At 60.4% G+C, this 57671-nt stretch carries 52 protein-coding genes and 1 tRNA gene (2 of these 53 only partly in view); 34 read left to right on the forward strand and 19 right to left on the reverse strand.

Translation table 11 applies throughout. The annotated features are described in order from the left end of the window. A protein-coding gene (gene hisS / locus QP999_RS11705) for a histidine--tRNA ligase (protein ID WP_284848370.1) crosses the window boundary here: on the forward strand, positions 1-1247 show its 3' portion. It extends 31 nt beyond the left edge of the window; only the last 1247 of its 1278 coding nucleotides appear in the window; its start codon lies beyond the left edge, outside the window; it ends in the stop codon at positions 1245-1247. Here hisS and QP999_RS11710 read toward each other — a convergent pair. The 6 genes from QP999_RS11710 to ypfJ all read right to left on the reverse strand — a co-directional run bounded on the left by QP999_RS11710 (position 1244) and on the right by ypfJ (position 8219). Continuing rightward, positions 1244-2653 carry an L-serine ammonia-lyase gene (locus tag QP999_RS11710; protein WP_070522155.1) on the reverse strand — a complete coding sequence of 470 codons (1410 nt, stop codon included), beginning with the start codon at positions 2651-2653 and terminating at the stop codon, positions 1244-1246. The genes hisS and QP999_RS11710 overlap by 4 nt on opposite strands. Positions 2654-2727: 74 nt before the next feature. Then, on the reverse strand, positions 2728-3405 hold the full coding sequence (locus QP999_RS11715; RefSeq protein WP_070563024.1) for an FMN reductase: 678 nt from the start codon (positions 3403-3405) through the stop codon (positions 2728-2730). Then, the gene (locus tag QP999_RS11720; RefSeq protein ID WP_284848371.1) at positions 3406-4512 is read right to left on the reverse strand and encodes an LLM class flavin-dependent oxidoreductase; all 1107 of its coding nucleotides are present in this window, start codon (positions 4510-4512) and stop codon (positions 3406-3408) included. It abuts the gene before it with no gap. 45 nt (positions 4513-4557) lie between these two features. After that, complete coding sequence (locus tag QP999_RS11725; RefSeq protein WP_070686281.1) at positions 4558-5280, reverse strand: CBS domain-containing protein; 723 nt, start codon at positions 5278-5280, stop codon at positions 4558-4560. 128 nt (positions 5281-5408) lie between these two features. Next, on the reverse strand, positions 5409-6998 hold the full coding sequence (locus QP999_RS11730) for an inorganic phosphate transporter (RefSeq protein WP_198531047.1): 1590 nt from the start codon (positions 6996-6998) through the stop codon (positions 5409-5411). A 327-nt stretch (positions 6999-7325) separates the two neighbouring features. Beyond that, complete coding sequence (gene ypfJ, locus QP999_RS11735) at positions 7326-8219, reverse strand: KPN_02809 family neutral zinc metallopeptidase (protein WP_284848372.1); 894 nt, start codon at positions 8217-8219, stop codon at positions 7326-7328. A 204-nt stretch (positions 8220-8423) separates the two neighbouring features. On the opposite strand from ypfJ, the gene aspS reads away from it, so the two are divergent. The 15 genes from aspS (at position 8424) to nusB (ending at position 24403) form a co-directional block, all read left to right on the forward strand. Next, the gene (gene aspS, locus QP999_RS11740; RefSeq protein ID WP_070563035.1) at positions 8424-10244 is read left to right on the forward strand and encodes an aspartate--tRNA ligase; all 1821 of its coding nucleotides are present in this window, start codon (positions 8424-8426) and stop codon (positions 10242-10244) included. A gap of 83 nt (positions 10245-10327) precedes the next feature. Further along, positions 10328-11530 carry a phosphotransferase family protein gene (locus QP999_RS11745; RefSeq protein WP_070522248.1) on the forward strand — a complete coding sequence of 401 codons (1203 nt, stop codon included), beginning with the start codon at positions 10328-10330 and terminating at the stop codon, positions 11528-11530. Further along, the gene (locus tag QP999_RS11750) at positions 11530-12885 is read left to right on the forward strand and encodes a replication-associated recombination protein A (protein WP_070563038.1); all 1356 of its coding nucleotides are present in this window, start codon (positions 11530-11532) and stop codon (positions 12883-12885) included. Before QP999_RS11745 ends, QP999_RS11750 begins: the two co-directional genes overlap by 1 nt. Positions 12886-12952: 67 nt before the next feature. Then, complete coding sequence (alaS, locus tag QP999_RS11755; protein ID WP_070563289.1) at positions 12953-15640, forward strand: alanine--tRNA ligase; 2688 nt, start codon at positions 12953-12955, stop codon at positions 15638-15640. A 57-nt stretch (positions 15641-15697) separates the two neighbouring features. Then, the gene (gene ruvX, locus QP999_RS11760) at positions 15698-16246 is read left to right on the forward strand and encodes a Holliday junction resolvase RuvX (protein ID WP_070563044.1); all 549 of its coding nucleotides are present in this window, start codon (positions 15698-15700) and stop codon (positions 16244-16246) included. Positions 16247-16268: 22 nt separating this feature from the next. Then, on the forward strand, positions 16269-17459 hold the full coding sequence (gene mltG, locus QP999_RS11765) for an endolytic transglycosylase MltG (RefSeq protein ID WP_070563047.1): 1191 nt from the start codon (positions 16269-16271) through the stop codon (positions 17457-17459). A 4-nt stretch (positions 17460-17463) separates the two neighbouring features. Continuing rightward, positions 17464-18270 (forward strand): shikimate dehydrogenase, encoded by an 807-nt coding sequence (locus QP999_RS11770; protein WP_070563050.1) that lies wholly within the window; start codon positions 17464-17466, stop codon positions 18268-18270. A gap of 57 nt (positions 18271-18327) precedes the next feature. Continuing rightward, positions 18328-18720: a prepilin peptidase gene (locus QP999_RS11775; RefSeq protein WP_070686295.1), complete on the forward strand. Its 393-nt coding sequence runs from the start codon at positions 18328-18330 to the stop codon at positions 18718-18720. A 51-nt stretch (positions 18721-18771) separates the two neighbouring features. Beyond that, complete coding sequence (gene aroC, locus QP999_RS11780; protein WP_070529862.1) at positions 18772-19983, forward strand: chorismate synthase; 1212 nt, start codon at positions 18772-18774, stop codon at positions 19981-19983. Further along, positions 19980-20489, forward strand: coding sequence for a shikimate kinase (locus QP999_RS11785; RefSeq protein ID WP_070686297.1), 510 nt, complete (start codon positions 19980-19982; stop codon positions 20487-20489). The genes aroC and QP999_RS11785 overlap by 4 nt, the downstream gene beginning before the upstream one ends. A 75-nt stretch (positions 20490-20564) precedes the next feature. After that, positions 20565-21635: a 3-dehydroquinate synthase gene (gene aroB, locus QP999_RS11790; protein ID WP_070686299.1), complete on the forward strand. Its 1071-nt coding sequence runs from the start codon at positions 20565-20567 to the stop codon at positions 21633-21635. A gap of 18 nt (positions 21636-21653) precedes the next feature. Continuing rightward, positions 21654-22079 (forward strand): type II 3-dehydroquinate dehydratase, encoded by a 426-nt coding sequence (gene aroQ / locus QP999_RS11795; RefSeq protein WP_269948120.1) that lies wholly within the window; start codon positions 21654-21656, stop codon positions 22077-22079. 42 nt (positions 22080-22121) lie between these two features. Beyond that, positions 22122-23213, forward strand: a complete 1092-nt coding sequence (locus QP999_RS11800) for a M24 family metallopeptidase (RefSeq protein ID WP_269948121.1) — start codon at positions 22122-22124, stop codon at positions 23211-23213. Positions 23214-23307: 94 nt separating this feature from the next. Beyond that, a complete protein-coding gene (efp, locus tag QP999_RS11805; protein WP_070522210.1) occupies positions 23308-23871 on the forward strand; it encodes an elongation factor P in 564 nt (187 codons plus the stop codon). A gap of 1 nt (position 23872) precedes the next feature. After that, complete coding sequence (nusB, locus tag QP999_RS11810; RefSeq protein ID WP_070529882.1) at positions 23873-24403, forward strand: transcription antitermination factor NusB; 531 nt, start codon at positions 23873-23875, stop codon at positions 24401-24403. A 179-nt stretch (positions 24404-24582) separates the two neighbouring features. Here the strand turns inward: nusB and QP999_RS11815 are convergent, their stop codons facing one another. The 6 genes from QP999_RS11815 to QP999_RS11840 all read right to left on the reverse strand — a co-directional run bounded on the left by QP999_RS11815 (position 24583) and on the right by QP999_RS11840 (position 28546). Next, on the reverse strand, positions 24583-25347 hold the full coding sequence (locus QP999_RS11815; RefSeq protein ID WP_070522216.1) for an amino acid ABC transporter ATP-binding protein: 765 nt from the start codon (positions 25345-25347) through the stop codon (positions 24583-24585). Further along, entirely contained in the window at positions 25347-26300 is a 954-nt protein-coding gene (locus tag QP999_RS11820; protein ID WP_070522219.1) for an amino acid ABC transporter permease, read from the reverse strand. The genes QP999_RS11815 and QP999_RS11820 overlap by 1 nt, the downstream gene beginning before the upstream one ends. Further along, a complete protein-coding gene (locus QP999_RS11825) occupies positions 26293-27174 on the reverse strand; it encodes an ABC transporter substrate-binding protein (protein ID WP_070624004.1) in 882 nt (293 codons plus the stop codon). The genes QP999_RS11820 and QP999_RS11825 overlap by 8 nt, the downstream gene beginning before the upstream one ends. Before the next feature lie 3 nt (positions 27175-27177). Further along, positions 27178-27993, reverse strand: a complete 816-nt coding sequence (locus QP999_RS11830; protein WP_070624006.1) for a DUF368 domain-containing protein — start codon at positions 27991-27993, stop codon at positions 27178-27180. Positions 27994-28129: 136 nt separating this feature from the next. Then, positions 28130-28405 carry a hypothetical protein gene (locus QP999_RS11835; RefSeq protein WP_070529889.1) on the reverse strand — a complete coding sequence of 92 codons (276 nt, stop codon included), beginning with the start codon at positions 28403-28405 and terminating at the stop codon, positions 28130-28132. A 67-nt stretch (positions 28406-28472) separates the two neighbouring features. After that, positions 28473-28546, reverse strand: a tRNA-Leu gene (locus QP999_RS11840). 91 nt (positions 28547-28637) lie between these two features. On the opposite strand from QP999_RS11840, the gene polA reads away from it, so the two are divergent. Continuing rightward, on the forward strand, positions 28638-31286 hold the full coding sequence (polA, locus tag QP999_RS11845) for a DNA polymerase I (RefSeq protein WP_284848382.1): 2649 nt from the start codon (positions 28638-28640) through the stop codon (positions 31284-31286). Positions 31287-31289: 3 nt separating this feature from the next. On the opposite strand, the gene QP999_RS11850 is transcribed toward polA, so the two are convergent. Both QP999_RS11850 and QP999_RS11855 read right to left on the reverse strand, forming a co-directional pair. Further along, entirely contained in the window at positions 31290-31760 is a 471-nt protein-coding gene (locus QP999_RS11850) for an RDD family protein (RefSeq protein WP_070563075.1), read from the reverse strand. Between the two features lie 60 nt (positions 31761-31820). Continuing rightward, positions 31821-32561 carry a class I SAM-dependent DNA methyltransferase gene (locus tag QP999_RS11855; protein ID WP_070563078.1) on the reverse strand — a complete coding sequence of 247 codons (741 nt, stop codon included), beginning with the start codon at positions 32559-32561 and terminating at the stop codon, positions 31821-31823. Positions 32562-32802: 241 nt separating this feature from the next. Here QP999_RS11855 and rpsA point away from each other — a divergent pair, with 241 nt between their 5' ends. Beyond that, the gene (gene rpsA / locus QP999_RS11860; RefSeq protein ID WP_010190105.1) at positions 32803-34263 is read left to right on the forward strand and encodes a 30S ribosomal protein S1; all 1461 of its coding nucleotides are present in this window, start codon (positions 32803-32805) and stop codon (positions 34261-34263) included. Positions 34264-34378: 115 nt separating this feature from the next. Continuing rightward, positions 34379-34981, forward strand: a complete 603-nt coding sequence (gene coaE, locus QP999_RS11865; RefSeq protein WP_154736876.1) for a dephospho-CoA kinase — start codon at positions 34379-34381, stop codon at positions 34979-34981. A gap of 39 nt (positions 34982-35020) precedes the next feature. Here coaE and QP999_RS11870 read toward each other — a convergent pair whose 3' ends face one another. After that, positions 35021-36397, reverse strand: a complete 1377-nt coding sequence (locus QP999_RS11870) for a glycoside hydrolase family 183 protein (protein WP_284848373.1) — start codon at positions 36395-36397, stop codon at positions 35021-35023. 104 nt (positions 36398-36501) lie between these two features. Here QP999_RS11870 and QP999_RS11875 point away from each other — a divergent pair, with 104 nt between their 5' ends. The 4 genes from QP999_RS11875 to QP999_RS11890 all read left to right on the forward strand — a co-directional run bounded on the left by QP999_RS11875 (position 36502) and on the right by QP999_RS11890 (position 40190). Continuing rightward, positions 36502-36864: a DUF4259 domain-containing protein gene (locus QP999_RS11875; RefSeq protein ID WP_154762340.1), complete on the forward strand. Its 363-nt coding sequence runs from the start codon at positions 36502-36504 to the stop codon at positions 36862-36864. 88 nt (positions 36865-36952) lie between these two features. After that, positions 36953-39046 (forward strand): excinuclease ABC subunit UvrB, encoded by a 2094-nt coding sequence (gene uvrB, locus QP999_RS11880; protein WP_070529903.1) that lies wholly within the window; start codon positions 36953-36955, stop codon positions 39044-39046. Positions 39047-39160: 114 nt separating this feature from the next. Further along, entirely contained in the window at positions 39161-39607 is a 447-nt protein-coding gene (locus QP999_RS11885) for a universal stress protein (RefSeq protein ID WP_070523204.1), read from the forward strand. A gap of 142 nt (positions 39608-39749) precedes the next feature. After that, a complete protein-coding gene (locus QP999_RS11890; protein ID WP_010190091.1) occupies positions 39750-40190 on the forward strand; it encodes a universal stress protein in 441 nt (146 codons plus the stop codon). Positions 40191-40275: 85 nt separating this feature from the next. Here the strand turns inward: QP999_RS11890 and QP999_RS11895 are convergent, their stop codons facing one another. The 4 genes from QP999_RS11895 to QP999_RS11910 form a co-directional block, all read right to left on the reverse strand. After that, positions 40276-41292 carry an App1 family protein phosphatidate phosphatase gene (locus QP999_RS11895; protein WP_070529905.1) on the reverse strand — a complete coding sequence of 339 codons (1017 nt, stop codon included), beginning with the start codon at positions 41290-41292 and terminating at the stop codon, positions 40276-40278. A 10-nt stretch (positions 41293-41302) separates the two neighbouring features. Continuing rightward, on the reverse strand, positions 41303-43543 hold the full coding sequence (locus QP999_RS11900) for a HelD family protein (protein ID WP_502870667.1): 2241 nt from the start codon (positions 43541-43543) through the stop codon (positions 41303-41305). A gap of 141 nt (positions 43544-43684) precedes the next feature. Further along, on the reverse strand, positions 43685-44608 hold the full coding sequence (locus tag QP999_RS11905) for a DoxX family protein (protein ID WP_284848374.1): 924 nt from the start codon (positions 44606-44608) through the stop codon (positions 43685-43687). A 95-nt stretch (positions 44609-44703) separates the two neighbouring features. Then, the gene (locus QP999_RS11910; protein WP_284848375.1) at positions 44704-45306 is read right to left on the reverse strand and encodes an MBL fold metallo-hydrolase; all 603 of its coding nucleotides are present in this window, start codon (positions 45304-45306) and stop codon (positions 44704-44706) included. A 76-nt stretch (positions 45307-45382) separates the two neighbouring features. Here QP999_RS11910 and uvrA point away from each other — a divergent pair, with 76 nt between their 5' ends. The 11 genes from uvrA to argC all read left to right on the forward strand — a co-directional run. After that, complete coding sequence (uvrA, locus tag QP999_RS11915; protein WP_284848376.1) at positions 45383-48220, forward strand: excinuclease ABC subunit UvrA; 2838 nt, start codon at positions 45383-45385, stop codon at positions 48218-48220. Continuing rightward, positions 48220-49200: a serine hydrolase gene (locus tag QP999_RS11920; protein WP_284848377.1), complete on the forward strand. Its 981-nt coding sequence runs from the start codon at positions 48220-48222 to the stop codon at positions 49198-49200. Before uvrA ends, QP999_RS11920 begins: the two co-directional genes overlap by 1 nt. Positions 49201-49406: 206 nt before the next feature. Further along, a complete protein-coding gene (infC, locus tag QP999_RS11925) occupies positions 49407-49976 on the forward strand; it encodes a translation initiation factor IF-3 (RefSeq protein WP_083299163.1) in 570 nt (189 codons plus the stop codon). 36 nt (positions 49977-50012) lie between these two features. Further along, complete coding sequence (rpmI, locus tag QP999_RS11930) at positions 50013-50207, forward strand: 50S ribosomal protein L35 (RefSeq protein WP_010190075.1); 195 nt, start codon at positions 50013-50015, stop codon at positions 50205-50207. A gap of 56 nt (positions 50208-50263) precedes the next feature. Further along, positions 50264-50647, forward strand: a complete 384-nt coding sequence (rplT, locus tag QP999_RS11935) for a 50S ribosomal protein L20 (RefSeq protein ID WP_005323264.1) — start codon at positions 50264-50266, stop codon at positions 50645-50647. A 205-nt stretch (positions 50648-50852) separates the two neighbouring features. After that, positions 50853-51329, forward strand: a complete 477-nt coding sequence (locus tag QP999_RS11940; protein WP_144675051.1) for a TM2 domain-containing protein — start codon at positions 50853-50855, stop codon at positions 51327-51329. A gap of 104 nt (positions 51330-51433) precedes the next feature. Continuing rightward, a complete protein-coding gene (locus QP999_RS11945; RefSeq protein ID WP_070624029.1) occupies positions 51434-52234 on the forward strand; it encodes a TrmH family RNA methyltransferase in 801 nt (266 codons plus the stop codon). A gap of 97 nt (positions 52235-52331) precedes the next feature. Beyond that, entirely contained in the window at positions 52332-53378 is a 1047-nt protein-coding gene (gene pheS, locus QP999_RS11950) for a phenylalanine--tRNA ligase subunit alpha (RefSeq protein ID WP_070523173.1), read from the forward strand. Between the two features lie 29 nt (positions 53379-53407). After that, the gene (gene pheT, locus QP999_RS11955) at positions 53408-55924 is read left to right on the forward strand and encodes a phenylalanine--tRNA ligase subunit beta (protein WP_284848378.1); all 2517 of its coding nucleotides are present in this window, start codon (positions 53408-53410) and stop codon (positions 55922-55924) included. Between the two features lie 173 nt (positions 55925-56097). Beyond that, the gene (locus QP999_RS11960; RefSeq protein WP_070529922.1) at positions 56098-56550 is read left to right on the forward strand and encodes a hypothetical protein; all 453 of its coding nucleotides are present in this window, start codon (positions 56098-56100) and stop codon (positions 56548-56550) included. A gap of 193 nt (positions 56551-56743) precedes the next feature. Continuing rightward, a protein-coding gene (argC, locus tag QP999_RS11965) for an N-acetyl-gamma-glutamyl-phosphate reductase (RefSeq protein ID WP_070529924.1) crosses the window boundary here: on the forward strand, positions 56744-57671 show its 5' portion. The gene runs 116 nt beyond the window's last position; only the first 928 of its 1044 coding nucleotides appear in the window; its start codon is at positions 56744-56746; its stop codon lies beyond the right edge, outside the window.

Below are 57671 nucleotides of genomic sequence, written 5' to 3' on the forward strand. Positions count from 1 at the left end.
CCGCGCCCAAGGGTGTGCCGGACTACGTTCCGCCGCAATCGGCCATCTTTGCCAAGGTTCGTGAGACCTTCGTGCATCAGGCACATCTGTCCGGCTTCCAACACATCGAACTCCCCGTCTTTGAGGACACGTCGCTGTTCGCCCGCGGCGTGGGGGAGTCCACGGACGTCGTGTCGAAGGAGATGTACACCTTCGCCGATCGCGGCGACCGCTCCGTGACTCTGCGCCCCGAAGGTACCGCGGGTGTTATGCGCGCAGTTATTGAGCACAACCTCGACCGCGGTCAGTTGCCGGTCAAGCTCAATTACTTTGGCCCCTTCTTCCGCTACGAACGCCCGCAGGCTGGCCGCTACCGCCAGCTGCAGCAGGTCGGCGTCGAGGCCATTGGTGTCGATGATCCGGCGCTGGACGCGGAAATCATCGCGCTAGCGGACCGCTCCTACCGCAGCCTGGGGCTTAGCCAGTTCCGTCTGGAGCTGACCAGCTTGGGTGACCACGACTGCCGCCCGGCCTACCGTGAGAAGCTGCAGGAATTCCTGTTCAAGCTGGACCTCGACGAGGAAACCAGGGCCCGCGCGGAGCTGAACCCGCTGCGCGTGCTCGATGACAAGCGCCCGGAGGTCCAGGAGCAGCTTGTCGACGCCCCCCTCATGCTCGATCACCTCAATGCCGAGTGCCGCGAGCACTTTGAGACGGTCACTGGCCTGCTCGATGACATGGGCGTGCCCTACACTATCAACCCGCGCATGGTCCGCGGTCTTGATTACTACACGAAGACCTGTTTCGAATTCGTCCACGATGGCCTCGGCGCGCAGTCCGGCATTGGCGGCGGCGGCCGCTACGACGGGCTCATGGCTCAGCTCGGCGGACAGGAATTGTCCGGTATCGGCTACGGCCTCGGAGTGGACCGCACGGTTTTGGCTCTGGAAGCCGAGGGCGTGGAGCTCGAGGGCGTCGAAGAACGCGTGGCCGTTTATGGCGTTGCTTTGGGCGCTGCGGCAAAAAAGAAGATGGTCAGCATCATTAATGACTTGCGCAAGGCAGGTATTTCCGCGGACATGTCCTTCGGCGACCGCGGCCTCAAGGGCGCGATGAAGGGCGCTGATCGCGCCAACGCCCGCTTCGCACTCGTCCTCGGTGACCAGGAGCTAGAGTCTGGCACCGTGGCGCTGAAGGATCTGCGCGCGCACGAGCAGCACGACGTCCCGGTGGGGGACGTCGTCAAGCAGCTCAGCGCAGTGGTTTAGCACTCCACCTGGGAGACGGTGAAGCCCATCGTCTTCGCCAGGCCGCCGAGCGAGGTCTCCTTGTACTTGGAGAGCATGTCGCGTCCGGTTTCGGCCATGGTGCGCACCGCGTTATCGAGGGTAACGTGGTGCGTTCCCTCACCCATGAGCGCAAGGCGCGCGGCGTTGATGGACTTGACGGCGCCGATGGCGTTGCGCTCGATACAGGGAATCTGCACGAGGCCGCCGACGGGGTCACAGGTCAGGCCGAGGTTGTGCTCAAGGGCAATCTCGGCGGCATTTTCAACCTGTTCCGGTGTTGCTCCGAGTAGTTCTGCCATGCCAGCAGCTGCCATGGAGGACGCTGAGCCAACCTCGCCCTGGCAGCCCACCTCGGCGCCGGAAATCGAGGCATTGGACTTGATGATGATGCCAATGGCACCTGCGGTCAGCAGGTAGCGGCGGGCATCGGAGCGGGTGAAATCAGCCTGGAAGTCACGCGCGTAGTGCAGCACCGCGGGGATGATGCCACACGCGCCGTTAGTGGGGGCGGTGATGACGCGGCCGCCGGCGGCATTCTGTTCGTTGACGGCAAGCGCGTAGAGGTTGACCCATTCCATCGCGGACAAGCCACAGGACTCGTCGTTTTGCTTGGCCAGAAGCTGCTGGTACATGCGTGGCGCGCGGCGGTTCACACGCAGGCCGCCGGGAAGGATTCCCTTGGAGGAAATGCCCTCGGTCACGCACTCGCGCATGATATCCCAGACCAAGTCGAGGTGCTGGTAGACGTAGTCGAGACCGCCTTCTTCGCGGTGCAACACGGCCTCGTTGGCGGCGACGATTTCCCAGATAGCTTTGTCATTGGCCGCACACAGGTGAAGCAGGTGTTCGCCGGACTGGAACTCATAAGGAACGGTGTCCTCAGCGGTGGCCGCGGCGACACCGGCTGGCACACCGGTGTCTGTTTGGAGCTGGGCATCGTATTCCTCGCGGGACAGGATAAAGCCGCCGCCGACGGAGAAATACTCCGATCTATCGGCAAGGACGTTCCCGTCCTTGCCCCAGGCCGTAAAGATGAGGCAGTTCGGGTGTTCCGGCACCGGTTCGTTGTTGAATTCGATGCTGTACTGCACTTCACCTGCGGGGCCAGAAATGGTGCCCTCGGTGGGGATAAAAGCATCGGCGCGTGGCTCTGCGTCGAGCGGTACGGACAGCGGATCCCATCCGGCGAGGCCCAGAATCACGGCGCGATCCGTGGCGTGGCCGCGGCCGGTAGCGGACAGGGAACCGCGCAGTACGGTGTGGACCTTGGCCGGGTGTTGATCAAGCGCCTCGAGGAAGGCCTTAGCCGCGCGCATGGGGCCGACTGTATGGGAGGAGGAGGGGCCGATTCCGATGGAGAAGATATCGGTCACGCTAATTGTCATGTGGGGGTGAAACCTCCTTGGGAGCGTTAGATAAGTGTCGCCTTACGATAGTACCGAGAGCCCTCCGCAACCGCTTAGCCCGGATGCCCGTCGTGGCGGGAAAGAAGCGCGCGGAATCCTGAATGGTCTGGATCGACGTCCTGCGATTGCTCCCCCTGGGGCGCTTCCTCCGCCTCACCGAGCCTCCCGGCAAGTCCAGAGACCCGGTCGAGCGGGCGCACCATGAGGTCCGCTAGCTCCTCGGCGGCGCGTTCTATGCGTTTGTCATTGCGCGCGCCTTCTGCAGTGCCAAAGTCTTCCGTGGCCTGAAAGATCCCGGTGGGAACCACTGTGGCATGCAGGTAGTTAAGCAGCGGGCGCAGAGCATAGTCGAGCACAAGCGCGTGCCGGCTTGAGCCGCCAGTGGCAGCGATGAGCGTGGGCAGTCCCTCTAGAGAATGCGGCTCCAAAGTGTCGAAGAACATCTTGAACAAACCCGAATAACTGCCCTGGAACACCGGGCTGACGGCGATGAGACCGTCCGCCTTGGTCACGGCAGTCTGCGCGGCATGTAGGCGGAGTGTGGGTGAAACCCAGTTGGTCATGGCTTCTGCCAACTCTCCGGCAAGCTCGCGCAGCTCGACGACGGTCACGTCGACGCCTTCACCTCGGGCACTAACGCGGGCGGTGGTGGCGGCGGAGAGGGCGTCGCCAAGCGCACGCGTCGAGGAGGGTGATGAGAGTCCAGCCGTAACGAGTACGAGAGAGCGCAACTACTTCTCCTCTTCAGGGTTGACCAGCGCGTGCGGGGCATAAGCGTCGAGCGTGGCATGGGTGGGCGGGTCAGAAGGTACATGATCTGGGCGGCGTTCCTCAAAGCGGCGGCGAAGCTCGGGCACCACCTGGGTACTAAGGATTTCGATTTGCTCGAGCACCACCTCCTGAGGCAGTCCAGCGTGGTCGATGAGGAAGAGCTGGCGCTGGTAATCACCCACCCAATCTGCGAACTGTAATGTGCGCTCCACTACCTGTTCTACGGTGCCTACGGTGAGCGGGGTCTGTGCCGTGAACTCCTCCAAGGAGGGGCCATGACCGTACACCAGGGCATTGTCGAAGTAGGGGCGGAAGAAGTCCTTTGCCTGCTGCTCCGTGGGCGCGATGAAGACATGCCCGCCGAGGCCCACGATGGCCTGGTCGGCGCGGCCGTGGCCATAGGACTCGTAGCGATTGCGGTAGAGGTTCACCATCTTCGCGGTGTGCTCCTTGTTCCAGAAGATGTTGTTGTGGAAGAAGCCATCGCCGTAAAAAGCTGCCTGTTCCGCAATCTGTGGGGAGCGAATGGAGCCGTGCCAGACAAAGGGTGGGATGCCATCGAGAGGCGCGGGCGTGGAAGTAAAACCCTGCAGCGGGGTGCGGAACTTTCCTTGCCAGGACACGACGGGTTCGCGCCAGAGGCGGCGCAGCAAGTGGTAGTTCTCCACTGCGAGGGGAATGCCCTCACGGATGTCCTTGCCAAACCACGGGTAAACCGGGCCGGTGTTGCCGCGGCCTAGTATGAGGTCGACGCGCCCATCTGCCAGGTGCTGGAGGAATGCGTAGTCCTCGGCGAGGCGAACAGGGTCGTTGGTAGTGATCAGCGTGGTGGCAGTGGAGAGTTGAAGGTTCTTAGTCTGTGCCGCAATGTATGCCAGGTGGGTGGTGGGTGCCGAGGGCACAAAGGGTGGGTTGTGGTGCTCGCCGGTGGCGAAGACGTCGAGGCCCACCTCTTCTGCTTTGAGGGCAATCTCCGTGATAGCGCGGATGCGCTCGGCCTCGGTGGGGGTGCGTCCGGTGGTCGGGTCCTGGGTGACATCGCCGATGCTAAAGACTCCAAATTGCATGACATCCTCCTTTCTATGTCATGTCAACAAGGTTAGGGAGGGGAGTTATTCCCATTCGACTGCAGCAACCAATGTCGCGAGGTCGGCAGGCGTAGCAATGGATACCGGGCGCTGGGAAGGTTTGCCGTGCTCGGTGAGGAGGACCGCGCCGGGGTGGGTGCCGTCTGCCGCAGGGTCGGTGAGGGCGTCGATGACCTCTTGCGCGCTGGCGGTGCGGGGCAGGAACTCTGCGCGGTCCTTGCGCTCTGCGAATTCCAGCACAGTGCTAATCGACGCCGCGTTAATCACACCGTCGTCACCGAGATCTGCCGCAACCCATCGGGCAATGACGTTGGTGGTGAGAAGCGCCTGGTAAGTCCCAGACTCATAGATTGGGATCTGGGAATAGCCGGTCGTGTCAATAAGCTTCAAGGCCTCCATGATCGGGGTGTCAGGGGCAAGGGTGGTCACGTTACGGCTAGCGAGCAGAGCCTGCGCTGTGGGTGGATCCGTGAGCAGGCGTTGCAGGTTTTCGAGCTGCTTGATGACGTGAGGGTGTGGGGTAGCGATGGGCTCACCGCTGAAGTAGCGGCCATGGGCGATGGCGTTGCGGAGGTTGCTAAAGTCCTTCAGCTGTTCTGCTTGGCGCTTGCTTAAAAGGTGTTTGTCGTGGGCGCGATCAACAATCCACCAGAAAGAATCAGAGTTCTTTGCCCCGATAGCTTGGCGGAGGAACTGCTCAATGTCATTAAAAGCGGAAAAGAATCTGGCCAGGGAGTTGTCGCTCATGCCGCCTAAGTGTACGGGTTCTCGGATATGTGCTTAAGGCTCAAGCGATAAGAAAAATCTCGCCGTGAGCAACCCCGGTGGTCGGGGAAACTCACGGCGAGAATGCGGTATGCGCGATGCGTTGACCTTTAGAAGACGACGCGCAGGATGGCCACCGTCGCCGCAGCGATGGCGGCGGCCGCCGGAAGGGTGATGACCCATGCCAAAGCGATGGGCTTCATCAACTTCCAGTTGGCGGCGTGGTTCACAATGCCGACACCAAGGACGGCACCGATGAGGATGTGGGTAGAGGACACCGGCAGGCCCAAGAGGGAAGCAGCCATGACGACGGCAGCAGCGGCCAGCTCGGCAGCGAAACCGGAGGAGGGGTGCATTTGAGTGAGGCCAGAACCCACGGTCTGGATGACGAAGCGGCCGATGAACCAAAGGCCGGAAACCAAGGCGATGCCCATGGCTACCATGACCGGCAGCGGCACGGAAACTTCATCGGAGATCTGGTTGGTCTGCAAGACATCGAAGACTGCAGCGAAGGGGCCGATGGCGTTGGCGATGTCATTGGAACCGTGCGAGAACGCAAAGGCGGAGGCGGTGAAGACCTGCATCCACGAGAAGAGGAGGAAGGTAGAGCGCTTCAGGGACTTTTTCTTCAGGGAGCGGGCAAAGATGAAGACGGCCATCCAGACTATGGCTCCAACCATGCCCATGACTAGGAAAGTTTCTAGGGCGGTGACATCGATGCCGGTGTGCTTCAGGCCCTTGAAGAGCAACATCGCGGAGATGATCACGGCACCCAGAGCTGCGAGCAGTGGAACCCAGTTCTCGAGCGCGCGGTGTGCATTGACATCCTCGAGATCCTTGTTGAGGTTGTGCAGATCGCGGTAGTAGTCGGACTCGAGAGCCTCTGGGTCGTAGTCCTCTTCGGCGGTAAGGGCGGCGTCGCGAGCCATCGCATTTGTATAGGAGATCTGCTGCAGCTCGTTCATGCGCTCGAAGCGGGTTTTGTGTTCCTTGCGCAGCTCGGCGCGGCGAAGTTTGATGTCACGCAGGCGTTCGTCCGCGGCGTCGTTGTACACCAAGATGGAAGACTTGATCCACTTGAAAAGGAGGTATGCGGCAATACCGCCGAGAACCGGAGAAAGCACCCAGGAGAAAGCGATTGTGCCGATTCCGCCCCATTGCACCATGTCCATGCCGCCCTTGCCGGTGATGAAGCCGACGGTCAGAGCGGCGCCGACGATGCCGCCGACGATGGAGTGGGTGGTAGAAACCGGCCAGCCCATGCGGGTGGCTACCAAAAGCCAGATGGCAGCGCCGAGGAGTGACGCCATCATGATGTAGACAAATTCCATCGGGTCGAGGCCATCGATGGCATCGAGGTCCACGATTCCGGAGCGGACCGTATCAGTCACCTCGCCGCCGGCGAGGATGGCTCCGGATACCTCAAAGACCGCCGCGACAGCGAGGGCCTGCTTCATGGAGAGGGTTCCCGCGCCCACGGAGGTACCGAAGGAGTTGGCGACGTCATTGCCGCCAATGTTGAAGGCCATAAAGACAGCGAAGATAATTGCTGTAACAAGGACTACCTTGTTGGTTCCCTCAGCAACTTCTCCGTTGCCCCAAATGATGAAAAAGATCAGGGTGACAGCCGTGATGGCGCCGAAGAACAGGTGCCAAATCCAGTCCTTGTTCTTGCCATTCATCGACTCAAGATCAGGCATCGTCGGCGTGGCGGTGCTCAAAACGTCGTTCCTTTCATGAAGAGAACGCTGCGTGATGAGACAGCGTGAGCAGGCCGCGGGCGGGGCGCATTCGGCGTTGGCGCGGGCAGCACCATACCTACCGCGGTGCAGGTGATAATGACATCACGCGCAGTTCTTTTATGCTTTTAAAGACAGAGCGGAACCCACCACGAACCGGCGGGAACTTGACTACCTTAAAGCATTAAGGTGTACGGCAGGTAAACACCTGGTGTATGTGAATCTAATTTGGGCTAATGTGGCACATTTGGGGGTGGTGCGACCTTGGGGTGGGCGCTTCTTAAGACCCTAAGACTTGTAAACCTCACGGCCCAAGGTGTCGCACTGCTCCATTTTGCCGGAATTATAACCGGCGAGGAACGACTGCGCGCGGTCTTCGGAAGAGCCATGCGTCCACGTATCGGGGCGTACTTCGCCGCCTGAGCGGCGCTGAATGTTGTCATCGCCCACGGCGCGTGCAGTGTTGACGGCATCAGTCACCTGCTGCTCGGTAATGGTTTCGAGCAGGGCATCGTCACCCTTGTCGGCGTAGTGCGCCCACAGGCCGGCATAGCAATCGGCTTGCAGCTCAATCTTCACCGCGTTGGAATCCTCGCCGGGTTCGTTGTAATTCGACAGGCTGAGAGTTCCTTCCAGCTTTTGAATGTGGTGGCCGAATTCGTGGGCCACGATATACATCTGGGCTAGCGGGGCATTCTCACCGCCGAAATTGCGGAGCTGGTCGAAGAAGGCGGTGTCGAAGTAGGCCGACTCATCCGCCGGGCAATAGAACGGGCCCGTGGCGCCCGAAGCCTGACCGCAGCCAGACATGGTGGTGTTGTTGAAGATGACGCGGCCCGGTTCGACGTACTCGATGCCAGCCTGATCCGGCAACTGCTGGGCCCAGACCTTGTCCACGGACTGGGCTGCAAACATGACGCGGCAATCGTCATACTTGTTGCCGTCTTCAGCGGTTTGGCAGTGCGCAAACGCGTCCTCCCCGCTTTCTTCGGGGCCGACCTGGGCCTGGTCGGCCTGGGGATCGCTTCCGGTGATGGCGCCGGGATCGCCGCCGAGAAGGAGATAGAGGCCGATGAGAAGGAGTGAACCAATGCCGCCGCCGGTAGCGATCATGCCGCCGCGGCCTCCACCGCCGGAGCTTGCTCGCTTACCATCAAAATTGGCGCCAGATTTAAAAGTCATGCTCCAGATTTTGCCACATGCTGGTGGTGGTGTCTGCTCGATAGTGGGTGCACCGCCATGCGCGCGGTGCTCACCCTAGCGCTGAGCAAGTCCGGTGCGGGCGGTAGACTTGGGCCGTTCAAGTACTTGCATCCCTCGGCGCGTGCTGTCTACGCGTGGCGTGAGTGGGTGTGAGCGTCAACGATGAGAAGGGATTGAACGAGAGTGCTGCGTACACATTTGGCAGGCGAACTGCGCAAGGAGTTGGCGGGGGAGACCGTCACCCTGACGGGGTGGGTCGCACGCCGTCGCGACCACGGTGGTGTTATCTTCATTGACCTGCGTGACCGCTCCGGCGTTGCCCAGGTTGTTTTCCGCGAGACCGAGGTAGCTGAGCGCGCCCACGATCTGCGTTCCGAGTACTGCGTCAAGGTCACTGGCGTCGTGGAGCCCCGCCCGGAGGGCTCGGCCAACCCGAACCTGGCCTCCGGCGAGATTGAGGTCAACGTCACGGACCTGGAGGTACTCAACAAGTCCGCAGCGCTGCCGTTCCAGATTGATGATCCGTCCTCCTCCGGTGAGGTCGGTGAGGAGACCCGCTTGAAGTACCGCTACCTGGATCTGCGCCGTGAACGCCAGCATGAGGCACTGCGCCTGCGCTCGGCCGCGAACCGCGCTGCCCGCCAGGTCCTGGACAGCCACGATTTCACTGAGATCGAAACCCCGACCCTGACTCGCTCCACCCCGGAGGGCGCCCGTGACTTCCTCGTGCCGGCGCGCCTGAAGCCGGGCAGCTGGTACGCACTCCCGCAGTCCCCGCAGCTGTTCAAGCAGCTGCTCATGGTCGCCGGAATGGAGCGCTACTACCAGATCGCTCGCTGCTACCGCGATGAGGACTTCCGCGCTGACCGCCAGCCGGAGTTTACGCAGCTCGACGTCGAAATGTCCTTCGTGGACCAGGATGATGTCATTGCTCTGGCAGAAGAGATCGTCTCCGCCCTGTGGAAGCTCATCGGCTACGAAATCAAGACCCCCATCCCGCGCATGACCTATGCCGATGCCATGAAGTACTACGGTTCCGACAAGCCGGACCTGCGCTTCGACATCAAGATCGTGGAGTGCACGGACTTCTTCAAGGACACCACCTTCCGCGTCTTCCAGAACGAATACGTCGGTGCCGTCGTCATGGAAGGCGGAGCCTCCCAGCCGCGCCGCCAGTTCGATGCATGGCAGGAGTGGGCAAAGCAGCGCGGTGCGAAGGGCCTGGCCTACATCACCGTTGCCGAGGACGGCACCTTGGGTGGCCCGGTGGCCAAGAACATCACGGATGCCGAGCGCGAGGGTATTGCCGCCCACGTCGGCGCCAAGCCGGGCGATGCCATCTTCTTCGCTGCCGGCGAGACCAAGGCTTCCCGTGCGCTGCTGGGCGCAGCTCGCGGTGAGATTGCGAAGAAGCTCGACCTCATCAAGGACGGCGACTGGGCCTTCACCTGGGTCGTCGACGCACCGCTCTTCGAGCCCTCCGCCGATGCCACCGCCTCGGGTGACGTGGCTTTGGGCCACTCCAAGTGGACTGCAGTCCACCACGCCTTCACTTCGCCGAAGCCGGAGTACCTGGATAACTTTGACCAGAATCCGGGAGAGGCCCTGGCTTATGCCTACGACATTGTCTGCAATGGCAATGAGATTGGCGGCGGTTCCATCCGTATCCACGACCAGGATGTGCAGAAGCGCGTCTTCGACGTCATGGGCATCGGCGAAGAAGAAGCGCAGGAGAAGTTCGGCTTCCTGCTCGACGCCTTCCAGTTCGGTGCTCCGCCACACGGCGGCATCGCTTTCGGCTGGGATCGCATCGTCTCCCTGCTGGGTGGATTCGAATCGATCCGCGATGTCATCGCCTTCCCGAAGTCCGGTGGCGGCGTCGACCCGCTGACCGATGCCCCCGGCACCATCCCCGCCGCGCAGCGCAAGGAGACCGGTGTGGACTTCAAGCCGGAGAAGGCTGCGAAGGCAGCCCAGGGTGAAAAGGCTGGGAAGGAGTCCTAAAGGCCCCACACCATGGGTGTACCTCATTGGGTCGACAACAAGTGGAAGCAGGCAAGCAAGTGAATCCGACGGGACACGAGTCCATGAATAATTCTGTGGCTGATGCCGTGGTAGCAGAAGCCTCACAGATGATTTCGCGGCGCTATGGCGGGGAGCCTGAGCTGAGTGACGTTGAGCAACTCACCGGCTCGGGCAATGCCGTGGTACTTCGTGCTCGGACGACTCCCAGCGCCTTCTTCCCGCATCGTTCGGTCGTCATCAAGTACAACCCGGTCACCGGGCACACTATTGATGACGCCGCGCTTCTCCGTGAAGTGGTGGCCTATCAGTTCACCACGGCGCTGTCTGAGGAGGTTCGTCCAGGACCTGTGTTGCTCGCACACGACGTGGACAAGCGCATTCTCGTGCTGTCCGACGCCGGCGAAGGCGACACCCTGGCGGACACCCTTGCGCGCAGCGGTGATGAAGACCGCGGCGAGCTGCTCAGGGCTCTGGGCAGCGCGTTGGGCAAAATGCATGCTGGGACCGCCGGGCGCGAAGAAGACTATGACGCCCTGCTCAAGCGCCAGTTACGTCGGCATCCCGAATACGCTGAGCACCAGGCATTGCGCGATGATTCCTTGCAGAGCTCCATTCTGATTGGTGCGGATATCCTCAGCGAGGCAGGACTGGAACCGCCGGAACACGTCCGCACATTGGCCCGTGCCGCCATGCAGAGTCTGAGTTCTGGCCGCAACCGCGCTTTTACTCCCTTCGACCTGTCCCCAGACAACATCATCGTCGGCTCAACGCTGACCTTCTTGGACTATGAGTGGGCCGGTTTCCGCAACGTCGGCTTTGACGTGGCCTGCGTGGTGGCCGGCTTCCCGCAGTTTCTTTTTTCTCGGCCGATCACTGATGCCGAGGCGGGGCTTTTCATCCATGCCTGGCAGCGCCGCATTGTCGATGTCTGGCCGCAGCTCGCCGATGAGAAGACGCTGCACGAGTTGCTCGTCTCCTGCCTCATCGGTTGGGCTCTGTCGAGCGTGACCACGATGTATGCCGGCGGGATCGAAGGGGTCGTCGCGTTGGCGGAAGGCAACGCTGAGATCTACCGTGACCCGCACCGTTCTCTGCTTCGTCGATCCGACCATGGTCCGTTCAGCGAGGATGAAATACTGATTCGGCGCGATCTTTATGAGACCTTCGAAGCGCTGTCGCGGTTTGCCGCGCAATGTAGCAATGACGGGTGCTCTGCGGTCGCCGAGTTTGGGCGAGCCGTGGCCTCTCGACTCCGGGAGCCCTGATGGGGCAGGAGTCACTCTTCGGCGATGACCAGTCAGCGCCAAGCCTGCCGGGTGGCCCCGATATGTTTGCAACCCACCCCGGTTCGCCGCTGGCCGCGCGCATGCGGCCGCAAAACCTCGATGAAGTAGTGGGGCAGAAGCACCTCCTGGAGCCGGGAACCCCGCTGCGTAGGCTGGTGGAAGGCTCAGGCGAGGCCTCCGTCATCCTGTACGGGCCGCCGGGAACCGGAAAGACGACGCTGGCCTCACTCATCGCATCTTCCTTGGGAGATAACTTCATTGGGCTTTCCGCCTTGGACTCCGGTGTGAAGCAGGTTCGAGAGGTGATCTCCCACGCCCGCCGTGAGCTGATTCAAGGGCGCCGCACCGTGCTGTTCATCGATGAGGTGCACCGCTTCTCCAAGACTCAGCAGGACGCGCTGCTCGCGGCCGTCGAAAACCGCACCGTGCTGCTCGTGGCCGCCACCACCGAAAATCCTTCCTTTTCCGTCGTGGCCCCGCTGCTTTCGCGTTCCTTGTTGCTGCACTTGGAGCCGCTGGACGACGCCTCCCTGCGCACCCTCGCCGAGCGCGCATTGACCAGCGAGCGGGGATTGGCGGGAAGGATCACCGCAACGGACGATGCTCTAGACCAGCTGGTGCTGCTCGCCGGGGGCGATGCTCGGCGCACACTGACCTATCTTGAGGCGGCGGCCGAGGCAGTGCCCGATGGCGGTGAACTCACCGTTGAGGTTCTCAAAGAAAACGTCAATCGCGCGGTGGTGCGCTATGACCGCGACGGCGACCAGCATTATGACGTGGTCTCCGCGTTTATTAAGTCCATCCGCGGTTCCGACGTGGATGCCGCGCTGCATTACCTGGCCCGCATGATTGAGGCAGGCGAAGACCCGCGTTTCATCGCCCGCCGGCTTATCGTGCATGCCTCCGAAGACATCGGAATGGCTGATCCCACCGCGCTGCCCACTGCCGTGGCCGCAGCGGAGGCCGCGGCCCTTATCGGATTACCCGAGGCGCGTATTCCGCTGGCTCAGGCGACAATCCATCTCGCTACGGCACCGAAATCCAATTCCGTTATCAACGCCATCAACGCGGCCCAGGCCGACGTTCGCGCCGGCAAGAGCGGGCATGTGCCCGCGCACCTGCGCGACGGCCATTATGAGGGAGCGAAACGCTTGGGCAATGCAGTGGGCTATCAGTACCCGCATGATGATCCGCGCGGTGTACTGTCCCAGCAGTATTTGCCGGAGACGCTGGCGGATGCCGAGTACTATCACCCCACCGACCATGGCGCGGAGAAGCGTGTGCGCGAGTACCTGGGAAGGCTGCGGGACATCATCCGGGGGCGGCGTCGCTAAGCACAGCACCGGACGGGTAAAGTTGAGCGCTGACTAGAAACCATTCAACAGTGAAGGAATTTTGCTCGTGAAGACTCATGAGATCCGGGAACGCTTTACCCAGCACTTCGTCAAGGCCGGCCACGAGGCCGTCCCCAGCGCGTCGCTGATCCTGGATGACCCGAACCTGCTCTTCGTTAACGCCGGCATGGTTCCCTTCAAGCCCTACTTCCTGGGCCAGCAGAACCCGCCTTTTGCTAACGGCACGGCGACCTCTATCCAGAAGTGCGTGCGCACCTTGGACATCGAGGAAGTGGGCATTACCACCCGTCACAATACCTTCTTCCAGATGGCGGGTAATTTTTCCTTTGGCCAGTACTTTAAGGAAGGCGCAATTACCCACGCCTGGAACCTGCTGACCACCTCCGTCGATGAAGGCGGTTTGGGCCTCGACCCGGAGCGTTTGTGGGTCACGGTCTACCTCGACGATGATGAGGCGGCCGATATTTGGCACAACAAGATCGGCGTGCCCACCGAGCGTATTCAGCGCCTCGGCATGGAAGACAACTACTGGTCCATGGGTATTCCCGGGCCGTGCGGTCCGTGCTCTGAGATCTACTATGACCGCGGGCCGGAATATGGCCAGGATGGCGGCCCGATTGCGGATGATAACCGCTACATGGAGATCTGGAACTTGGTCTTCATGCAGAACGAGCGTGGCGAAGGCATCGGCAAGGGCAACTTCGAGATCGTGGGCGAGCTGCCCAAGAAGAACATTGATACCGGCATGGGCATCGAGCGCGTGGCCTGCATCCTGCAGGGTGTGGACAACGTCTACGAGACGGACCTGCTGCGCCCGGTCATCGACGTAGCCGAGGAACTTACCGGTGCGACGTACGTTCCGGATGCTCCGAAGGAAGACCTCATTCGCTTCCGCGTGGTGGCGGACCACTCGCGTACCGGCATGATGCTCATTTTGGACGGCGTTACCCCCGGTAACGAGGGTCGTGGCTACATTCTGCGTCGCTTGCTGCGCCGCATCATCCGCTCCGCCAAGCTGCTTGGCGCGAAGGGTGAGACCATGGAGCGTTTCATGAACACCATCATGGACACCATGACCCCGTCCTACCCGGAGATCGCCGACAACCGCGAGCGTATCCTGCGCGTTGCCGTGGCGGAGGAGAAGGCCTTCCTGAAGACGCTGGAGTCAGGCACCAAGCTTTTCGACGAAGCCGTGGAGGAACTGAAGAGCACCTCTCGTGCGGCCACCCCGAAGGTCCTCTCCGGCGAGAAGGCTTTTGAGCTGCACGATACCTATGGTTTCCCCATCGACCTGACCTTGGAGATGGCTCAGGAAGCCGGTTTGACCGTAGACATGGAAGGCTTCGACGCCGCCATGGGCGAGCAGCGCCGCCGCGCCAAGGCCGATAATCAGGCTAAGAAGCATGGTCATGCTGACCTGTCGCTCTACCGCGAGTGGGTGGATAACCACCCGACGTTGTTCACGGGCTATGAAACCCTGGAGTCCGAGGCCAAGGTCATCGGCCTTGTGCGCGATGGTCAGAAGGTAACCGAGGTCGAGGCAGGAGATACCGTCGAGGTAATCCTGGACCAGTCGCCGCTTTATGCTGAAGCCGGTGGCCAGACCGCCGACCATGGTCGAATCTTCGCGGGCGAGACCCTCCTTGAGGTCAACGATGTGCAGAAGATTGGCAAGAAGCTGTGGGTGCACAAGGCTACGGTGACCGCCGGTGGGCTTGAGTTGGGCAACGGCGTGACGGCTGCCGTTGATGAACAATGGCGCCACGGCGCCGTGCAGGCGCACTCGGCGACGCACCTTATCCACGCAGCGCTGCGCCAGGTGCTAGGCCCGACTGCAGTCCAGGCTGGTTCCTTGAACCGACCCGGCTACCTGCGCTTTGACTTCAACTACACCGACCAGCTCACCCAGGAGCAGCTCGATGAGATCGCTTTGGTGACGAACCAGGCGGTGGACCAGCACTTCCCGGTCAATACCATCGAGACGTCTTTGGAGAAGGCCAAGGAGATGGGCGCGATGGCCCTCTTTGGTGAGAACTACGGTTCCGAGGTCCGCGTCGTGGAGATGGGTGGCCCGTTCTCCATCGAGCTCTGCGGTGGTACGCACGTGAAGAACACCGCTGAGATTGGCCCGGTGTCTGTCCTTGGCGAATCCTCCGTGGGTTCGGGCGCGCGCCGTATCGAGGCTTATTCGGGTCTGGATGCATTCCGCTTCTACTCCAAGGAGACCGCACTCGTGGAAGGCGTGTCCCGCGAGCTCAAGGTGCAGACTGAGGATCTTCCGGAGCGCATCGCGCAGCTGACGGAGAAGCTCAAGGCCGCTGAGAAGCAGATTGCGGAGCTGCACAAGGCCCAGCTCATGTCGCAGACCGCGGAGATGATTTCTGGTGCGACCACCGTTAATGGCTTCACCCTCGTATCGGTCAAACTTCCTAACGGAGTAAACGGCGGTGATCTGCGCACGTTGGCCTCGGATATCAAGAACCGTCTCGGTGATGTCGCCGGTGTGGTTGTCCTGGCATCGGAGAACGAGGGCGGCAAGCTCCCGTTCATCGTTGGCGCCACTAAGCCTGCCGTCGAGCGCGGCGTCAAGGCTGGTGACTTGGTCAAGGTTATTTCTGGCTATGTTGACGGCAAGGGCGGCGGAAAGCCCGATATGGCTCAAGGTTCCGGCGCCAACGCTGAAGGTCTCCAGCAGGCCTTCGACGCCGTCCGTGATGAGCTCGAAGCCCACTAACGAACGCGCCCTAGTTGGCTGCAGTTGTAGCTGACTCGCAGAATCAGGAGGAGCACGATGGCCGTAGAACCCGACAAACCAGTCGCGGACGATCCCGGCCCGGGGCGCCGTTTGGGCCTCGACGTCGGTACTGTCCGCATCGGCGTGGCCGTCTCTGACCGGGACGCGCGCTTGGCCATGCCGGTCGAAACCGTCCGGCGTGAGACCGGGTTTAAAGACCGCGATCAGGGTGATATCGACCGCCTGCTTGAGCTGATTTACGAGTATGACGTGGTTGAGGTAGCCGTTGGTTTGCCGCGCGATCTCAAGGGCAATGGTTCATCAAGTGTTAAACATGCCAAGGAAATCGCGTTTCGTATCCGCCGCCGCTTGGCAAAAGATGACAGGATGAAAGAACCTCCGCCCGTGCGTATGGTGGATGAACGCCTTACTACCGTGGTCGCCTCCTCCGCATTGCGGGCCTCTGGCGTATCAGAGAAGCGAGGTCGCTCGGTGATTGACCAAGCAGCCGCGGTGGAAATTTTGCAATCCTGGCTGGATGCGCGCCATTTCGCGTTGAACGGCCACAGCCCTTCAAACGTAGGAGACGAAGTACGTGAGCCGTAAACCTTCACGCATCGGACGCTCGATGGAACCCCAATATGTCAAGCGCCGTCAGCGCGGCATGGCCGTGCTCATTGCGAGCTTGGTCCTGATCATCGGTGGACTTGGCTACATTGGTTTCCGCCTGTTGGGAGGGGGCAGCACCTTGGACTATGAGGGGCAGGGCAATGGAGTAACCCAGCTTGTTCAGGTTCCGGAGGGCTCGTCGATGAGCGAGCTGGCACCTGAATTGGCGGAGAAGAACGTGGTGAAGACGCCCGAAGCTTTCTCTTCTGCGGCCAACTCGAATCCGCGCGCGAGCCAAATCAAGCCTGGATTCTACCGCCTTCAGGAGGAGATGAGCGCGAAGTCTGCCGTCGAAGCGCTGCTTGATGAAGGCAACATGGTTGACCTCCTCGACGTGCAGGGCGGAGCTACGCTTCTCGACGTCAACGTGGTCGGCGGTGATGTCCGCTACGGTATTTACTCGCTGATTTCTCAGGTCTCCTGCAAGGAGGGCGAATGCGTATCCGCCGAGGAGCTGGAGAAGATCGCGGCCACGGTGGATCCTGCTGAGCTGGGTGCGCCGGAGTGGGCATTGGAGGAAATTCGTGCCCGCGGTGAGGACCCCAAGCGTATTGAGGGCCTTATCGCTCCGGGCCAGTACGTCCTCGATCCGAACATGGACGCTAAGGAGATTCTGACGGATCTCATCACACGTTCGACGAAGAAGTACAACGACACCAATATCGTTGACCGCGCCCAGGCAATTGGCCTCAAGCCCTACGAGCTTCTTACTGCGGCTTCGCTGGTGGAGCGCGAGTCCCCGGCCGGTGAGTTCGACAAGGTCGCCCGTGTAATCCTCAACCGCCTTGATGAGCCGATGCGCCTCGAGCTGGACTCCACGGTCAACTATGGCCTCGAGGATGTTGAGCTGGCCACCACCGATGAGGACCGCCACCGCGAGACTCCTTGGAATACCTACGCGAAGGACGGTCTCCCTGACTCACCGATTGCCTCTCCTTCGGAGGAAGCTATCGGGGCCATGGAGAACCCCGCGGAGGGCAACTGGCTCTTCTTCGTCACCGTCGACGACAAGGGCACCACGGTGTTTACCGATAATTACGACGAGCACCTCGCCAACGTCGATGACGCTGTTCGCTCCGGCATCCTTGACAGCCAGCGCGAAGGCGCTGGCGAGCCGCCGGCCGGCGAGCCACCGGCTGAGGAGCAGTAACCTGATGCCCCGCGCCGCAGTTCTGGGCAGCCCTGTCGCTCATTCCTTGTCCCCGGTCCTCCATAACGCAGGCTATGAAGCTGTGAATTTGGAGGATTGGGACTACACCAAGATTGAGGTGACGGACCTAGCTGCCTTCCTCGCCGATGCGGGGGAGGAGTACCGCGGCTTTTCGGTCACCATGCCGCTCAAGTTCGACGCACTCGCCTGCGCGAACATCGTCAGCGAACGCGCCGAGCTCATCGGCTCCGCGAATACCCTGGTGCGCACCGAAGACGGGTGGCGTGCGGATAACACGGATACTGAGGGAGTTCTGGGCGCGCTCGACGAGCTGCTTGGAACGTCCCAACCGTCGACGGCACTGCTCATCGGAGCAGGTGGAACCGCACGGCCTGTCCTGTGGGGCCTAGCCCAGCGCGGTGTGCAGGACGTTACGGTGCTCAATCGCTCCGACCGCCTCGCCGAGCTGCGCCCGCTGGCTGATGACCTTGGCCTCACCCTCCACGCGGCAACGTTCAGCGATGATCTCGCGGGGCTTGCGCGTTCGGTAGATCTCGTGGTCTCCACCGTTCCCTCCGCCGCCGTGGAAGAGCACCTAACGCAGCTGGCCAAAGCTCCGGTATTTGACGTTATCTATGATCCGTGGCCAACTCCGTTGACCGTTTATGCCGCTGCCGACGGCTACCCGACAGTCGGCGGGCATGTCATGCTGGCTAACCAGGCCTATTCGCAGTTCGAGCAGTTTACAGGGCACACCGCTCCACGGGCAGAGATGCTGGCTGCATTAAACAAGGCGCTCAAGCTATCCTGATCGGTTCCCCCGAACCACCGCGTGCGCCTTGTCTTACCGCGCGGTAGGCTGCGGGCTATGGGGGATGTGCTTTTCTTGGCGTGGGGGTGCGCCTTAATTGTTTATGACCTGCGTTTTAAGCGCTTGCCTAATTATCTGACGCTGCCGGCCGCGGCTTTATCGCTGTGTTGGTTCAGTTTGGCGGGTCTGCTCTGGATAGGGCTCTACGTGTTAGTGGCCTGGTTTAGCCGTGCCGGAAGCGTGGGCGGGGGCGACCTCAAGCTAGCTCTGCCTCTGGGAATGGTGACCGCCCACGCAGCGGGCCTACCAGGGGTTGTGTTGGCGATGATGGGGGCGGCGCTCAGCACGGTGTTGTGGGGAATCATCACGCGGGATAGGGTGCCTGCGCATGGACCCGGGATGCTGTTTGCTGCGGCTCTCGTCGTGTTCTTTAGCCCCAACACGGTGTGATAGTTGGCCTAGTGGCCACGAAAGAAGCCCTGGCATGCGATAATGGTCCGCATGCTTCGTTGGACTACCGCAGGTGAATCTCACGGTCAAGCGCTCATTGCACTCATCGAGCACATGCCGGCCGGGGTTCCCGTTTCCCAAGACGACATCGCTCTCCAGCTCTCTCGCCGCCGCCTTGGCTATGGGCGTGGCGCGCGCATGAAGTTTGAGGCTGATGACCTCACCCTGCTCAGCGGCATCCGCCACGGCTTGACCCTGGGCAGTCCTATCGCCATCATGATCGGCAACACTGAGTGGCCAAAGTGGACTACCATCATGTCGCCCGATGCCTTGGATCCGGAGGATCCGGAGTCCGCTAAAGCTATGGCTTCCGGTCGCGGCGCCCCGCTGACTCGCCCGCGCCCCGGCCACGCTGATTTTGCTGGCATGGTGAAGTTTGATCACTCGGAGGCGCGCCCCATCCTGGAGCGCTCTTCCGCGCGTGAGACCGCCGCCCGCGTGGCTGCAGCCACCGTCGCACGCAACTTCCTCCGTGAAACATTGGGCGTCGAAGTGCTCTCCCACGTGATCTCGATTGGCGCCTCCGAGCCCTATGAAGGCCCGTCGCCCAGCTTTGCGGAAATTGAGGCCATCGATGCTTCTCCGGTACGGGCCTGCGATAAGGCCGCAGAGGAATCTATGATCTCAGAGATTGAAACCGCTAAGAAGCAAGGCGATACCCTTGGCGGCATCGTTGAGGTCATCGTGGAGGGCCTGCCAATTGGCTTGGGCTCGCACACGTCAGGGGAGGACCGTCTCGACGCACAGCTTGCCGCTGCCTTGATGGGCATTCAGGCCATCAAGGGCGTTGAAGTCGGTGATGGTTTTGCTGAAGCCCGCCGTCGCGGAAGCGAGGCTCATGATGAGATGGTCCGAACCGATCGCGGCGTGGATCGAGAAACTAACCGGGCGGGCGGTCTAGAAGGTGGAATGACCAACGGCCAGACGCTGCGCTTGCGCGCGGCGATGAAGCCGATTTCCACAGTTCCGCGCGCCTTGAAGACGGTGGATATGGCCACAGGTGGAGCGGCGACCGCCATCCATCAGCGCTCCGATGTGTGTGCGGTTCCGGCTGCTGGTGTTGTTGCAGAAGCAATGGTGGCGTTGGTCCTCGCGCGCGCCGTGTTGGAAAAGTTTGGTGGAGATAGCCTCGCTGAGACTAAGCGGAACATCGCCTCCTACCAAGACTATGTGGCAAGCCGCCTGGATTGGGGTGAAGCATGAGCTCCCCACACGTCGTCTTAGTTGGGCCTCCCGGCTCTGGAAAGACTACGATTGGTCGCCGCTTGTCACGGGCGCTGAGTTGTGACGTTGTTGATTCTGATGATCTGATCGAGGCCCGCTACAGCAAGGCCTGCGGAGAAGTGTTTTCTGAACTGGGTGAGCCGGCATTCCGTGAGGTAGAAGCAGAAGCGGTGCGCGAGGCACTGGCCACCACTGGGGTCGTGAGCCTCGGCGGCGGAGCAGTGCTGACCGAATCTACGCGTGCTTTGCTCGATAACCTGACCGTCGTATTCCTCGATGTCACTCCGGAAGAAGGCGTAAGCCGCACGTTGGGTGATGCGAACCGCCCCGTGTTGGAATCTGCAGATCCATTGGCGCACTATACCCAGCTTTTGGAGGCGCGCCGCCCCCTTTACTCGGAGGTAGCTGATTTGAAGGTGCGCACCGGTGTGCGCTCCCCGCAACAGGTAGTGGGCGATATTTTGAGTTTCCTTGAAACCCTCTAAATCGCCGGCTGTTTTGCTTTAACCTCATGATGAAGCCGCACAATTACTGCTAGCCCAGCCAAAGGAGTACTACTCATGCACACTATTCCGGTTAATGGACCTTCACCTTATGAGGTCACAATCGGCACTGGTCTGAGCGCAGAAGTCATTGGGCGCGCGGCGGACATTGGAGCGGCTAAGGTGGCGGTCATTCACCAGCCGCCGCTCGCGCAGGCTGCCGGTGACCTCGCCGAGCAAGCCCGTGCACAGGGAATTGAGGCAACTCTGGTCGAAGTGCCCGATGCAGAGGCAGCTAAGCAGCTCGATATACTTGCCCGGCTTTGGGATACTTTCGGGGAGGCTGGTTTCAGCCGTCGGGACGTCGTTATTGGTCTCGGCGGCGGTGCCGTGACCGACTTGGCAGGCTTTGCCGCAGCGACGTGGATGCGCGGCATCCCCGTAATCCAGGCGCCGACCACACTGCTCGCGATGGTGGACGCGGCCGTCGGTGGAAAGACAGGTATTAACACTGCCGCAGGCAAGAACCTTGTTGGGGCTTTCCACGAGCCGGACTCAGTCTTTGTCGATCCGGACCACCTGCGCACCCTACCTGCCGACGAAATCGTCGCCGGTTCCGCAGAAATCATCAAGACTGGCTTCATCCATGATCCGCGCATCATCGAGCATTACCTTGCGGATCCTGCTGCTTGCCTGGACCCCGACGGCCTGCTGCCCGAGCTCATCCAGCGTTCCATCGCGGTCAAGGCGCACGTGGTGGGCCAGGACTTAAAAGAATCGGGGCTGCGCGAAACCCTCAATTACGGCCACACCTTCGGCCATGCGGTGGAGCGCCGCGAAAACTACACCTGGCGCCACGGCCGCGCGGTAGCAGTGGGCATGATGTTCATCGCCTACTTGTCCCACGCACGCGGGCTTATCGACGCCAACCTTGTAGCCACCCACCGCGACATTCTCACCCGAATTGGGTTGCCCACAACCTATGAGCAGGGCCATTTCGAACAGCTGCTGGATGGCATGCGCCATGACAAGAAGAACCGCGGTGGCCACATCCGTTTTGTGGCCCTCACGGGAATCGGGGAAACCACGCGCTTGGAAGATGCTACCGTCGACGAGCTGCGAGCAGCCTATGCGCAGCTCGCCTCATAAAAGCTTAAGGAGTTTGCCATGACCATTCTCGTTCTCAACGGCCCGAACCTCAACCGTCTGGGCAAGCGCCAACCAGAAATCTATGGCAGCGAAACCCTAGTGGACATCGAGCGTCGCGTCCGCGCAGCGGCGGGGGAGGAAGAGATCGTCTTCTTCCAGTCCAACCACGAGGGCGAGCTCATCGAGCAGGTTCATCGCGCCGCCGACGAAGGCTGGCCCGTCATCATCAATCCGGGTGGGTTTACGCATACGTCGGTGGCACTGCGCGATGCCCTAGCGGAAGTAGCCGATGGCGCAGGTTTCGTTGAGGTACACCTATCCAACGTGCACGCGCGGGAAGCATTCCGCCAGCACTCCTACCTGAGCCCGATCGCACGCGGTGTCATTGCTGGGCTTGGCTCTTATGGATATGTCGCGGCACTGGGGTACTTCCTCGCAAATTAGCTATCATGGAGTATCGCTTGAAATGAATGGAGTGGTTCTCACATGGCATTAGCCGATACTCGTTATAGCAACCGCCGCCGCAAGCTCATGACCGAGCTATCTGGTCAGCGCGTCGACGCGATCATCGTCACCCATTTGACGCACGTGCGCTACCTCACCGGCTTCTCCGGTTCGAATGGTGGTCTACTGTTGCGCAAGGACCTCTCCGCGCTCATGGCCACGGACGGCCGCTACACCACACAAATTGCGGAAGAGGTCCCGGATATCGAAGCCACACTCGGCCGCGATGTGGGCCCGCACCTGCTGGGGCAGGTTTCTGAGGACCTTCGCGTTGGCTATGAAGCCGACTATGTCACTGTTTCACAACTTGAGCGGCTGGAGAAAGCAAAACCGGAGGGCGTTACTCTGGTGCCTGTCACCGGCGTGGTAGAGAAGATTCGCCTCGTCAAGGACAATGTCGAGCTTCAAAAACTCGAAGAAATCGCAGCTTTGGCAAACCAGGCGCTGACCGAACTCGTCGAGGCCGGGGAAGTAGCCGCTGGACGCACGGAGCGTCAGGTAGCTGCCGACCTTGAATACCGGATGCGCATGCTTGGCTCGGAACGCGTGAGCTTCGACACCATCGTGGCCTCCGGCGAGAACTCTGCAAAGCCCCACCATGGTGCGGATGACCGCGAACTGCGCAAGGGCGATCTGGTAACGATTGATTTCGGCGCTCACCTCCGCGGCTTTAACTCAGACTGCACCCGTACCTTCGTCATCGGTGAGGTTTCTGATTTCGCCCGCGAAATCTATGACGTTGTCCTGCGCGCCCAGGAAGCGGGCGTCAAGGCAGCGGTGCCAGGTGCCAAGCTTGTCGACGTCGACGCGGCCTGCCGCGACATTATTGCCGATGCTGGCTATGGTGACTACTTCGTTCACTCTACCGGCCACGGCATTGGTCTCGACGTGCATGAAGGGCCTTATGCGGCCACAACCGGAAAGGGCACGTTGGCTGAGGGCATGACCCTGACCATTGAGCCCGGCATCTACGTCCCAGGCAAGGGAGGAGTGCGCATCGAGGACAGCCTCATTATCACTTCAGGGGCCCCGAAGATCATCACGGCTTACCCGAAGGACCTTCAGGTGCTGTAGCTAGCACCCCTTGGCGCCGTACTCGATGCGCGTACGGTATGCTTAGACACTGTTTTCATAGTTTCGACTACAAGTTATTTGGGAGAGTCATTTCATGGCAGATACCACTGATTTCAAGAACGGCCTCGTTCTGAAGATCGACAACAAGCTGCAGCAGATTGTTGAGTTCCAGCACGTCAAGCCCGGCAAGGGCCCGGCATTCGTGCGCACCAAGCTCAAGGACGTGGTCTCTGGCAAGGTGACCGACAAGACCTTTAACGCTGGTGTCAAGGTGGAGACCGCAAACGTCGACCGCCGCGACATGACCTACCTGTACAACGATGGCCAGAACTACGTGGTCATGGATGATAAGACTTTTGAGCAGTTCGAGCTGCCGTTTGATAAGTTCGGCGACGCTGGCAAGTTCCTGCTGGAGAACATGCGCGTTCAGGTGTCCTTCCATGACGGTGAGGCTTTGTTCGGCGAGCTGCCGATCTCCGTTGACCTGAAGGTGGAGCACACCGAACCGGGCCTGCAGGGTGACCGCTCCAATGGTGGCACCAAGCCGGCAACGCTCGAGACCGGTGCCGAGATTCAGGTTCCGCTGTTCATTGAGATCGGAAACGTTCTCAAGATTGATACCCGTACCGGCGAGTACCTCTCTCGCGTCAACAACTAAGATGACCCAACCAGAGCCAAACTATAAGCGCCACACGGCGCGCTACCGAGCACGTCGCCGCGCCGCGGATATTCTTTTCGAAGCTGAATCGCGCGATGTCGATCCGGTAGCCATCGTTGAGGACCGCGTAGAGCTGGCCCGCGACCCTGAAAACGGCGTGGCGCCGGTCGCGGACTACACCCGCGAAATCGTCAGCGGAGCTGCCGAAGAACTGGATGACATCGATGACGCGATCGCCCGCTACCTCTCCAGCGAGTGGTCGCTCGAGCGCATCCCGGCCGTCGATCGTGCGATCATGCGCGTAGCGGTATGGGAAATCCTCTTCAACGCGGATGTGCCTAACGCTACCGCGCTCGTTGAAGGCGTGGAGCTTGCCTCGGAATACTCCAATGACAAGGCAGCACCTTATATCCACGCTGTGTTGGATGACGTCATCCAGGCCCAGTCTGCGGATAGCCCAATGGACTCGGCATCTGCCGAGGAATCTGAAGAACCCGCTGAGACTGCGGAAGATGAAGGCGACTCCGAGTAGAGCCCACGTCTTTCCCTGAATCCCGAAACTCCGGCCAGCTATCCTTTGTGAACTGGCCGGAGTTTTGTCTTGGCCGAGGTCAAATAGGAAACTGCCCTAGCTGCCAATGATCCTGAACCTGCCTGCGGCAGGAGCAAAGGTGTTGGCAACTAGGGCAGTTGCGTTAGTGATGCTGCGTGCTAGAGCAGCGAAGAGAGGAAATCCTTAGTGCGCTGGTGCTGCGGATTGTCCAAGACTTGCTCGGGGGTGCCGGTTTCAATGACGCTGCCGCCGTCCATGAAGACGATGTTGTCGGCGACTTCACGTGCAAAGCCCATCTCGTGAGTAACCACGAGCATGGTCATGCCATCGGCGGCAAGCTCCTTCATAACGCGGAGGACTTCGCCGACCAGCTCGGGGTCGAGGGCGGAGGTGGGTTCGTCGAAAAGCATCAGCTTTGGATCCATGGCCACAGAGCGGGCAATGGCGACGCGCTGCTGCTGACCACCGGAAAGCTGCACCGGGTACGCATCTGCCTTGTGCGCGAGGCCCACCTTTTCCAGCAGTTCCATCGCTTTCTTCTTTGCCTGTTCTGGATTCTGCTTCTTCACTTGGACGGGGGCCTCGATGATGTTCTCCAGGACTGTGCGGTGGCTGAACAGATTGAACTGTTGGAACACCATGCCGATGTCTTGGCGCTGAGCGGCGGCTTCCTTTTCGGAGATTTCATAGAGCACGCCGTTGCGTTCACGGAATCCGATGAGCTCGCCGTCGACGTAGAGGCGGCCGGCCGTGACCTTCTCTAGGTGATTGCAGCAGCGAAGGAAGGTTGATTTTCCGGAACCGGAGGGGCCCAGTAGGCAAGTGACCTCGCCGGGCATGACGGTTAGATCGATGCCCTTGAGAACCTCGAGCTGACCGAAGGATTTATACACATTCTGTGCAGAGATCATTGGGGTGGTCATTAGTTCTTTACCTCCGGGATGACAGACACGTTGCGGGGAATGGTTCCTTCAGCATCCGCCAGCGCAGCCAGCTGGCGGCCGGTGAGCTCGCGGGTGGCGCCACGTTCGAAGCGGCGCTCCAAGAAGTACTGGCCCACCATAAGAAGCGAGGTGATGGCCAAGTACCACGTCGCTGCCACCATGAGAAGCGGGATGGGCTCGAAAAGCGCAGCGGAAATATCCGTGGCGCGGCCGAAAATCTCTGCGGTGTAGGGAATTGCCACCACAAGGGAAGACGTCTTCAGCAAAGAAATGAACTCATTACCGGTCGGCGGAATGATGATGCGCATGGCTTGCGGGAGAACCGTGCGGCGCATGGTCATCCACCAGCCCATACCCAGGGCCTTGCTGGCTTCCTTCTGGCCCTCGGGAACCGAGGAGATTCCGGAGCGGACGATTTCCGCCATGTAGGCGGCTTCGTTCAGGCCCAAACCGAGCACGGAGAGTAGGAATGCATTGGTGAGTACCTCTGTGAGAGAAATCTCCGTAAACCCGAGGTTGATGGATTGGTAGAGCGCGGAGAGCAGACCCCAGAAGACGAGCTGCACGTAGATCGGGGTTCCTCGGAATAGCCACAGGAAGAGCCAGGACACACCGCCGAGCACGGGGTTGGGGGACATACGCATCACGGCGAGAGCGGCGCCGCCCACGACGCCGATGATCATCGCCAGAATCGTAATCGCGATGGTATGCAGCGCGGCGGTGGCGATGCGAGTGTCGAAGAGGTACTGGAAGTAAGTGCCCCATCCGAAGGCCTCGTTGCGTGCCGAAGAGATGACGAACCACACAGCAAGGAGAACGAGGAGGGCGGCGAAGACCCATCGCCACGGGTGGCGAAGTGGCCGGGCTTCGATCTTTGGTGGGGTAGCCGAAGCCGCAGAATCCGATGCTGCCGGGAGAGAGGAATTAGTCATTGATCGGCCTTTCATTAATCATTGCGTGTTCGACGAGCCCCTCGGTAACGCCCCATTTTTCGAGGATTTCTGCGTAGGCCCCGGTGTCAATAAGGTGCTGGAGCGCGGCCGCCACGGCAGGCCCGAGCTCGGAGTCCTTAGGTACGGCAAACCCATAGGGAGCGGCGTCAAACATTTCGCCGACCATGGACATACGCCCATCCGAGCGGTTGACCGCCCACGCAGAGACTGGTGAGTCCGCCGAAAGTGCGTCCGCGCGGCCCATGAGTACCGCAAGGGCGGCGTTGTCACTCGTGTCATAGGGAAGGATGGTCAGGTCCCCATCGCAGGCTTCTTGCTTCGGACGTAAGTCGTCCGTCTCGGACACGGTGGTGCGCTGCACCGCGACGGTGAGGCCACAGGGATTCGATGGATCAACCTTGTTGGGGCCGTCGGTGAGCTCCGCCCACTGAATGCCGGCGTAGAGGATATCGACGAAATCGAAGTTCTCACGGCGCTCGTCAGTATCGGTAAACCCAGACCCGCCGAGATCGATCTGCCCGGACTGGACTGCCGGCAAAATCATGGAAAAGTCCTGCTCCACCGGCTGGAATTTGAGGCCCATCACTTGGGCGACTGCATTGGCCAAGTCCATTTCAAGGCCGATGAGCGAACCATCGGAATCCTTGAACTCGAAAGGCGCAAACGGTGGGTTTGTGCCTACGGTGAGGACCCCATCTGCGTCCTGGTACATCGCGGCGATCTCGGGTACTTCGTCCACGTTAGGCTCTGACCAGCCTTCTGGCAGCGCCGGCTCCTCGTTGGTGACGCAGCCGGAGAGGGCAACGGAGGCCAGCGCTCCGACGGCGCCCACGACGACCTTCTTCTTATTCATGCTTTAACTCTCTTGATAACTTGCGGCTTTGCGCCTATCCACGACGATGAAAATGGCGACGATGATGCCGCCGAGCGCGAACATGAGCAGGATAAGCGGTGTGGAAGCATCCTGGTCCGCGCCCCACGGCCATAATGCGCGAAGTGAGCCGAGCATAAATCCGGCCATGGCGGCCAAGGTCGGATCGCGGTGGGTATCGAGCAGGTAATTCAAAACCTTGACGAACGCGGCAAGGCCGCACACCGCGCCAAGGGCGAAGACGCCCACAACGGTCATGTCCCGGTCAGAGACCGCGCCAATGACAGGCTGGTAGAGGCCCATCGTCAGCAAGATGAGTGAGCCCGACACGCCGGGGAGAACGAGCGCGCAGACGGCCACCATGGCCGCCAAGAACACCACAATCAGGCTGGGGTCTTCGACAGGCGTTGAAGTAAAGCCGGTAACGAAGAAGATCGCGACGGTGGCGATGATGAATGCAGCTATGGACGCGGGCGTAAACCGCGACATCATGCTAATTGGAACGATGATGGACACGGCGACCATGCCGAGGAACAATGCGCGGGACAAGGACACTTGCCCTTCCACAAAGTTGTGGAGCAGCGTAGAAAAACCGAAGACGGCAAGGAACATGCCGGCGGCGACTGAGACGAGGAAGCCCCATTCAGCTTTTTTGAAACGGCCGGAAATGAGATCATTGGCGTTGTGCAAAGCGCGTTCATAGATGCCTACGATGAGCGCGACGGTGCCTCCGGAAATTCCGGGGACCAGCTCGGCCATGCCAATGAGGGCGCCGCGAATGGCGTTAAGAATATAGTGCATAAACCGAAAGTAACGTTGACAGTCTCCTCGGTGGGGATGCCGTGCCGAGGGAGAGGAATGAGCAGATGACTCTTTATTCTCTCATTGTGCGACGCGCTTATGCAAACTATTCAGCCCATAGAAGGTTATACGTTGACTACATCGGCAAGCGCTTTGCCACTTCGCCATAGATTGAGCCCAAGATGGCGAAGGCGGCGAGGCCTACGAGACCGTCGAGAAGCACGGTGTAGAAGGTATTCAGCTGCGGGTCATCGGAGGAGGCTGCGGACTTGCGCAGCTCCTGGTAATAAGAGGAGCCTTCCACCTTGGAAGAAACTTCCTTGTCGGTGCTGGATTCCGCAGCGGTAGCAACAGTGGTACCGCCCAAGGTAAGGGCGGCTGCGGTGCTCAAGGCAATGATCGTGCGACGCATGATGACGGGTTCCTTTCGGTTGAAAACACTAATACCCCACAACATTCTCTGTTGCGGGGTGGAATTGTGCCCCTGGTGAGACTCGAACTCACACTACACGGGTTTTGAATCCGTTGCCTCTGCCAATTGGGCTACAGGGGCGCACAAGCAACGATACTAGCGCAGCTGACCAATGGGAACCTAATTGCCTGCCTAAGGGCAGCGTCGGTGCTGATTGGCGCAACACGTTAGGATGGGCCGGGTGACTACTTCTCAGCCCCGACTCTTGCTCATCGACGGCCACTCCATGGCCTTCCGCGCATTTTATGCACTGCCCGCGGAGAACTTTTCTACCTCGGGCGGGCAGCATACGAATGCGGTCTACGGATTCCTTTCTATGCTGGCGAATATCTTGGCGGAGGAGAGGCCGGACTTCGTCGCGGTAGCCTTCGACGTGGGCCGCAAGACCTTCCGCACGGAGATGTTCCCCGACTACAAGGCACAGCGCGAAGCCGCGCCGGAAGAGTTCCGGGGGCAGGTTGAGCTCATCCGTGAGGTTTTGGAGACGCTGGGAATCACCACGCTGTCGCGCGAGAACTTCGAGGCCGATGACATCGTGGCTACGTTGTCCACGCAGGCGGGCGCGGACTATGAGACCTTCCTGGTCACCGGTGACCGCGACTATTTGCAGCTTGTCGACGACTCCACGACCGTCCTCTATCCCATGCGCGGGGTGTCCAAGCTACATCGCTTTACTCCAGAGGCAGTGGAGGAGAAGTACGGTCTGAGCCCGCAGCAGTACCCAGACTTCGCGGCCCTGCGTGGCGACCCCTCCGATAACTTGCCCTCCGTGCCAAAGGTGGGGGAGAAGACCGCCACGAAATGGATTACCCAGTATGGCTCCCTCGATGGCCTTATCGAGCATGCCGAGGAGATCAAGGGAGTGGCGGGCCAGAACTTCCGCGACCGCATCGAACAGGTCAAGCTCAACCGACAGCTCACCCAAATGGTGACGGATATGGACCTGGAGGTTGGCCCCGCGGATCTGGAGTTTAAGGGAGCGGTCGCTAGCGAGGTTGCGGCTCGCTTCGACGAGCTGGAATTCGGCACCAACCTGCGCGAGCGGGTCCTCAACGCCGTCCCGCACGCCGCCGCCGAAGCCGCTGCGGCTGAGGAAGCCCCGGACGTCACGGTTACCGTGGTGGACACACCGCTGGCTGAGTGGCTCGAGGGTAAGGAAGACGTAGCAGTCTTCGTACAAGGTGATGGGACCCCGGGCGCGGGTGATGCTGCGGCACTGGCACTGGTCGATTCCTCCTTTGAGGGCCGCCAGATTGAGTTAGCAGATCTCGATGCTAAGGACGACGCCGCGCTGGCCGCGTGGCTGTCATCAGACGCGCCGAAATACCTACACGAGGCAAAGGCCGCCTGGCACATGCTGGCCGGCCGGGGGATTGAACTGCGCGGAATTGCACACGACACCGCCCTTGCCGCTTACCTCTTGCGTCCGGGTCAGCGCACGTATGCGTTGACGGACGTGTACCAGCGCCACCTACAGAAGTCCCTCGGCTCGGCCACGGAGCAGCTCTCCATCCTTGATGAGAACCCACTGGTGGATCAGGCTGCTGCCATTATGGAGTTAGCGGCAGAACTAACGCGTCAACTCCAGGAGATTGACTCCTTCGAGCTCTATACCGACCTGGAGTTGCCGCTGGTCAACATCCTTGCCCGCATGGAGGCCGCCGGTATTGCGGTCGACAGGGATGTCTTAGAAACTCAGCGCGATGCCTTCATTGAGCAGGTCAATGAACAGGAACGTGCCGCCCGCGAGCTGGCCGGTGATGATTCTCTCAACCTGAATTCCCCGAAGCAGCTGCAGTCGGTGCTCTTCGATACCTTCGACATGCCGAAGACGAAGAAAACCAAGACCGGCTATTCCACCGCGGCTAAAGAAATTGAGCAGCTTGCTGCAACGCATCCGCACCCCTTCTTGGATCACCTGCTGGCCCACCGCGAGTATCAGAAGATGAAGACAACGCTGGAAGGTCTCATTAAGACCATTCAGCCGGATGGCCGCATCCACACCACGTTTAACCAAACGGTCGCTTCGACGGGCCGCCTGTCCTCGACGGAACCGAACCTGCAGAATATTCCGGTGCGCACTGAGGCAGGACGCCAGATCCGTTCGGCTTTTGTGGTCGGCGAAGGCTTTGAGACCTTGATCACGGCCGACTACTCCCAGATTGAGATGCGCGTCATGGCGCATCTCTCCGCAGACCCCGGGCTTATTGAGGCCTATCGTGAGGGCGAAGACCTGCACAACTACGTTGGCTCCAAGGTCTTCGACGTGCCTGTCGATGAGGTCACCCCGGAGCTGCGCCGCCGAGTCAAGGCTATGTCCTATGGCTTGGTCTATGGACTTTCCGCTTTTGGCTTATCGCAGCAGCTGGGTATCCCAGCGCGTGAGGCTAAGGAGATTATGGAGAGCTACTTTGAGCGTTTCGGCGGCGTGAAGCGCTACCTCGACGAGGTGGTGGTGCAGGCCCGAAAGGATGGTTATACCTCCACGGTCTTTGGGCGCCGCCGCTACCTGCCGGAGCTAAACTCCGATAACCGCGTGGCCCGTGAGAACGCTGAGCGCGCTGCCTTGAACGCGCCCATCCAGGGAACTGCTGCGGACATCATCAAGGTTGCCATGATCCGCGTGGATAAGGCCCTTGAAGGCATGGCCTCGCGCGTGCTGCTTCAGGTTCACGATGAGCTTGTCGTGGAGGTGGCTCCCGGGGAGGCAGAAGACGTGCAGCGCATCCTAGAGCGCGAAATGGACAAGGCTATCGAGTTGACTGTTCCGCTCGAGGTGTCCGTTGGCGTGGGCAAGAACTGGGATGCCGCAGCGCACTAGAGGTTAGGTCAAGCCCACCGCGCGCTCGTCCTCGGTGGGCGTGCGGCGCTCGACCAAACACCCGGCCAGTAGGTCGAAGGGGGTTTGGCCCAGCACAAGGACGCTGAGGCCAAGGATGGCCAAGATGGTTGCCTCAACATAGGGGAGCCCTGTCAGCGCAACAAGAGTAAGGAGTAGCCAGCTGTTGCGAATTGCTGCGCTGGCGATTCCGGGATGCTCAGCGATGACTTCTAGCTTCAGCGACCACTTGCCTAGAGAAGTGTGCTTCGTTGACTCCGCCCACACCCGGTAGACGTAGAAGACGAGGGCGAGCGCGATGATGTCGTAGATAGCTCCTGCTCTGCCGCTCAATACTCCGTCGGTGCCGAGGTTGATTGCCCATTTGATCACCACGATGACAGCGGCGGCGAGGAAGGCGTCAATCCACCAGGCCACCGTGCGGCGCAGGAAAATCCCAAGGCGTTCTAAAAGCATGGCTGCCAGCTTAGTTCGCTGCGGGCGGCACACTCCGCACCAGGGTAGGCAAGGTCCGGTCTATCGTGCTTCGCACACGAAGATGGCGGTGCCGGGGAAAATTACACCTCGTTCTGGAGACCACTGGCCCCACGTGAGGTCGAGGCCCTCTGGCCACTCGGGTTCAATGAGGTTGCGAATCTCGAAGGATCCGCGAACCTGTAGTGCTCGCACCCAATCACCCATCGTGCGGTGAAACTCGGCGTAGCTAAGCTTACCGTTGGCATCCTGCTCGAGGTAGGCGCGCTCAAAATAGGACAGCTCTGCTGTGAGGCTCTGGGGACCGTCTGGGAAGACCCAGCGCATTGGGTGCGGCACAGAAAAGACAAAGCGTCCACGTGGGCGCAGGACCCGGTGGACCTCGCACAGTGCCGTGTCCAGGTCGGCCACGAAGGGTAGGGCGCCGAAGGCGGAGAAGACGACGTCAAAGGATTCGTCGCGATAGGGAAGCGCTAGAACATCAGCTTGGACTAGCGGTAGCTCGGGCGCGGCATGGGAGAGCATTCCCGACGAGAGATCGAAACCCGTCGCAAAGCGTGTGCGTCCTTGCAACCACTGCGTGCACGGCGCGGAGCCGCAACCGAGCTCGAGAACGGTGGCGGAGGAGACGTCGCCAAGCAGCTGCGCCTCAGCCTCATGCAGCATTTCCGGGCACCAGTAGAAAGAGGATAGGTACTCGGGGTGTTCCGCGTGGTAGGAATCGGCGTCACGATCCCAAAAATCGCGGTTGGCAGAGGATGCCGAAAACGCTGCTGCAGACATTCTTCCTTTCCCAATTCTTTTTCCATGGCGCATTTGCCGTTTTAGCTGCGAGGATGTAGGGTTGTACGGGCGTGTCTATGGCTCGGGACGCGCTGGGCTACTGTAGGAGAGCTCGGCACGGCTGCGAGTCGGGATTGAAATCCATCTTAAGCCTTGCGCATCGGCGCTGCTTAATGACGCTTTTCAAGAGACGCGTAACTGTCCAATTACGATCTCCTACGTTTATTCGGAGCATAACTACATGCCAACTTCTAACACCCCTCAGGTTGCGATCAACGACATCGGAACCGCAGAGGACTTCCTCGCAGCTGTCGACGCCACCATCAAGTACTTCAACGATGGTGACATCGTCGAGGGCACCGTGGTCAAGGTTGACCACGACGAGGTCCTGCTCGACATCGGTTACAAGACCGAGGGCGTCATCCCGTCCCGCGAGCTCTCCATCAAGCACGACGTCAACCCGGATGAGGTTGTCGAGGTCGGCGACGAGATCGACGCACTTGTTCTCACCAAGGAGGACAAGGAAGGCCGTCTGATCCTGTCCAAGAAGCGCGCACAGTACGAGCGTGCTTGGGGCGCCGTCGAAGAGCTGCACGCCAAGGAAGAGCCGGTCACCGGTACCGTCATCGAGGTTGTCAAGGGTGGTCTCATCCTGGACATCGGCCTCCGCGGCTTCCTCCCGGCTTCCCTCGTTGAGATGCGCCGCGTCCGCGACCTGGAGCCGTACATTGGCCAGGAGCTCGAGGCCAAGATCATCGAGCTGGACAAGCAGCGCAACAACGTTGTCCTGTCCCGCCGTGCATACCTCGAGCAGACCCAGTCCGAGGTCCGCTCCGAGTTCCTGCACCAGCTGCAGAAGGGCCAGGTCCGCAAGGGCGTTGTCTCCTCCATCGTCAACTTCGGCGCCTTCGTCGATCTCGGCGGTGTCGACGGCCTGGTTCACGTTTCCGAGCTGTCCTGGAAGCACATTGACCACCCGTCCGAGGTTGTCACCGTGGGCGACGAGGTCACCGTCGAGGTTCTCGACGTCGACCTGGACCGCGAGCGCGTGTCCCTGTCCCTGAAGGCAACCCAGGAAGATCCGTGGCGCGTCTTCGCCCGCACCCACGCTGTGGGCCAGATCGTTCCGGGCAAGGTCACCAAGCTCGTTCCGTTCGGCGCCTTCGTTCGCGTCGAGGAGGGCATCGAGGGCCTCGTCCACATCTCCGAGCTGGCTCAGCGCCACGTGGAGGTTCCGGACCAGGTTGTCAACGTTGGCCAGGAAGTCATGGTCAAGGTCATCGACATCGACCTCGAGCGTCGCCGCATCTCCCTGTCCGTTAAGCAGGCAGACGAGGACTACACCGACGAGTTCGATCCGTCCAAGTACGGCATGGCTGACTCCTACGACGAGCAGGGCAACTACGTGTTCCCGGAGGGCTTCGACCCGGAGACCAACGAGTGGCTCGAGGGCTACGACGAGCAGCGCCAGGCTTGGGAGGCTCGCTACGCCGAGTCCGAGCGTCGCTTCAACCTGCACACCGCTCAGATCGAGCGCAACCGTGCTGCAGCCGCTGAGGCCGCCGAGTCCGCTGCCAACTCCAACTACTCTTCCGAGTCTCAGGATGCAGCTCCGGCATCCGATTCTCAGGCAGAGGTTGGCGGCTCCCTCGCTTCCGACGAGCAGCTTGCTGCTCTGCGCGACAAGCTCGCTGGCAACTAAAAACTAAGTCCTCTCGGCTAGGCTCCGCCGATTAGTCCGAGACGATCTAGTTCTTGCAGAAAGGCCGCTTCTCCCCGCTGTGGGAGGGGCGGCCTTTCGCGTATCCTAAGCCGGTATGAAACTCATTGGACTCACCGGCGGAATCGGCAGCGGAAAATCGACTGTGGCGCAGCTTCTCGTGCGCCACGGCTGGGAATTAGTGGATGCCGATCAGATAGCCCGGGACATTGTTGAACCGGGTCAACCAGCGCTCGCGGAACTGGCGCAGGCTTTCGGGGACGACATTCTCCAAGAAGATGGGAGTCTGGACCGGGGGTTGCTAGCTTCCCGTGCTTTCGCTAGCCGCGAGAAGACCGCTGTGCTCAACTCGATTACGCACCCGCGCATTAACGAGGAAACCCAAGCCCGCTTCGACGCAGCGCGGCAAGCCGGTGCGGATTTCGTGGTCTATGACATGCCGCTCCTCGTGGATAAAGGACTCCACAAGGATATGGACGCCACCATTGTTGTTGACGTTGACGCAGAGGAGCGTGTGCGCCGCCTGGTGGCATACCGCGGGCTGGATGAGGAGGACGCACGCCGCAGGATTGCGGCGCAGATTCCGGACGATGTGCGGCGTGCTGTCGCTGATTTCATCATTGACAACAACGGCCCCCGCGAAGCACTGGATGAGCAGGTCGAGGGGGTCGTCGAGAAGCTGCGCGCCCGCCTAGGCTAGGCACGCAGCTTCCTAGCAGCAGTTTCCTGGCAGAAGCTCCTAGCGCGTTGCTACGACGTCAGAGACTGCGATGTGGTCGTTGTTTTCCATGTCCTCGCCCACGAAATCAAGGTCAGTGCGCATCAGCATGGTGTTGTAATCGTGCCACGATGTCAGCGTGTAATACAGGTGTTGGTCATCCTGGTTTGGCAGCACGAAAGGTGCGTACGTGTCGTTGAGAGGCTCGCCGCTGACGACCTTGGTGGTCTTTTCATTCACCAGCATGCGGCGCGGCGACCATGGTCCTTCGGGGCTATCTGCGGTCCGCATGACGATGCCCTCTCCCTCCACTCCATACATGGTGACGTACTTGCCCAAGTAGTGGTTGTAGGCCACGGAAAGCTCGGAGACTTTGCCATCGAGCACCTCGGTGGCCCGCGCGGGATCCTTCACCCATGAGCCATCTGAGTAGTAGCTGAAGGCATCTTCGTTGGGGAATTCAGATTTCAACGCGCGGGATAAATATGCCGGGCCACGGCGGCCGTTTCCGGTGGAGTAACGGTAGATATAGTCGTCGTGCTCGATGAAGGCCGATTGCTGCAGCTTTTCGAACCCTGGGCGGTAGTTTGCGCCGCCGGGAATGGGAGCGTTCGTCCCGTGGCTAGCGTTAGTGCGTGTGGCCTCCGGTACCGCGCGCCACGTGACTCCGCCGTCGGTCGACTTCACGGTCCCACCAAAGTTGGTTGACCAGCCGGTTTTCGGGTCGTGCCAAGAGCGCACGGACATGTAGTCGATGTAGTGCACGCCGTCGACCACGATGCCCGCTGTGGGGATGGTGGTGCGCTCGCCGTTGGTATCTTGATCTCCCACCTTTTGGGAGGGGATGAACTCCTTTGCGCGGCCATTGGCGGACCATCCGGAGTTAGTCAGCGCCTCCTCCAGACGTAGGCCATCACCGTAGTCGTGGTCGCTCGTGCGCAAGAGGAGGTTGGAACGCCACCCATCACCGTCGCTCGAACAATCCATGGAATCGCCGAAGACGTAGTAGGAGCGGCCCGCGTTGTCAGAGTAGGCAATGCCGAGGTCGGTTCCGGAAATGTCGAATTTTTGGTCGGTGCGGTTCGGGGAACCGGAACCGGTGATGAGCTGCATGATTTGGGTCGGTCCGCCGGTGATTTGGCGCTGGTTATAGTTGCTGCGCTGTGGTGCTGCGGAGTCACCTGAACTGCTCGAACGGGAGGAGCTCCCCAGCAGCGCGTCGAGCCCTCCTAGCGAAGAGCCGCCTCCCGGCCCGGAGGCCTCGGGCTTCGACGTGAAGCTACCGGACTTCGAATAGGCCGTACACGGAGAAGCTTGGGCGGTGGGCGTGTGGGACACGATAGCGACGGGCACGAGGCCGGCGATGGTCACTGCGCTGGCGAGGGAACGAAACTTCATGCCAGCCGATTCTAAAGGAGAGCGGCAACTTTTAAAGCATATGGTGGCTAAAATTTACCTTGTGCTCGCGCCCCGTTCATCTTGAGTGCTTAATCTGCCCCTCCATGGGAACCTGGGACGTTGGGCCTTTTGATAATCATGCCGCGTGCGAAGTGCTCGCGGAAATTCGTGATGGCTCTTTCGACCTCGACACGTTTAAGAAGAGCTGCGTGGATTCTCCCATCGATGTCGACGACGCCGAGGCCGTCATCGCCTTAGGCGCACTGGCGACGTCCCCGGCGGACAAACTTCCCGCTGGAGTCAGTGTCGACTCCGTTAAAGCGCTGCGCACACCGCAGACTCGGGCCTGGCTGCGCAAGAAAATTAACACAGCGATGGAGCCCAATAATTCCCCGATCTATGCACTGTGGGAAACCACGGGTGAGTTAGATCTGTGGCTGCGCACGACGCGTGCTGTATTGCCCTAAACTGTTCTCTCTTGCCTCACACAGTGGCTGGGTTGTTGAGCTGCCGGAACCTAGCAGGTTTAGGCTTCGGCGCGTTAGACTGGTCGGCATGGCTTTTGCTGCTGAACACCCTATCCTGCCGGTCTCGGAACACCGTCCTGTCGGTGAAATCGAACGGCGCTCGGCCGATTTTCGTGTTGAATCAGAGTACCAGCCCGCTGGCGACCAACCCGCCGCCATCGCGGAACTGGATGAGCGGCTGAGCCGCGGCGAGCGCGACGTCGTCCTCATGGGTGCCACGGGTACCGGTAAATCCGCTACTGCGGCGTGGCTCATCGAAAAGCAGCAGCGCCCGACACTCGTGATGGCGCCGAATAAGACGTTGGCGGCCCAGTTGGCAAATGAGCTGCGCCAGCTCCTCCCGCACAACGCCGTTGAGTACTTCGTTTCTTACTACGACTACTACCAGCCGGAAGCCTATATCGCGCAGACGGATACCTATATTGAGAAGGACTCCTCGATTAATGAGGACGTGGAACGCCTGCGCCACTCTGCCACCTCGGCGCTTCTTTCCCGCCGTGATGTTGTCGTGGTGTCCTCTGTGTCCTGCATCTATGGCTTGGGCACGCCGCAGTCCTACCTCGACCGCTCGGTCGTGCTGGAGGAAGGGGAGGAGATTGACCGCGATCGCTTCCTGCGCCTGCTCGTCGATATTCAATATGAGCGCAATGACGTAGGTTTTACGCGCGGAACCTTCCGCGTCAAGGGCGATACCGTGGATATCATCCCCGCCTATGAGGAGCGTGCGGTGCGCATCGAATTCTTCGGCGATGACGTGGATGAGCTCTACTACATCCACCCGTTGACGGGCGATGTTCTCGAGCGAGTCGACGAGGTGCGAATCTTCCCCGCGACTCATTACGTGGCGGGTCCAGAGCGCATGGCGCGGGCCATCGAGGACATCAAGGAAGAACTTGCGGAACGCCTCGCCGAGCTGGAGAACCGCGGCAAGTTGCTCGAAGCGCAGCGCCTGCGAATGCGCACCGAATACGACCTCGAGATGATCGAGCAGGTGGGCTTTTGCTCCGGCATTGAGAACTATTCGCGCCACGTCGACGGGCGCCCTGCCGGTTCGGCGCCGGCGACGCTCTTGGATTATTTCCCGGAGGACTTCCTTACCATCATCGATGAGTCCCACGTGACCGTCCCGCAGATCGGTGGCATGTTTGAGGGTGATATGGCCCGTAAGCGCAACCTCGTGGAGTTTGGCTTCCGTTTGCCGTCTGCCGTAGACAACCGGCCACTCACCTTTGATGAGTTTGAGGAGCGCGTGGGGCAAACCGTCTACATGTCGGCCACGCCTGGTGATTTTGAAATGACGGCCTCCGGCGGCGAGTTCGTCGAACAGGTCATTCGCCCCACCGGCCTGGTGGATCCCAAGGTGACGGTCAAACCCACCAAGGGCCAGATCGATGACCTTATCGATGAGGTCCGCGCCCGCACCGCTAAGCAGGAGCGTGTATTGGTCACCACCTTGACTAAGCGCATGGCAGAAGACCTCACTGATTACCTTCTGGAGCATGGCATCAAGGTGCGCTACCTCCACTCGGATATCGATACGCTGCAGCGCGTGGAGCTACTGCGGCAGCTGCGCTTGGGTGAATTCGATGTGCTCGTTGGTATTAACCTGCTGCGCGAGGGCCTCGACCTTCCCGAAGTCTCACTCGTCGCTATTTTGGACGCAGACAAGGAAGGCTTCCTGCGTTCCACCACTTCGCTCATCCAGACAATTGGCCGCGCCGCCCGAAACGTGTCCGGTGAGGTCATCATGTACGCAGACAAGATTACGGACTCGATGCAGGAAGCCATCGAGGAGACTGAGCGCCGCCGTGAAAAACAGATTGCCTATAACAAGGAACACGGCATCGACCCGCAGCCATTGCGCAAGAAGATCGCTGACATTTTGGACCAGGTCTACGACAACGCCGATGAGCAGGAGCAGGGGGCGGACCCCACGGCAATCGTCGAGAAGCCCGATGTGTCCTCCATGGCTGCCGACGAGGTGCAGGCGCTTATCGACGACCTGACGACCCAAATGCGCGAAGCCGCCCGAGAGCTTAAATTCGAGCTGGCGGGGCGCTTGCGCGATGAGATCGCGGACCTGAAGAAGGAGCAACGTGGACTCAAAGAGGCCGGGATTTAACAGTCTGGGCCGGCATACTGAAACCTCGTTAGTGCACTGGGCGGGTAACACCACACTCAGCGTGGGCAGCCGTGCCATACTGTTAGGGATTAACCACTAGTTATAAGGAGAATCATGCTGAGCTACAACGTCATCGCCGTGGGAACCGATGGATCACCGACATCCCTGCGTGCCGTCCGTTCTGCCGCATCTATGGCGCGTGCTTATGATGCGACGTTGATCATCGTCTCTGCTTTTTACAATCACTCCGGTTCGATGCTCGGCGCACCGAACGCAGAGGACGCCCGCGTGCCCGTTGTCAGCGAGGAAATGTCAGAGAATTTCCTCAACAATGCCGCGGAGATCGCGCACGGCGAGGGTGCGAAGCGCATCGAGATCATCGCTAAGTCTGGCGACCCTGTGAACTCACTCATCGAGGTGGGCAAGGACTATGATGTCGACTTGTTCGTGGTGGGTAACAAGGGAATCCATTCAGTCCGCGGCCGGGTATTCGGTTCCGTTGCGACGGAGCTAACCCGTAAGGCCCACGCGGATGTTGTGGTGGTCAACACCACTGAGTAAGCGCCGGACCCAGTCGGGTGCACAGCACACGCGCTGATCGACGCGAACACGCCAGCGTTGTTAGACTAGCGGGTGCGCAAAAGCTTTTAGAATTTTGTTTAGCGGTGGCCTCAAGGTTGGGGCCCAGCGAAGAAAGGTCATCATGAGCGATTACAACAAGATCGTGGTCGGTACCGACGGTTCCAAGTCCTCCCTGCTCGCAGTGGAGCGCGCCGCCAAGATCGCCGCAGCCTTCGATGCCACCCTCATCATCGGTTGCGCCTACTACGAGAACCAGGAGCAAGCCTCCAAGACACTGCGCCAGGATTCAGTGACGATTCTCGGTGATGAGAAGGCTCAGGCCAACCTCGCCTCCGGCAAGGAACACGCAGAGAAGTTCGGCGTGACGAAGGTGGAGACCGCTGTGCGTCCGGGCACCCCGGTTCAGGCTCTGATGTCCATCGTCAACGACAACAAGGCTGACCTGCTCATCGTTGGTAACCGCGGAATTAATTCCTTGACCGGCCGTCTGCTCGGTTCGGTTCCGGCGGATGTCGCGCGTCAGTCTGATTGTGACGTCATGATCGTCCACACCGTCAACTAAGCCTTCTCGGGCTACGGTACGCACACGCCCCAGAAACTTCTTCGTCGGAAGTCTCTGGGGCGTGTTTGCGCGTTGTGGTGCTTTTCTAAGAGCCGAACCGAAGCTTGCGATAGGCGCGGGCGAGGGCGTTACCGTCGGCGCCTTGAATAAGCGGGATATCGAAAGAAGACTCTTTGTTGACCTTGACCAAGGGAGCAAGCGAGCCATGGGAGAGCAGCTGCTCTTGTGGCGTGAGGTTGCGTATTGCTAGCGCTGCCACACGGTTGGGATGCTCCGCCGCGGCGTCGGCATAAGTCAGAGGATCGTGCTGCCCATCATCACCGATGAGAAGCCAGCGCAATTTGGGGAAAGCAATGAACAAGTTGCGCAGTTGGACGCGCTTGTGTTCTTGGCCATTGCGGAAAAGACCGGTGGGCGTTGGGCCCCAGTCGGTGAGCAACAGTGGGCCACGTGGGAAGCCGTTCTCCGCCATGAAATTGACCAAGGTGTCATAGGTATTCCACGCACCGGTGGAGAGGTAGACGAAGGGAACCTCTGGGTGCTGTTGAGAGATCTCCCGGTAGAAACTGGCCATGCCTTCGACGGGGGTTCGCGTATTGGTGCGCTTTACCCAGGAATTCCACGCTGCAATCATGGCTCGCGGCAGCCAGGTCACCATGATGGTGTCATCGATATCGCTGACCACACCGAATGTCGTGTCTTTGTCCACGATGAGGACTTCCGCGCGCACCTCGTCCGCGCCTTTGGCGCGGATGGTGACGTCGTGCCAGCCAGGTTCTAGCCCGTGATCATGGACGAGGACATCGATATAGCCGTTGTCGTTCGTGGTGCCCGACACCGTCTTACCGCCAACAGTTACTTCGACCTCGTGATGCGTGACCTGGATGGTGAAGAATTGGCGGTATCCGCGTTGGGTCCACGTATCGCGTTCCTCAGCCTTGGGATCGTGCATGAGCACGCGGCCAAGCACGTGGACAAAGTCCTCGTTGCCGTAGCCGGCATAGCCAGTAATGCTGGGCTGCCAGCCTTTGCGTGCGGAGTGCTTGAGTGAGAATGCATTCGCGGTGGATTCGACTTTGCGGGCGATATCGGAAAGTGCCATGCGCACCAGACTAACCGAAAACCTCCGCGTAACGGCCGGCGATGGTCAAGGACTGCGTCGCGCGCGTGAGGGCCACGTAGAGGTTGTGCAGACCTTGCGGTGATGCTGCCACGATGTCATCCGGGTTGACTACGGTGACGTGGTCAAACTCTAGCCCCTTGGTGTGCTCAACGTTGGCCGCCGTGATCACAGCCCGCAGGCGCCCTTCATCGTCCTGGAAGGTAGCTGGCTCAAGGTCGTCCGTATCCTCGCGCCAGATGACGTCCACGCCGTCGCGAACAGCGATACCCGGCGTCGCTTCGGGGTTGATGGATTCCAAGAGTTGATTGGCCAATTCGGTAATTGGGCGCGGGGTGCGGTAGTTGACGCTTAACCCGTGAAGCCGAAAGCGCTCGCCGACGAACGGCTCGAGCGTGTCCGCCCAATCATCGACGCCGGCAGGGGCACCGGTCTGGGACGTGTCGCCCACGAGAGTCATCCACCGCGAGGGGCTACGGCGAAAAATCATGCGCCATTCCATCGGGGTGAGTTCTTGGGCCTCGTCGACGATGACGTGCCCGTAGGCCCACGTGTAGTCTTCACGGGCGCGCTGGGCGGTGGTGCGGGAGTCCCGAACCTCGTGGCGTCGAGCGAGGTGCTCGGCGTCGATGACGTCGTGGGCAGAGAGAATCTCCGCTTCGAACATGTCGTCATCGTTGTCGGTGGAATCGGAAGAGCTCAGGATATCGAGTGCGTCTTCTGCCTCTGCGACTTGCTCACGCCATTCTTTTTCTTCGGCGACACGTTCTGCTTCGGGGTCGGGCATGCCGATGAGAACCGCAAGTTCGTCGAGAAGCGCGGCGTCGGAAGGCGCCCAAGCTCGGCCGTCCTCACGGTAGAGCGCACTGCGGGTTTCATCATCATAGTCGCCGGCCGCCGAATCGATGCGTTCGGTGCTGCTGAGGAGATCGGCGAGGACATCGGTGGGTGTCAGGTGGGGCCAGAACTCGTCGATGAGCTCTAGCACCTGGGGTTCTTCCGCGAGGTCGTCGTGGAGCTGATCCACATCCGCGCGGGAGAGCAAGTTGTTGCCGCCGAGAGGGTCAGCGCCAATGCGTTCAGCCATCTGCTGGGCCAGCGACTCGGTGAGGTGCTCCGCAAACGCTGCTTGTGCATCGTTGTGCGGTTTGCGCGAGCGCCGTGCACGTGTCCGTGCTGCCTTGACCATCTGTGGGTCCACGGTGAGCTCGAGCCGATCGATCTCGAGCGTGCGCGATTGTTCCGGCAGGCGTTGATAGTCTTTCACCGCGTTGCCGAGGATCTCCACCATGGCCGCGGAGCCTTTGATTTCGCGCGCGAGCAGGGACTCAGGGTGAGTAGCCTCAATGCCGGGGAAGAGAGAAGAGATGGTAGAAAGCACAACGCCGGTTTCACCAAGCTCCGGAAGCACCCGGGAAATATACTCCAGGAAGGTGGAGTTGGGACCCACGATGAGCACACCCGTGGCGGCCAGTTGTTCGCGGTAGGTGTAGAGCAAATAGGCCACACGGTGCAGTGCCACCGCCGTCTTGCCGGTTCCTGGCCCGCCTTCGACCACCATGACGCCGCGCGTGCTGTCACGGATGATTTCGTCCTGCTCCCTCTGAATGGTTTCCACAATGGAAGGCATGTGCCCAGTGCGGGCCTGTTGCATGACGTGGTGGAGGGCGGACTCACTGGCAACGTCGCTGCTGTCGGTGTGTGACTCGCCTTCGAGGACTTCGTCGCTGATTCCGGTTACCGTGCGCCCAGTAGTCCTGATGTGCCGGCGGACGTGGACTCCCTCGGGGTGCGCGGTGGTGGCGAGGTAGAACGGCCGAGCCATCGGGGCGCGCCAATCCAGAAGGAGCGTGCGGTAATCCTCCTCGCGGGCATCGAGTCCCATGCGGCCGATATAGCGGCGGTCTAGTCCCTCCGGAGTGGGGTTATCACCGGGCGCGTCAATGTCGATGCGCCCAAAAACTAGTCCGAGTTGGGCGATGTTTAGACGGTCCAGCTTGGCCTGCAGCCCGTGATACTCGGTTTCGCGGCGCACCAGAGCATCGGCATCCGGGGTATGCGGATCGACGGCGGCCTGTACCTCATTGAGGCGTTCATTTGCGGCGTGGACCTCGTTATCGAGACGCGCAAAAAGGCCATCGACGTAGGCTTGTTCGCTGGCAATCTCGGTGCGCGGATCGTTTGCTTGAGCACCAGGGTTTTCGGTGCGAGGCGCGGATGAAGATTCAGACACAAGGCTCCTTGGGCGCGTTTGAAGGCTTCTCCTGGGTGGAAAAGAACAACGGCCCAGCATACTAGCTGAGCCGTTGTTGTCTCCACCGCTTCCATGTATCGCGGTGCGTTGCGGGGCTATCCGCAGCCTGAGGCGAGGTGTTTAGAAGCGGTCACCAAACTTTTTGAAAGCCTTATCGAGCTTCTTGGAAGCTTCCTTCTGCAGCTTTTCTGCGCGCTTGCGAGCCTTCTTCTGGGCGCGCTTGCTATCAAGCGAATCGGCCTTGGCTAGGGCCGCGTCAGCGCGGTCCTGTGCCTTGCCGGCCGCCTTGACTAGGCCCTTGCGAGCGGTAGCGGAGTTCTCGCGTGCAGCGTCGAGCCAGTCATCCTTGTTGTCGTCGATGAACTCGCGCGCGGTCTCGGCGGTGTCCTCGACAAAGGTGCGAGCAGATTCGAGGAAATCGCGTCCGGTGGACTCCCAGTCATCGCGGTTGTCCTCGACGTAATCCTTGGCGGTCTCGAGCCAGTCATTGGCCTTGGCCGTGACATCAGAAGAAATCTCATTGGCGCGGGTGGAGAAGTCCTCCGCAAACTTCTGCTGCTCGGACTTGCCCGGCAGCGCCTGCTGGATCTTCTTGTTCGCGCGCTCGGAAGCCTTGGCAGCGCGCCAACGCACAGATGGCTTACCTTCGGTGTCCTGGGTGACGATGGCCAGGGCGCCGAGCAGAGCGGTGTTGGTAATGAAGCCGTTGCGCTGTGCTTCCTTTTCTTCCTTGGAATCTGCGGTCCAGAAAGCATTTCCAACCAAGTTGGGGACGTGAGTCAGCGCCAGCACGGCAGCGGAGGTGCGCGGTGCTTTGCCCAGCGCCAAGCTTGTGCCCGCGACGGTCTTTGCGCCGCCGAGCGCGCGGGTAACCAACTCGGGGTCGTTAGGGATGTAGCCTGCGTACTCGCGCGGCAGCACCTTGCGCAGGCGCTTGAGCACGGACTCGGTGTCCGCGACGTGCTCCGAGGTGTTGCGGAGCGTATCCACACCATCCCAAATGAACACGGAGGCCAGCATAGGACGAGCAAACTTACGAATCATGATGTGCTCCATTCGATAGATCTGTAAAGACGTTCGACACACCATAGTACGCGGATTAAACAACTGTTGCTGTAAGCGCAGCAGTTAACACGTAGTTACCAACGCCGCTCCCACCACTCGTCTAGGTGCGGGCGCTCTGCACCGAGCGTTGTGGGCGCTCCGTGCCCAGGGCGGACGATCGCTTCGTCGGGGTAAACATCAAAGAGCCGCTGCGTGACATCCTTGTACAGGCGCACGAAGTCACCTTCCGAGGTGGTTTTCCCTACGCCGCCGGGGAAGAGGGAATCGCCGACGAAGAGGTTTGTGACACCGTCAATCTCCGCTGCAACCGCTGCACCGCCTGGAGTGTGTCCGCGCAAAATGATGACGGGTAAGTCGAAGCCGGCAAAAGGCAGAGTATCGCCATGCTCGAGCTCTACGTCGACGGGCGCGGGCAGGGCAGGGGAGTCAAGGAAAGAGGCGTAGTGCTCGGCGCCGGTTGCGTCCAAGACTTCTTTCAGTGCACGCACGTGGTCCCAGTGGCGGTGGGTGGTAAGCACGGAGGTGATCTTTACCCCGTGATCGGCGGCTAGAGAAAGAAGTGCGGGGGCGTCAGCAGAGGCGTCGATAAGCAGCGCTTCTTCGCCCGCACACAGTAGGTAGCAATTGTTGTCCATATCGGACACGGAAATTTTGTGAAGCTTAAGGGCGTTGTTCATAAGTCCAACCATACGGGTACATTCTGATTGAGAACTCTCTGAACACACATACATTTGTGTAGGAAGGCAGCAACTAGTGGCTGATCGTTTGGTCGTACGCGGCGCGCGTGAGCACAATCTCAAGGGCGTGGACATCGATATTCCGCGCGACAAATTGGTGGTGTTTACCGGCCTATCTGGCTCGGGCAAGTCCTCGCTTGCTTTCGATACCATCTTTGCCGAGGGCCAGCGGCGCTACGTTGAGTCCTTGAGTTCCTATGCGCGCATGTTCCTTGGTCAGATGGATAAGCCAGACGTTGAGTTCATTGATGGGCTTTCTCCGGCGGTGTCCATTGACCAAAAGTCCACCAATCATAACCCGCGCTCAACAGTGGGAACCATTACCGAGATCTATGATTACCTGCGTCTGCTTTTCTCCCGCGCGGGTACTGCGCACTGCCCTGAGTGCGATGCCGTCATTGAGCGTCAAACCCCGCAGCAAATCGTGGATGAGGTTTTAAGCCATGAGGAAAAGCTTAAGTTCCAGGTCCTCGCACCGGTTGTGCGCCGCCGTAAAGGCGAGTTCGTTGATCTCTTCGCGGACCTCGCAGCGCAGGGCTATTCACGCGTTCGGGTGGATGGTGAGCTCTACCAGCTCAGTGATCCACCCAAGCTAAAGAAGCAGATTAAGCATGACATCGATGTCGTCGTGGACCGTCTGCAGGTCAAGGCTTCCCAAAAGCAGAGGCTGACGGATTCGGTGGAGACCGCTCTGCGCTTGGCTGATGGCTTGGTCACCCTGGATTTCGTTGACCGCGAGGAGCTCACGCACACCTACTCGGAGAAGGCCGCCTGCCCCAACGGCCATACGCTGACCATTGAGGAATACGAGCCCCGCGCGTTCTCGTTCAACGCACCTTTCGGTTCCTGCCCGGTGTGTGACGGTTTGGGTACCCGCCTTGAGGTCGACGTTGATTTGCTGGTTCCAGACCCGGATGCTCCGGCTGTGGAGGCCATCCAACCGTGGACGTCGAGCCCCAATGCGAGGTACTTCGTCAAGCTCGTCGAAGGGCTAGCGAAAACCCTGGGCTTTGATCCCCGCACTCCGGTTTCTGAGTTGACCGAGGAGCAGCGTCACGCCTTGATTTATGGCACTGATGTGGAAGTCAGCGTGCGCTACAAGAACCGCTATGGCCGCCAGCGCAATTGGTCCGCGCCTTTTGAGGGTGCCATTGGGTTCTTGGAGCGCAAGCTTGATCAGGCTGATTCCGAATCGCAGAAGGACCGCCTGCTTCAGTACACCCGTCGCGTTCCTTGTAATGCCTGCAACGGCACGCGCCTCAAGCCCGAAATCCTGGCGGTGCGCTTGGCCTCGACCGCTCACGGTGAGCAGTCCATCGCGGGCCTGACGGCGCTGTCCATCGAGGAGGCAGCAGAGTTCCTCGACTCGCTCGTTCTGGGCCACCGCGAGGAGATCATCGCTGGTGCTGTACTAAAGGAAATCCAGGCGCGCTTGCGCTTTCTTCTCGACGTCGGTCTGAACTACCTCACCCTCGACCGCGGCGCCTCCACGCTGTCCGGTGGTGAAGCGCAGCGCATCCGCCTCGCCACACAGATCGGTTCCGGCCTAGCGGGAGTTCTCTACGTGCTCGATGAGCCCTCCATCGGCCTACACCAACGCGATAACCAGCGCCTCATCGCCACGTTGAAGCGCTTGCGCGATATCGGAAACACCTTGATCGTGGTGGAGCACGATGAAGACACCATTCGGGAGGCGGACTGGCTTGTCGACGTCGGACCGCGCGCCGGCGAGTACGGCGGAACGGTGGTCTATCAGGGTGAACCCGCCGGTATCGAAGCCGTGGAGGAATCGCTCACTGGGCAATACCTCTCGGGCAAGAAGAAGCTCGCTGTTCCCGATACGCGCCGTGCGATCGATCCTGAGCGCATGCTCAAGGTGGTCGGCGCCCGTGAGAATAACCTCAAGGGCATTGACGTGGAGATCCCCCTGGGCGTCCTCGTCTGCGTTACAGGCGTGTCCGGCTCTGGTAAGTCCACCGTGGTCAACCAAATTCTGGCCAAGACCCTGGCCAACAAGCTCAACCGCGCCCGCCAAGTGCCGGGGCGAGCCAAGCGCGTCGAGGGCGTGGAGCACCTAGACAAACTCGTGCAGGTGGACCAGAGCCCTATCGGGCGCACCCCGCGCTCAAATCCGGCGACGTACACAGGGGTCTTCGACAAGATCCGCAACCTCTTCGCGGAAACCCAGGAGGCCAAGGTTCGCGGCTACAAGCCGGGCCGGTTCTCCTTCAATGTCAAAGGCGGACGCTGCGAAGCGTGCCAAGGTGACGGCACCATCAAGATTGAGATGAACTTCCTGCCCGATGTCTACGTGCCCTGTGAAGTATGCGAGGGCGCACGCTATAACCGCGAGACCCTGGAGGTTCTCTATAAGGGTAAGAACATTGCTGAGGTCCTCAACATGCCGATTTCAGAGGCCGCAGAGTTCTTTGAGCCCATCACCTCGATTCACCGTTATCTCAATACCTTGGTGGAGGTGGGCCTTGGATACGTCCGCCTGGGTCAAGCCGCTACAACACTTTCCGGCGGTGAAGCACAGCGCGTGAAGCTGGCATCTGAGCTACAAAAGCGCACGAATGGGCGCACGGTCTACATCTTGGATGAGCCGACGACGGGCCTGCACTTTGAGGACATCCGCAAGCTCATGCTCGTCATCCAGGGCCTGGTGGATAAAGGCAACTCCGTTATCATCATTGAACACAATCTGGACGTCATTAAGGCTGCGGATTGGATCGTTGACATGGGCCCCGAGGGCGGCTCCGGCGGCGGTACCGTCGTGGCTCAGGGCACACCAGAAGATGTGGCACAGGTGGAAGGCTCCTATACGGGAGGGTTCCTCAAGGAGATGGTCTGATGGTAGGGCAGAAGCTCACGCACGCGGCCGCGGTGGCTCTCGGTCTTGCCGTGGCTACAACTGCGGCGGGCTGTTCTGCCCCGGATAGGGACGCAGTGCAGGAAGCTCCCGAAACATCTAGTGAGGGGGTTAAGAACAGCTACGACCTCGATGCGGAGCTGCGCGCCGTCGTCGCAGACGTCGAAAGCGAGTATGACGTTCAAGCCGGAGTGTCAGTGGCGGATCAACAGGGAACGTTCAACGCTGGACTAAGGGGTGAAGAGCCTGCATGGTCAACCGTAAAGGTGCCGATCGCCATCGCGGCTTTGCGCGACGAGGCTAGCCCTGAGCTTGTGGACCTCGCCATTAAGGAATCGGACAACGATGCCGCCTACGCACTGTGGTCCCACGTTCGTTGGACCGAGGGGGACGCGGGAAGCGCAGTCAAGGCTCTCTTGAAGGAATATGACTCATCCGGCGAATTTGAGGAACCATTTGGATATTCCACGTGGTTGCTCGAAGAGCAGGCCAAGTTTGGCGCACACTTGCCGTGTATCCCCGAAGCCGCGCAGGTTTATGACGCGATGGATGACATCGTGGAATGGCAAGACAATGGACTCGACCGCCTCCCGCATACCCGGGCCAAAGGCGGCTGGGGGCTTTCCGAGGAGGACAACGGGTATACCCATCGCCAGATTGGGGTGCGGGAAACCGAGGGGGCCGGTAAGGATGCCGATGGCGCGGTGGGATTGGCCATTGAGGTCACCATGCCCGGCGACTACGCCGAGGAGGCTATACCCGCTCTTAACTTGCTTGCTGCAGGCGTAGACCGTGTTGTCACCGAGGCGCTGGGGGAGGGCGCGCTAAAGCCCTTGGTTGGTTGTGCGCGGCCTGGCGCAGCGCCGAGGGCTGAGGAGGCGTCGGCAAGCGCAGCGTCGAAGAGACAAGGTGCGTCGGCCGAACCAACAACTAACTCACCTGCTCGCCGATTTGGTGATTGATGCATGTGGTGTTAGAGTAGTGTGCACTACCGCCCGTAGCGCCTCCTCCAGGAGGTACTTGGGCCGCAAGCGGAGTTTCTCCCACCTGAGGCCGCGTAGGAATCACCATTCCAACGCAGGATAAAGGTTAAGAGTAGGCGCCACGCGGTGGTGCGTGCTTGAAAAAGAAACTCCCGGATGCCACTGGCGCCGGGATTTATTCGTTTGTGGCCTCGGTAGGCACACTACTAGCCCCACAATCGAGGAGAACCACAATCAGCGCTGAAGCTCGCATTAATGAGCGCATCCGAGTACCCGAGGTCCGTCTTGTTGGCCCCGGTGGTGAACAGGTGGGCATCGTCCGTACTGACGATGCTCGCAAGCTCGCGTACGAAGCGGATCTTGACTTGGTCGAGGTTGCACCGAACGCGAAGCCGCCCGTAGCCAAGATCATGGATTACGGCAAGTTTAAGTACGAGCAGGCCCAGAAGGCCCGCGAGTCCCGTAAGAATCAGCAGCAAACTGTGGTGAAGGAACAGAAGTTCCGTCCGAAGATTGATGATCACGATTACGAGACGAAAAAGGGCAACGTGGTGCGCTTCCTGGAGAAGGGTTCCAAGGTAAAGGTGACCATCATGTTCCGTGGCCGCGAGCAGTCGCGTCCGGAGCTGGGTTTCCGCCTGTTGGAGCGTTTGGCTGACGACGTCGCAGAGGTCGGCGTTGTGGAGTCGCGTCCCAAGCAGGATGGTCGCAACATGACCATGGTTCTTGGACCCGTCCGCAAAGGCAAGAAGTAGACCACGCTCCACTTAGGATTTAAGGATTTAATTCTCATGAAGCAGAAGACTCACAAGGGCACCGCCAAGCGCATCAAGGTGACTGGCTCCGGCAAGCTGCGCCGCGAGCAGGCTAACCGCCGCCACCTCCTGGAGGGCAAGCCGTCCAAGCGCACCCGTCGTCTGAAGGGCACCGAGGACGTCGCCAAGGCAGACACCAAGCGCGTCAAGCGCCTTCTCGGCCGCGCATAGTCAGCGCCGAAACTCCCATCCCCACACACTCACAATCAAGATAAGGAAGTATTACTGTGGCACGAGTAAAGCGCTCAGTTAACGCCAAGAAGAAGCGTCGCGCAATCCTGAAGTCCGCTAAGGGCTACCGCGGCCAGCGCTCCCGCCTTTACCGCAAGGCCAAGGAGCAGTGGCTGCACTCCATGACTTACGCTTACCGCGATCGTCGCGCCCGTAAGTCCGAGTTCCGCAAGCTGTGGATCCAGCGCATCAACGCTGCTGCTCGTATGAACGACATCACCTACAACCGCCTCATCCACGGCCTGCGCCTGGCTGAGATCGAGGTTGACCGCAAGATCCTCGCCGAGCTTGCAGTTAATGACTTCGAGGCTTTCTCCGCACTGTGCGAGGCTGCTAAGGCTGCACTTCCGGAGGACGTCAACGCTCCGAAGGCTGCCTAAGCACCGCGCGTAGACGCCAGATGCACCCACCGCCCCTGATGAAGGGACGGTGGGTTTTGTCGTTGCGGGAGTAATGCCCGCAAGAACCCTTAAGCCCTGCTTCTCCCGAGGGATTGTGTTACATTGCACAGTACTGTCATGAGAGCCGCCTGCCCTTAGTCCTTGGGGCTGGCCAGAGATACATGGTGTGAAGGAGAGAAGAGAAATGACCAACCCGAACAACGCTTATCAGCCCAATGGCGACGCTTTTGACGGCGCTTCTAATGGAGGACAGCCGCAACAGGCAAACCCCTTCGGATCTTCGAGCGACCAGTACGGTTATAGCGCGGCCCCGTATGGTGGTTCGCAGCCGGCTCAGAATGTTCCAGCGCAGCAAGAGGCTTACCAGTCACACTACGGCCAGCAGCCACAGGCTGGAGGAGAGCAAAAGTCATGGGTAGTAGCACTGCTCTTGTGCTTCTTCTTGGGTGAATTGGGAGTTCATAACTTCTACCTCGGCCGCACGAAGCGCGGTATGTGGCAGCTGGCTCTTGCCGTCGTCGGCCTTATTACTTCCTTTATCATCATTGGTATTTTCCTCGTCGCTGGTTTGGTGATCTGGAAGTGGGTCGAGCTCGTGTTCATCGCCGGTGGTTTCTCCAATTACGATAAGGACGCAAACGGCGTACCGCTGAAGAAGTAACCGTCTGCAGAGAATCGCGGAGAACTCTTATCCCGCTTGCCCGCCCGAACGTGGTGGGCAAGCGGGACTTTTCAATGAGAAGCTCGGTCGGTACCGTCACATACATGGATCTGGATTTCTCCTCTGCTTTTACCGAACGCACGCCGCGCGTAGTCAATGCGGCCAAGCTGCACCGCGCTGCCAACCGTCGTAAGGCGGAGCGCTTCATCATCGAGGGCGAAAACGCTGTGGACGCGGCGGTGTCCACGGGAGCGGCGACTGACGTCTTCGTGACGGAAAGAGCCGCCGAGCGCTTCGCCCACATTGTGCAAGCCTGCGGATATATGGACGTCTATGTCCACCCCATCACGGATAAGGCGGCCAAGCACCTGTCTGATACCGCGACGAGCACCGGGCTCTTCGCCGTGTGCCGCCCCGTCCTGTGGAGCGCCGGCAAGATTCTGGCGGGCAAACCACAGCTGGTCTCAGTCCCAGTGCTGACGTCTGAGCCTGGCAACGCAGGTACCCTGATTAGGACTTCGGACGCCATGGGGGCGGACGGCGTCATCTTCGCCGGTGAGACGGTCGACCCTTTGGGCTGCAAGGTCGCGCGCGCGTCGGCGGGGTCGCTGTTCCATGTACCCGTTGCTCGCGATCCCAACATCAAGGACGTCCTGGGCAAGCTGCGCTCTTCTGGGATGCAAGTGCTAGCCACGGCTGCCGATGGTGAAGTAGATCTAGCTGAGGCAGATCTGAGCCAACCCACCGCCTGGTTGTTCGGTAACGAAGCACATGGACTGGGCGAGCTCTTGGACGAAGCTGACATGCGCGTGCGCATTCCGATTCTTGGGCGTGCAGAGTCACTCAACCTGGCTACGGCCGCCAGCATTTGTCTTTATGAATCAGCCAAGCAACAGAACAGCTAGCTCTGCTCTGTGACTAGGGCTGGTGGCCACAGTAGTCGTTAAGCACGGTAAGATAGCTCGCGTTAGTTTTTGTGCGAGAAGAAGGTAATCAAGGCACGTGTCCGATACACCTCAGATCGAATTGACCGAAGAGGCCCTGGGGGCCGCCGCGGAGAAGGCCATTGCCGCCTTCGAGGCTGCATCCGACCTCGACGAGCTCACCTCCGCCCGCCGCGAACACCTTGGTGATGGTGGCTATATTCCGCAGGCCCGCCAGTCGCTGGGCCAGTTGCCCAAGGATCAGCGCAAGGACGCCGGTCGTGCGGTAAACATGGCCCGCGGCAAGGTGGAAAAGCGCTTTGCACAGATTCGTGAAGTGCTGGAGCAGGAGGCTCGCGCCGCTCAGCTGAAGGCGGAGAAAGTCGACGTTACCGTCCCCACCACGCGGGCGCAGACTGGTGCTTTGCACCCTATTACCGCGTTGTCGGAGCGCATCGCCGACATCTTCGTGGGCATGGGCTGGGAGATTGCCGACGGCCCGGAGGTTGAGGCCGAGTACTTTAACTTTGATGCGCTGAACTTCAAGCCCGATCACCCTGCGCGTACGTTGCAGGACACTTTCCATGTGGGCAAGGAAGGCTCCAAGCAGGTCTTGCGTACGCATACCTCGCCGGTGCAGGTACGCACGATGCTTGAGCGAGACGTACCGCTGTACATCGCTTGCCCGGGTCGCGTTTTCCGCACCGACGAACTCGATGCCACCCATACTCCGGTCTTCCACCAGGTGGAGGGCCTAGCAGTGGACAAGGGGCTGACCATGGCCCACCTTCGCGGCACCCTGGAGCACCTAGCCAAGGTTCTTTTTGGCCCCGAGACCACCACCCGCATGCGCGTGAACTACTTCCCGTTCACCGAGCCCTCGGCCGAGGTCGATGTGTGGTTCCCGAATAAGAAGGGCGGCGCCGGCTGGATCGAGTGGGGCGGCTGCGGCATGGTCAACCCCAACGTTCTGCGTGCCGTGGGCATCGACCCCGAGGAGTACACAGGTTTCGCCTTCGGCATGGGCCTTGAGCGCACCTTGCAGTTCCGCAATGGTCTGACCGATATGCGTGACATGGTTGAAGGCGATGTTCGCTTCACCCTGCCCTTCGGCGTGCAGGCATAGGAACCCAGAGAAAGGATAGAGAGAAAACAATGCTTATTTCCCAAGACTGGGTTACCCGCATCCTGGGCACCGCGAATTCCGGCTGGAGCGTACCTTCCGAAGAGTTGGACTCCGGCTTTGTCCGTGTTGGTTTTGAAACTGAGGGATTTGAGGCCCTCCCAGAGACGACCGGCCCGCTGGTTATTGGCCAGGTCGTCGAGATTGAAGAGCTCACGCAGTTCAAGAAGCCAATCCGTTATTGCCAGGTCAACGTTGGCCACGCAAATGGCACCGGCGAGCTGCAGGGCATCATCTGTGGTGCCCGCAATTTCCGTCTCAATGACTATGTCGTGGTCTCCCTCCCAGGTGCTGAGCTGCCCGGCGGCTTCAAGATTGCTGCCCGCGAGACCTATGACCACATCTCCAACGGCATGATGTGCTCCGCCGCTGAGCTCGGCTTCGGCGACAAGGCCAACGGCATTATCGTTCTAGGGGACGAGGTGGCGGACAAGGTTGGCGAGGACGCCCGCCCCATCATCGGTCTGGCTGATACCGCCTTCGACGTCAACATCACCCCGGATCGCGGCTACGCCCTCTCCGCGCGCGGTTTGACCCGCGAGGTGGCTTCGGCGTTTGACCTCACCTTCCCGGACGTGGCTCAGGACCCGAGCGCGGCCGGTGTGGATATCTCGGCTGTTCCTCAGGCACAGGGCGCGTTTATCGACGTTGACCTGCGCGAGGAAACCAAAGCCCAGCGCTTCGGTCTGCGCAAGGTCACCGGTATCGACCCCGCTGCCCGAACTCCATTTTGGATGGAGCGCGAGCTCATGTTGTCCGGCCAGCGCAGCGTCAACGTGGCCACCGACGTCACGAACTACGTCATGCTGTTGCTGGGTGCCCCGATGCACGCCTTCGATGCCAATGTGATCAGCGGCAACCTCGTGGTGCGCAATGCCGCAGAAGGGGAGAAGTTCGAGACCCTAGATCACGTCAAGCGTGAGCTGTCGGCTGGTGACGTGGTCATCTGCGATGACAACGGCATTCAGTCCCTCGCCGGTGTCATGGGCGGTACGACCTCAGAGATTTCCGATGAGACCACGGATGTCTACTTCGAGTCCGCCATCTGGGATCCGATCACCGTGGCCCGGACCTCTCGCCGCCACAAGCTCTCCTCTGAGGCGTCCCGCCGCTTCGAGCGCGGCGTCGACCCGGCCATCGTCGAGGTCGCTCTCGACGTCGCCTGCGCGCTGCTGCAGCAGATTGCTGGCGGCACCATCGAGGCTGGCAGGACGCTCGTGGGAGACGTCGCCAAGCGCGAGCCCATCACCCTGCGCACCGCCAAGCCCAGCGAATACGCCGGCGTGCAGTACTCCCGCGACACCATTATCCAGCGCCTGCGAGAGGTGGGCTGCGACGTCACCGACAACGGTGATGAGCTGCAAGTTACCCCGGCGACGTGGCGCACGGATATCTCCATGGACGTCGACCTCATTGAGGAAGTCCTGCGCCTAGAAGGGCTAGAGGACATTCCCACTGTGCTGCCGACCCCGGCAGGCGGTCGCGGTCTGACTCCGGCGCAGAAGCGCCGCCGCGCTATTGGCCACGCTTTGGCCTATGCCGGTTATGCCGAGGTCTTGCCGGCGCCGTTCATCCCGAACGACACCTTTGATACATGGGGCTTGGACAAGGAGGATCCGCGTCGTAAGACGGTGGCCGTGCAGAATCCTCTCGAGTCCGACAAGGCCATTCTTTCTACGACGTTGCTCCCGAACCTTCTTGAGGCCATCGCCCGCAACGTGGCCCGTGGCCGAAGCGACCTTGCCCTTTTCGGTCTCCAGCAGGTGGCTTTCAAGCGCGCTGATGCGTCGCCGATGCCTTCGGTGGAGTCCCGCCCGGAGGAGTCCGTCGTGGCTGAGCTTTTGGAGTCCCTGCCTCTGCAGCCGCTGCACGTGGCTACGGTTGCTACCGGCAACATTGAGCACGAAGGTCCGTGGGGGACCGGCCGCGCGTATAGCTACGCAGATGCGATCGAGTCTGCGCGCCAGGTGGCTCGTTCCGCTGGTGTTGACGTTGCAGTTAAGGCAGCCGAACAGCTTCCGTGGCACCCGGGTCGCTGTGCCGCAATTGTCCTCGCCGATGATGAAGAGCAGGTCGTGGGCTATGCGGGTGAGCTGCACCCGCAGGTTCTTGAAGCTTTGGAGCTTCCTGCACGCACGTGTGCAATGGAGCTCGATGTTTCAGCACTGCCGTTGGAGGAGAAGTTCCCGGCACCTGTTCTGTCCTCCTTCCCGGCCCTGCACCAAGACATCGCGTTGGTCGTCGATGATGCCACCCCGGCTGAAGAGGTTCGTAAGGTCGTTGAGGAGGGCGCCGGTGAGCTGCTGGAGTCCGTGGAGCTTTTCGACGTCTTCCGCGGCGAGCAGCTTGGTGAGGGCAAGAAATCCCTTGCCTTCCAGCTTCTTTTCCGCGCTGATGACCGCACACTGACTGATGACGAGGCGAACCAGCATCGTCTGGCCGCTGCGGAGCTGGCTCAGCAGCGTCTCGGCGTACAGATGCGGGCTTAGCCTATCGACATCTCTTAATCCATCAACCCGGTTCACCCCGCAGGTGGGCCGGGTTTCCCTTTGCGCAAGCGTGCGAAGGCGTGGGGAAAGATCCCCCAGCGCTGGTAGGTGTGTGGTTTAGCTCATAGCCTCAGAGGGGCAGCGTTTCCAACCCCGAAAGGATTGTCTACACCATGCGTCTGTTGTCCCGCCTTACCGCCACCGCCGCCGTTGTCGGTGCACTCACGATTGCCCCACATGCCTCCGCCGACCTATCACAAGGCTTCTCCAATGCCGACGGCACCGTCAACTGTGAAAGCGCGAATATCGAAGGAACCTACGTAGCATGTCTGTCCGAAGGCGCACGAGCTACCAGCCCGCAGTGCAACCCGCCAGGCCAACTGGCACCGCGTTTTATTTACCATGCAGGCCGCTCTAAGGCTGACTGCTTTAACCAAGGGCTTACGACCACGAACTTCAAGCGCCTCCAGCCAGGCCAAGTTCACCAATTCAATGAAGTCACCGCTATCGCCGATGCGCAGGGCGGCATCCACTTCGTCGGCCCACAGGGCTACCTAGGCTACGCAGGAAAGAAGGCCGTATCTGGTTCGGAAGGACTGGGGGACGTCTCTTCCCGCGTCATGTAGTCCAAATACAGCCCTCGTTTCATAAAAGGGCCCGGAGTTAGTCGGCCCCGCGTCACTCCTATTTCCTCATCCACAGCTCGGATTCTCGCACTATACCGCGAGAATCCGAGCTTCGTCGTTCATGGAATGAAGAAATATCGCGGCTGTTTTTGAATAACATACGGCCGACTGCATTATTTGCTAGGGTGGCTGCATGAGTATTTCAGTAGCAATCGCCGGAGCCACAGGTTATGCAGGGAGCGAGATTCTACGCCTCTTGCTGTCGCACCCAGCGTACCTTTCAGGTGATCTGCGCATTGGCGCGCTCACGGGGCACTCCAATGCTGGCCAGCGAGTCTCCGAACTCATGCCGCATCTGCCGCAGTTGGCAGACCGTGTTATCGAGGACACCACCCCAGAAGTCCTCGCCGGCCATGACATCGTATTCCTCGGTTTGCCGCACGGGCATTCGGCGGAGATTGGCCGTCAGCTGGGGGAGTCCGTCACCGTCATCGATTGTGCCGCCGATTTCCGCCTCCGCAACAAAGAAGATTGGGATGCATTCTATGGCGGTGAGTATGCCGGCGCGTGGCCCTACGGGATCCCGGAAGTTCCCGGCAACCGCGAGAAGCTCAAGGGCAGCAACCGCGTGGCTGTTCCAGGGTGTTTTCCCACCACGATTACCCTGGGGGCCCTTCCTGCCGTGGCGCAAGGGCTAATTGAGCCAGACCTGTCCGTCATCGCGATTACCGGCGTATCCGGAGCCGGTAAGAAGGCCTCCGTGGCTCAGTTGGGCGCGGAGACAATGGGCAACCTCAAGGCCTACAAGCCGGGTGGCACCCACCGCCACACCCCGGAAGTCCTGCAGAACCTGCAACCCTTTACCCAGGAGCCGGTGTCCGTGAGTTTTACTCCGGTGCTTGCCCCTCTGCCGCGCGGCATTTTGGCCACGATTACGGCGCCGCTGAAGGGGGGCGTCGATAAGCGCAGCGTTGCCCAGGCTTTCCGTGAGTTCTACGCCGACGAGCCATTTTGCCTTGTGCTTCCGGAAGGTCAGCAACCGCAAACCCAGAACGTGGTGGGCAGCAACATGGTTCATATTCAGGCACACGTGGATGAGCGCGCTAACCGTCTTGTCATCA

This window comes from Corynebacterium sp. MSK004 (genome assembly GCF_030232515.1).
Lineage (GTDB): Bacteria > Actinomycetota > Actinomycetes > Mycobacteriales > Mycobacteriaceae > Corynebacterium > Corynebacterium hesseae.

What these genes read in the sequence shown, in the direction of transcription:
- QP999_RS11710 (WP_070522155.1), bottom strand. Translation starts at nt 2,653, where the DNA reads ATGACAATTAGCGTGACCGATATCTTCTCCATCGGAATCGGCCCCTCC.
- QP999_RS11720 (WP_284848371.1), bottom strand. Translation starts at nt 4,512, where the DNA reads ATGCAATTTGGAGTCTTTAGCATCGGCGATGTCACCCAGGACCCGACC.
- QP999_RS11725 (WP_070686281.1), bottom strand. Translation starts at nt 5,280, where the DNA reads ATGAGCGACAACTCCCTGGCCAGATTCTTTTCCGCTTTTAATGACATT.
- QP999_RS11730 (WP_198531047.1), bottom strand. Translation starts at nt 6,998, where the DNA reads ATGCCTGATCTTGAGTCGATGAATGGCAAGAACAAGGACTGGATTTGG.
- ypfJ (WP_284848372.1), bottom strand. Translation starts at nt 8,219, where the DNA reads ATGACTTTTAAATCTGGCGCCAATTTTGATGGTAAGCGAGCAAGCTCC.
- QP999_RS11745 (WP_070522248.1), top strand. Translation starts at nt 10,328, where the DNA reads ATGAATAATTCTGTGGCTGATGCCGTGGTAGCAGAAGCCTCACAGATG.
- QP999_RS11750 (WP_070563038.1), top strand. Translation starts at nt 11,530, where the DNA reads ATGGGGCAGGAGTCACTCTTCGGCGATGACCAGTCAGCGCCAAGCCTG.
- ruvX (WP_070563044.1), top strand. Translation starts at nt 15,698, where the DNA reads ATGGCCGTAGAACCCGACAAACCAGTCGCGGACGATCCCGGCCCGGGG.
- mltG (WP_070563047.1), top strand. Translation starts at nt 16,269, where the DNA reads ATGGAACCCCAATATGTCAAGCGCCGTCAGCGCGGCATGGCCGTGCTC.
- QP999_RS11770 (WP_070563050.1), top strand. Translation starts at nt 17,464, where the DNA reads ATGCCCCGCGCCGCAGTTCTGGGCAGCCCTGTCGCTCATTCCTTGTCC.
- QP999_RS11775 (WP_070686295.1), top strand. Translation starts at nt 18,328, where the DNA reads ATGGGGGATGTGCTTTTCTTGGCGTGGGGGTGCGCCTTAATTGTTTAT.
- aroC (WP_070529862.1), top strand. Translation starts at nt 18,772, where the DNA reads ATGCTTCGTTGGACTACCGCAGGTGAATCTCACGGTCAAGCGCTCATT.
- QP999_RS11785 (WP_070686297.1), top strand. Translation starts at nt 19,980, where the DNA reads ATGAGCTCCCCACACGTCGTCTTAGTTGGGCCTCCCGGCTCTGGAAAG.
- aroB (WP_070686299.1), top strand. Translation starts at nt 20,565, where the DNA reads ATGCACACTATTCCGGTTAATGGACCTTCACCTTATGAGGTCACAATC.
- aroQ (WP_269948120.1), top strand. Translation starts at nt 21,654, where the DNA reads ATGACCATTCTCGTTCTCAACGGCCCGAACCTCAACCGTCTGGGCAAG.
- QP999_RS11800 (WP_269948121.1), top strand. Translation starts at nt 22,122, where the DNA reads ATGGCATTAGCCGATACTCGTTATAGCAACCGCCGCCGCAAGCTCATG.
- efp (WP_070522210.1), top strand. Translation starts at nt 23,308, where the DNA reads ATGGCAGATACCACTGATTTCAAGAACGGCCTCGTTCTGAAGATCGAC.
- nusB (WP_070529882.1), top strand. Translation starts at nt 23,873, where the DNA reads ATGACCCAACCAGAGCCAAACTATAAGCGCCACACGGCGCGCTACCGA.
- QP999_RS11815 (WP_070522216.1), bottom strand. Translation starts at nt 25,347, where the DNA reads ATGACCACCCCAATGATCTCTGCACAGAATGTGTATAAATCCTTCGGT.
- QP999_RS11820 (WP_070522219.1), bottom strand. Translation starts at nt 26,300, where the DNA reads ATGACTAATTCCTCTCTCCCGGCAGCATCGGATTCTGCGGCTTCGGCT.
- QP999_RS11825 (WP_070624004.1), bottom strand. Translation starts at nt 27,174, where the DNA reads ATGAATAAGAAGAAGGTCGTCGTGGGCGCCGTCGGAGCGCTGGCCTCC.
- QP999_RS11830 (WP_070624006.1), bottom strand. Translation starts at nt 27,993, where the DNA reads ATGCACTATATTCTTAACGCCATTCGCGGCGCCCTCATTGGCATGGCC.
- QP999_RS11835 (WP_070529889.1), bottom strand. Translation starts at nt 28,405, where the DNA reads ATGCGTCGCACGATCATTGCCTTGAGCACCGCAGCCGCCCTTACCTTG.
- polA (WP_284848382.1), top strand. Translation starts at nt 28,638, where the DNA reads ATGGGCCGGGTGACTACTTCTCAGCCCCGACTCTTGCTCATCGACGGC.
- QP999_RS11850 (WP_070563075.1), bottom strand. Translation starts at nt 31,760, where the DNA reads ATGCTTTTAGAACGCCTTGGGATTTTCCTGCGCCGCACGGTGGCCTGG.
- QP999_RS11855 (WP_070563078.1), bottom strand. Translation starts at nt 32,561, where the DNA reads ATGTCTGCAGCAGCGTTTTCGGCATCCTCTGCCAACCGCGATTTTTGG.
- rpsA (WP_010190105.1), top strand. Translation starts at nt 32,803, where the DNA reads ATGCCAACTTCTAACACCCCTCAGGTTGCGATCAACGACATCGGAACC.
- coaE (WP_154736876.1), top strand. Translation starts at nt 34,379, where the DNA reads ATGAAACTCATTGGACTCACCGGCGGAATCGGCAGCGGAAAATCGACT.
- QP999_RS11870 (WP_284848373.1), bottom strand. Translation starts at nt 36,397, where the DNA reads ATGAAGTTTCGTTCCCTCGCCAGCGCAGTGACCATCGCCGGCCTCGTG.
- QP999_RS11875 (WP_154762340.1), top strand. Translation starts at nt 36,502, where the DNA reads ATGGGAACCTGGGACGTTGGGCCTTTTGATAATCATGCCGCGTGCGAA.
- uvrB (WP_070529903.1), top strand. Translation starts at nt 36,953, where the DNA reads ATGGCTTTTGCTGCTGAACACCCTATCCTGCCGGTCTCGGAACACCGT.
- QP999_RS11885 (WP_070523204.1), top strand. Translation starts at nt 39,161, where the DNA reads ATGCTGAGCTACAACGTCATCGCCGTGGGAACCGATGGATCACCGACA.
- QP999_RS11890 (WP_010190091.1), top strand. Translation starts at nt 39,750, where the DNA reads ATGAGCGATTACAACAAGATCGTGGTCGGTACCGACGGTTCCAAGTCC.
- QP999_RS11895 (WP_070529905.1), bottom strand. Translation starts at nt 41,292, where the DNA reads ATGGCACTTTCCGATATCGCCCGCAAAGTCGAATCCACCGCGAATGCA.
- QP999_RS11905 (WP_284848374.1), bottom strand. Translation starts at nt 44,608, where the DNA reads ATGATTCGTAAGTTTGCTCGTCCTATGCTGGCCTCCGTGTTCATTTGG.
- QP999_RS11910 (WP_284848375.1), bottom strand. Translation starts at nt 45,306, where the DNA reads ATGAACAACGCCCTTAAGCTTCACAAAATTTCCGTGTCCGATATGGAC.
- QP999_RS11920 (WP_284848377.1), top strand. Translation starts at nt 48,220, where the DNA reads ATGGTAGGGCAGAAGCTCACGCACGCGGCCGCGGTGGCTCTCGGTCTT.
- rpmI (WP_010190075.1), top strand. Translation starts at nt 50,013, where the DNA reads ATGAAGCAGAAGACTCACAAGGGCACCGCCAAGCGCATCAAGGTGACT.
- QP999_RS11940 (WP_144675051.1), top strand. Translation starts at nt 50,853, where the DNA reads ATGACCAACCCGAACAACGCTTATCAGCCCAATGGCGACGCTTTTGAC.
- QP999_RS11945 (WP_070624029.1), top strand. Translation starts at nt 51,434, where the DNA reads ATGGATCTGGATTTCTCCTCTGCTTTTACCGAACGCACGCCGCGCGTA.
- pheT (WP_284848378.1), top strand. Translation starts at nt 53,408, where the DNA reads ATGCTTATTTCCCAAGACTGGGTTACCCGCATCCTGGGCACCGCGAAT.
- QP999_RS11960 (WP_070529922.1), top strand. Translation starts at nt 56,098, where the DNA reads ATGCGTCTGTTGTCCCGCCTTACCGCCACCGCCGCCGTTGTCGGTGCA.